The 46,383-nt window shown below is 71.7% G+C and carries 41 protein-coding genes and 4 pseudogenes; 14 read left to right on the top strand and 31 right to left on the bottom strand.

The annotated features are described in order from the left end of the window. Positions 1–222: 222 nt before the first annotated feature. A complete protein-coding gene (locus ACFVHV_RS10695) occupies positions 223–465 on the bottom strand; it encodes a hypothetical protein (RefSeq protein ID WP_380350628.1) in 243 nt (80 codons plus the stop codon). An 8-nt stretch (positions 466–473) separates the two neighbouring features. Continuing rightward, complete coding sequence (locus tag ACFVHV_RS10690; protein ID WP_380350627.1) at positions 474–794, bottom strand: hypothetical protein; 321 nt, start codon at positions 792–794, stop codon at positions 474–476. Between the two features lie 113 nt (positions 795–907). Here ACFVHV_RS10690 and ACFVHV_RS10685 point away from each other — a divergent pair, with 113 nt between their 5' ends. After that, complete coding sequence (locus tag ACFVHV_RS10685) at positions 908–1,948, top strand: Scr1 family TA system antitoxin-like transcriptional regulator (RefSeq protein WP_380350681.1); 1,041 nt, start codon at positions 908–910, stop codon at positions 1,946–1,948. Between the two features lie 54 nt (positions 1,949–2,002). Here the strand turns inward: ACFVHV_RS10685 and ACFVHV_RS10680 are convergent, their stop codons facing one another. Next, positions 2,003–2,599 (bottom strand): TetR family transcriptional regulator, encoded by a 597-nt coding sequence (locus ACFVHV_RS10680; protein ID WP_380350626.1) that lies wholly within the window; start codon positions 2,597–2,599, stop codon positions 2,003–2,005. Positions 2,600–2,730: 131 nt separating this feature from the next. Between ACFVHV_RS10680 and ACFVHV_RS10675 the strand changes: the two genes are divergently transcribed. Beyond that, a complete protein-coding gene (locus ACFVHV_RS10675) occupies positions 2,731–2,988 on the top strand; it encodes a hypothetical protein (protein WP_380350625.1) in 258 nt (85 codons plus the stop codon). Between the two features lie 55 nt (positions 2,989–3,043). On the opposite strand, the gene ACFVHV_RS10670 is transcribed toward ACFVHV_RS10675, so the two are convergent. Beyond that, complete coding sequence (locus ACFVHV_RS10670; protein WP_380350623.1) at positions 3,044–3,442, bottom strand: hypothetical protein; 399 nt, start codon at positions 3,440–3,442, stop codon at positions 3,044–3,046. A gap of 536 nt (positions 3,443–3,978) precedes the next feature. Next, on the bottom strand, positions 3,979–4,113 hold the full coding sequence (locus tag ACFVHV_RS10665) for a hypothetical protein (protein ID WP_359899604.1): 135 nt from the start codon (positions 4,111–4,113) through the stop codon (positions 3,979–3,981). A 258-nt stretch (positions 4,114–4,371) separates the two neighbouring features. Here ACFVHV_RS10665 and ACFVHV_RS10660 point away from each other — a divergent pair, with 258 nt between their 5' ends. Continuing rightward, positions 4,372–4,899: a GNAT family N-acetyltransferase gene (locus tag ACFVHV_RS10660; RefSeq protein WP_380350621.1), complete on the top strand. Its 528-nt coding sequence runs from the start codon at positions 4,372–4,374 to the stop codon at positions 4,897–4,899. A gap of 148 nt (positions 4,900–5,047) precedes the next feature. Here ACFVHV_RS10660 and ACFVHV_RS10655 read toward each other — a convergent pair whose 3' ends face one another. Both ACFVHV_RS10655 and ACFVHV_RS10650 read right to left on the bottom strand, forming a co-directional pair. Continuing rightward, entirely contained in the window at positions 5,048–5,686 is a 639-nt protein-coding gene (locus ACFVHV_RS10655; protein ID WP_380350619.1) for a hypothetical protein, read from the bottom strand. 78 nt (positions 5,687–5,764) lie between these two features. Beyond that, positions 5,765–6,382 (bottom strand): XRE family transcriptional regulator, encoded by a 618-nt coding sequence (locus tag ACFVHV_RS10650; protein WP_359899610.1) that lies wholly within the window; start codon positions 6,380–6,382, stop codon positions 5,765–5,767. 112 nt (positions 6,383–6,494) lie between these two features. Here ACFVHV_RS10650 and ACFVHV_RS10645 point away from each other — a divergent pair, with 112 nt between their 5' ends. Beyond that, positions 6,495–7,958, top strand: a complete 1,464-nt coding sequence (locus tag ACFVHV_RS10645; RefSeq protein ID WP_380350617.1) for an aminopeptidase P family protein — start codon at positions 6,495–6,497, stop codon at positions 7,956–7,958. Positions 7,959–8,041: 83 nt separating this feature from the next. On the opposite strand, the gene ACFVHV_RS10640 is transcribed toward ACFVHV_RS10645, so the two are convergent. The 4 genes from ACFVHV_RS10640 to paaK form a co-directional block, all read right to left on the bottom strand. Next, positions 8,042–9,448, bottom strand: a complete 1,407-nt coding sequence (locus tag ACFVHV_RS10640) for a pyridoxal phosphate-dependent aminotransferase (protein WP_380350615.1) — start codon at positions 9,446–9,448, stop codon at positions 8,042–8,044. Positions 9,449–9,596: 148 nt separating this feature from the next. Continuing rightward, on the bottom strand, positions 9,597–10,034 hold the full coding sequence (locus tag ACFVHV_RS10635; protein WP_380350614.1) for a GNAT family N-acetyltransferase: 438 nt from the start codon (positions 10,032–10,034) through the stop codon (positions 9,597–9,599). 69 nt (positions 10,035–10,103) lie between these two features. Beyond that, a complete protein-coding gene (locus tag ACFVHV_RS10630) occupies positions 10,104–10,799 on the bottom strand; it encodes a class I SAM-dependent methyltransferase (protein ID WP_380350612.1) in 696 nt (231 codons plus the stop codon). A gap of 83 nt (positions 10,800–10,882) precedes the next feature. Further along, entirely contained in the window at positions 10,883–12,217 is a 1,335-nt protein-coding gene (paaK, locus tag ACFVHV_RS10625; RefSeq protein ID WP_380350611.1) for a phenylacetate--CoA ligase PaaK, read from the bottom strand. Positions 12,218–12,500: 283 nt separating this feature from the next. On the opposite strand from paaK, the gene ACFVHV_RS10620 reads away from it, so the two are divergent. The 3 genes from ACFVHV_RS10620 to ACFVHV_RS10610 all read left to right on the top strand — a co-directional run bounded on the left by ACFVHV_RS10620 (position 12,501) and on the right by ACFVHV_RS10610 (position 15,983). Next, positions 12,501–14,165 carry a hypothetical protein gene (locus tag ACFVHV_RS10620; RefSeq protein WP_380350609.1) on the top strand — a complete coding sequence of 555 codons (1,665 nt, stop codon included), beginning with the start codon at positions 12,501–12,503 and terminating at the stop codon, positions 14,163–14,165. Positions 14,166–14,203: 38 nt separating this feature from the next. Next, complete coding sequence (locus ACFVHV_RS10615; protein WP_380350607.1) at positions 14,204–14,572, top strand: hypothetical protein; 369 nt, start codon at positions 14,204–14,206, stop codon at positions 14,570–14,572. 247 nt (positions 14,573–14,819) lie between these two features. Further along, positions 14,820–15,983, top strand: coding sequence for an ROK family protein (locus ACFVHV_RS10610; RefSeq protein WP_359899623.1), 1,164 nt, complete (start codon positions 14,820–14,822; stop codon positions 15,981–15,983). A gap of 78 nt (positions 15,984–16,061) precedes the next feature. Here ACFVHV_RS10610 and ACFVHV_RS10605 read toward each other — a convergent pair whose 3' ends face one another. From ACFVHV_RS10605 to ACFVHV_RS10595, 3 genes are all read right to left on the bottom strand, one after another. Next, on the bottom strand, positions 16,062–16,310 hold the full coding sequence (locus ACFVHV_RS10605) for a hypothetical protein (RefSeq protein WP_380350605.1): 249 nt from the start codon (positions 16,308–16,310) through the stop codon (positions 16,062–16,064). After that, on the bottom strand, positions 16,307–16,717 hold the full coding sequence (locus tag ACFVHV_RS10600; protein ID WP_380350603.1) for a hypothetical protein: 411 nt from the start codon (positions 16,715–16,717) through the stop codon (positions 16,307–16,309). Before ACFVHV_RS10600 ends, ACFVHV_RS10605 begins: the two co-directional genes overlap by 4 nt. Positions 16,718–16,832: 115 nt before the next feature. Beyond that, the gene (locus tag ACFVHV_RS10595; RefSeq protein WP_359899721.1) at positions 16,833–17,606 is read right to left on the bottom strand and encodes a GntR family transcriptional regulator; all 774 of its coding nucleotides are present in this window, start codon (positions 17,604–17,606) and stop codon (positions 16,833–16,835) included. 365 nt (positions 17,607–17,971) lie between these two features. Here ACFVHV_RS10595 and ACFVHV_RS10590 point away from each other — a divergent pair, with 365 nt between their 5' ends. Continuing rightward, on the top strand, positions 17,972–18,781 hold the full coding sequence (locus tag ACFVHV_RS10590; RefSeq protein ID WP_380350601.1) for an exodeoxyribonuclease III: 810 nt from the start codon (positions 17,972–17,974) through the stop codon (positions 18,779–18,781). Between the two features lie 369 nt (positions 18,782–19,150). Here ACFVHV_RS10590 and ACFVHV_RS10585 read toward each other — a convergent pair whose 3' ends face one another. Genes ACFVHV_RS10585 through ACFVHV_RS10565 form a run of 5 tightly spaced genes read right to left on the bottom strand, consistent with a single transcriptional unit; the run spans position 19,151 to position 24,320 of the window. Beyond that, entirely contained in the window at positions 19,151–19,888 is a 738-nt protein-coding gene (locus tag ACFVHV_RS10585) for a putative protein N(5)-glutamine methyltransferase (protein WP_380350599.1), read from the bottom strand. Continuing rightward, complete coding sequence (locus tag ACFVHV_RS10580; RefSeq protein ID WP_380350597.1) at positions 19,885–20,511, bottom strand: TauD/TfdA family dioxygenase; 627 nt, start codon at positions 20,509–20,511, stop codon at positions 19,885–19,887. Before ACFVHV_RS10580 ends, ACFVHV_RS10585 begins: the two co-directional genes overlap by 4 nt. Further along, positions 20,508–22,556: a glycosyltransferase gene (locus ACFVHV_RS10575; RefSeq protein WP_380350595.1), complete on the bottom strand. Its 2,049-nt coding sequence runs from the start codon at positions 22,554–22,556 to the stop codon at positions 20,508–20,510. The genes ACFVHV_RS10580 and ACFVHV_RS10575 overlap by 4 nt, the downstream gene beginning before the upstream one ends. A gap of 11 nt (positions 22,557–22,567) precedes the next feature. Continuing rightward, entirely contained in the window at positions 22,568–23,416 is an 849-nt protein-coding gene (locus ACFVHV_RS10570; RefSeq protein WP_380350594.1) for a DUF692 domain-containing protein, read from the bottom strand. Further along, positions 23,400–24,320, bottom strand: a complete 921-nt coding sequence (locus tag ACFVHV_RS10565) for a membrane dipeptidase (RefSeq protein WP_380350592.1) — start codon at positions 24,318–24,320, stop codon at positions 23,400–23,402. The genes ACFVHV_RS10570 and ACFVHV_RS10565 overlap by 17 nt, the downstream gene beginning before the upstream one ends. 137 nt (positions 24,321–24,457) lie before the next feature. On the opposite strand from ACFVHV_RS10565, the gene ACFVHV_RS10560 reads away from it, so the two are divergent. Further along, positions 24,458–25,075, top strand: coding sequence for an alpha-ketoglutarate-dependent dioxygenase AlkB family protein (locus tag ACFVHV_RS10560; protein ID WP_380350590.1), 618 nt, complete (start codon positions 24,458–24,460; stop codon positions 25,073–25,075). A gap of 347 nt (positions 25,076–25,422) precedes the next feature. On the opposite strand, the gene ACFVHV_RS10555 is transcribed toward ACFVHV_RS10560, so the two are convergent. Beyond that, positions 25,423–26,937 carry a recombinase family protein gene (locus ACFVHV_RS10555; RefSeq protein ID WP_380350588.1) on the bottom strand — a complete coding sequence of 505 codons (1,515 nt, stop codon included), beginning with the start codon at positions 26,935–26,937 and terminating at the stop codon, positions 25,423–25,425. 140 nt (positions 26,938–27,077) lie between these two features. Between ACFVHV_RS10555 and ACFVHV_RS10550 the strand changes: the two are divergent. The 4 genes and pseudogenes from ACFVHV_RS10550 to ACFVHV_RS10535 form a co-directional block, all read left to right on the top strand. Further along, positions 27,078–27,221, top strand: a pseudogene (locus ACFVHV_RS10550) (exodeoxyribonuclease III); the annotation flags it as partial. A gap of 637 nt (positions 27,222–27,858) precedes the next feature. Continuing rightward, positions 27,859–28,484: pseudogene (locus ACFVHV_RS10545) on the top strand (transposase); the annotation flags it as partial. Positions 28,485–28,681: 197 nt separating this feature from the next. Then, positions 28,682–31,525, top strand: coding sequence for an AAA family ATPase (locus ACFVHV_RS10540; RefSeq protein WP_380350586.1), 2,844 nt, complete (start codon positions 28,682–28,684; stop codon positions 31,523–31,525). A gap of 48 nt (positions 31,526–31,573) precedes the next feature. Continuing rightward, the gene (locus tag ACFVHV_RS10535; RefSeq protein WP_380350584.1) at positions 31,574–34,348 is read left to right on the top strand and encodes a helix-turn-helix transcriptional regulator; all 2,775 of its coding nucleotides are present in this window, start codon (positions 31,574–31,576) and stop codon (positions 34,346–34,348) included. 31 nt (positions 34,349–34,379) lie between these two features. On the opposite strand, the gene ACFVHV_RS10530 is transcribed toward ACFVHV_RS10535, so the two are convergent. The 11 genes and pseudogenes from ACFVHV_RS10530 to ACFVHV_RS10480 form a co-directional block, all read right to left on the bottom strand. Continuing rightward, positions 34,380–35,057 (bottom strand): YoaK family protein, encoded by a 678-nt coding sequence (locus ACFVHV_RS10530; protein WP_380350582.1) that lies wholly within the window; start codon positions 35,055–35,057, stop codon positions 34,380–34,382. An 83-nt stretch (positions 35,058–35,140) separates the two neighbouring features. Continuing rightward, positions 35,141–35,998 (bottom strand): alpha/beta fold hydrolase, encoded by an 858-nt coding sequence (locus ACFVHV_RS10525; RefSeq protein WP_380350580.1) that lies wholly within the window; start codon positions 35,996–35,998, stop codon positions 35,141–35,143. Positions 35,999–36,070: 72 nt separating this feature from the next. Next, positions 36,071–36,547: a cupin domain-containing protein gene (locus ACFVHV_RS10520; protein ID WP_380350578.1), complete on the bottom strand. Its 477-nt coding sequence runs from the start codon at positions 36,545–36,547 to the stop codon at positions 36,071–36,073. A 25-nt stretch (positions 36,548–36,572) separates the two neighbouring features. Beyond that, positions 36,573–37,562, bottom strand: a complete 990-nt coding sequence (locus tag ACFVHV_RS10515; RefSeq protein WP_380350576.1) for an alpha/beta fold hydrolase — start codon at positions 37,560–37,562, stop codon at positions 36,573–36,575. 65 nt (positions 37,563–37,627) lie between these two features. Then, on the bottom strand, positions 37,628–38,434 hold the full coding sequence (locus ACFVHV_RS10510) for an SDR family NAD(P)-dependent oxidoreductase (RefSeq protein WP_380350574.1): 807 nt from the start codon (positions 38,432–38,434) through the stop codon (positions 37,628–37,630). Then, positions 38,431–39,240: an alpha/beta hydrolase gene (locus ACFVHV_RS10505; RefSeq protein ID WP_380350572.1), complete on the bottom strand. Its 810-nt coding sequence runs from the start codon at positions 39,238–39,240 to the stop codon at positions 38,431–38,433. The genes ACFVHV_RS10510 and ACFVHV_RS10505 overlap by 4 nt, the downstream gene beginning before the upstream one ends. 72 nt (positions 39,241–39,312) lie before the next feature. After that, entirely contained in the window at positions 39,313–40,392 is a 1,080-nt protein-coding gene (locus ACFVHV_RS10500; protein WP_380350570.1) for an MBL fold metallo-hydrolase, read from the bottom strand. Positions 40,393–40,431: 39 nt separating this feature from the next. Continuing rightward, positions 40,432–40,794: a DoxX family protein gene (locus ACFVHV_RS10495; protein ID WP_380350568.1), complete on the bottom strand. Its 363-nt coding sequence runs from the start codon at positions 40,792–40,794 to the stop codon at positions 40,432–40,434. A 10-nt stretch (positions 40,795–40,804) separates the two neighbouring features. Further along, a complete protein-coding gene (locus tag ACFVHV_RS10490) occupies positions 40,805–42,688 on the bottom strand; it encodes an amidohydrolase (protein ID WP_380350566.1) in 1,884 nt (627 codons plus the stop codon). Positions 42,689–43,098: 410 nt separating this feature from the next. After that, positions 43,099–43,806: pseudogene (locus ACFVHV_RS10485) on the bottom strand (transposase); the annotation flags it as partial. Between the two features lie 94 nt (positions 43,807–43,900). Then, entirely contained in the window at positions 43,901–45,343 is a 1,443-nt protein-coding gene (locus tag ACFVHV_RS10480) for an acyl-CoA dehydrogenase family protein (protein WP_380350564.1), read from the bottom strand. A gap of 223 nt (positions 45,344–45,566) precedes the next feature. On the opposite strand from ACFVHV_RS10480, the pseudogene ACFVHV_RS10475 reads away from it, so the two are divergent. Then, positions 45,567–45,704, top strand: a pseudogene (locus tag ACFVHV_RS10475) (exodeoxyribonuclease III); the annotation flags it as partial. Positions 45,705–46,383 lie beyond the last annotated feature (679 nt).

Here is a 46,383-nt window from a genome sequence, read left to right as displayed (position 1 = left end):
GCACCGGTGGGTACGGTATTTCCGGTGTGGGGGGGGGATTGTTGTGTGCTCGAAGCCCGCGCTGCTACGTGTGCGCCCTCATCCACCCTGCGGCGAAGGCGAATCCGCCCGTAGAGGATGCGAGGAAGACGAGGACGAACGCCATGGCACTCGCCGGGGTCGATACGCCCTCGGGAATCACGAGGGCGGCGACGGCGGCGACCGCGAGGCTCCCGACGACGATCACGCCGGCGGCGACGACGGCCGCACACCTCTGCGGAGGACGACGACCAGCCGCTCGATGACGTCCGGCCGGGCGGCCCCGAGGTCGATCAGGACGACGCCGGTGGCCTTGGCCGAGCGCCAGTCGATCCCGAGGGACGGGAGTTTCACGTCGGCGGCGTTCAGGACGGCCTGGAGGTCGTCGAGGACGTCGGCCGCGGTGCGACGGTCCTCGGCCGTGATCTTGTCGATCATGCTGCTCATCGGGCATCTCACTGTTCGGTGTTCGTGATCCAACGCGCTTCGGCGTCCCACTCGATGCCGCCGTTGAGGGGCCGGAGGTAGGCGCGGCCCTGCTGCCACCCCATGAAGGCGGCCCAGCGTCCCGAGCGGACGTCGAAGACCCGCTCGCCGACGATGGAGGGGCGGTAGGGGCTGGAAGGCGGCGCCACCCGCCGCGCGGCCGGCGCCGCGGGGGTCAGGGAGGAGGCGTTCACCCGCGCCTCGGGGACGGAGTCGCCGCACTGCGCGCAGCGGCAGGGCGGAAAGTTCCGCCGCAGAACCAGGCTTTCGACACCCTGATTGTTCGTCATATTCACCGACTAGTCTCTCTCTGTTGCTATCCCCTCACCAAGAGTGTCTGCTCGCGACTAGTATCAGAAGAGCTTCACTTTGACAGCGAGCATTGTGGAAATCGGTGATCACCATGCCTCAGCGGGAACTAGACCCAACCTCATCTCCGAACGCGGCCATCGGCGTTCAGCTGCGACGCTTCCGCAAGGCGAGGGGGCTCACGCAGATCGAGCTCGGACGGCGGACCAACTACAGCGATTCACTCATCTCCATGATCGAGAACGGAGACCGCCCCGCGCCATTGAACCTCGTTCGCCGGTGCGACAAGGAACTCGACACCTGCGAGGCGCTTGAACTCCTGTACTGGACTGCCAAGAGCAGCACCTTGATCGGCGGATTCGTCGCCTTCATCGAGCACGAGCGCAAGGCCACGGCCTTCAAGGTCTACGAGCTGAACGTCATCCCCGGACTGCTCCAGACCCGGGCCTACGCCTCCGCGATCGTCAGCGCCGAGGCCCGACGGGGCGAGATCCCCGAAGACAAGGTCAGCGAACGCGTCAATGTCCGGATGGCGCGCCAAGCCGTGCTCTACCAGGAACCCGCCCCCTCGATCCGCATCGTCATGGAAGAGAGCTGCCTGCGGCCCGTCGGTGGCCCCTTCGTCATGGCCGAACAGCTTCGCCGACTGGAGAATGTCGCCGGCCTTCCGCACGTCATGCTGCAGATCGCGCCGTCCAGCCTCGGCGAGAACCTCCCGTCGCTCCTGCCGTTCACGCTGCTCACTTCCCCGAGCGGGGCGTGGATGGCCTACCTCGAAACCATCCAACGGGGCTACGTAGAGCGAGAGAACCAGGACAACATCCACTCCCTCGCAAGGACTTACGATTGGCTCCAGGCCCAAGCCCTCTCATGTGCGGACTCCCTGGCTCTCATCCGCACGCGTCTCAAGGAGTTCCACGCCATGTTCCCCATCGCGGCCTCCAAGCCCGTCTCCTGGCTGAAGTCCTCGTACAGCAGTGGCGGCGGCAACTGCATCGAGGTCGCACCGGGCATCTCCGGCATCCTCCCCGTGCGGGACAGCAAGGACCCCGACGGCCCTCAGCTCGCCTTCGACATGGACGCCTGGCAGTCCTTCGTCGCCGGCATCAAGTCCGGCGATTTCGGCAGCGGCTGAGAAGTTGTGACGGAGTGGGCCTCGCCCGCTCCAGGCGAGGCCCACTCCGCCCGCTCACGCCGCCACAGGCCTCGTCAGGCGGCGCACCAGAGTGACCAGTGCCTCCCGGTCCGCCGCCGGGTCGGTCGCGCCGGAGAGGAGCAGCCGCACCATCTGCGGCAGCGTGAACCACGCGTTCACCAGGCCGATCACCGCGAACATCAGCCGTCCCGGATCCACGTCGTCGGCCAGCTCGCCCGCCCGCTGCGCGGCCGCGAGGACGGCGACCTTCTCTCCGTAGTGCGCGGTGCGTTCGGGCTCCGCCGCCAGCGCCTCGGACTCCGTGCCGCGCTGCAGCCCTTCCCAGGCCAGCAGGCGGGAGAAGTGCGGGTTGGCCGAGTGGTAGTCGAAGACGCGTCCGGCGTAGTCGCCGAGCTCCAGCCCCGGCACCGGGGTGAGCGGCACCGCTTCCGCCAGCTTGCCGAGTTCGGACGCCAGCACTGCGGCGAAGAGCTGCTCCTTGCTGCCGAAGTACTGGTAGATCCGCTCCTTGTTCACTCCTGCCCGGGTGGCGACGCGGGCGATCCGGGCACCGTCCGGGCCGGATTCGGCGAACTCCTCGACGGCGGCGTCGAGGAGGAGTTGCTGCGTGCGTGCGGTGTCCCAGGCCATGGCACCACCTTAGCGCGAATCTCCAACCAAAGGGTTGGACATCCGCGTGCGCGCCTGCCAAACTCCAACCGACGGGTTGGAGTTTTGGGCATCCAAAGCCTCCAGCCGCTCACTCACGGGAGGAAACCGCCTTGAACACCGACAGCATCACCGCACCGGCCCCCGCCGCACCGTCCGTGCACCGCCGGGCACTGCTCACCTGGCTCGCCGTCTACCCGACCATCACCGCCGCCTTCGCCCTGCTCGGCCCCCACCTCGGGCGCCTGCCGCTGGTGCTGCGGACCCTGGTCATGACCGGTCTCGTCGTCCCGGTCGTCGTCTACGCCTTGCTCCCCCTGCTGCTCAAGGCGGAGAAGAAGCTCACCCACCGCCCCGGTCGACGGAAGTAGCGAGCACCCGGATCGGCGACAGCCGCCGCACCGCTCCGGGCGCCGGACGGAGGAGCTACCGCCCCTCGGCGACCAGGAAGCGGCCGGAGCGCCACTGCAGCCGCGCCGGGCCGCCGGTGGGCCAGTCGTGGTTCAGGTGGCGGCGGCCGCGGCCGAGGGCGCCGAGGTCCTGGGGCCGCAGCGTTCCACTCCTCAGGCCGCTCGCCTCGACGGCCGTCACCGGCATGATCGTCACGTACTGGGCATCGTCCCCGCCCATCCAGTCGACGACCTCGGTGAAGATCCACACGAACTGCTGCGAACACCCCAGGCAGCGCCGAAGGTTGACCGCGAAGCGCGAGCCGCCCACCACCTCCGCCTCGTGTTCGAAGCCCTCCCGCTGCCGGCCCCACACGGCCCGCTCGTCCTCGCCGTAGCACTTCGCGCAGCCGAACTCCGCCATCGGCCTTCCCATCGGTCGACTCCCTGTTCCGCGAGGTCCCGTGTCGCGGCCCATGATGCCCTCAGGGCCCCGGGGGCCGGTCGGGCAGTTCACCCGACCGGGGAACAATTCACGGACCGTTCCCGCACCGTTCGCGCCTCAGGGCGGATACCCGAACGGCCGGTTGACGCCCCGGGGCCCGGCACGGGCTTCGGACCGCACACCTCGAAGTCCGCGCCGACGGCTCCCGCGCCCGAACGGGCCGTCGCGCCGAAAGGTGACGCGTACATGTCCCAGATTTCTGGGATTCTCCTCGCCCACCCAGCTGGCACAGAATCGTCGCCAGGCCCTCCGGTGAGAGTGGAGGTCGGTCAAGTCACCTATCTGAAACAGGAGTTGATCAACGATGACCCGCTCCTTCAAGCACGCCGGTGCCGTCCTCGCGGCGGCGGCGCCTCGCTGTCCCTGTCCGGCGCGGACACGGCCGTCGCCCGGCCCGCAGCGGCCGGCGGCTCGGCCCGGAACTGCGTGGTGAGCGCGGAGGGCGGGCAGTAGAAGTGCTTCGGCGGCTACCGGGAGGCCATCAAGTCCGCCATCGGCGGGCGGGTCGTCGACGCTCCGTTGACCGCCGCCGCGCCCGCCCGGGACACCGGGGTCACCGAAGAGCTGAACTGTTCCAGCAACTCCTCCAACCTGATCGTCATGGGGACGATCCACCAGGGCTTCTTCTTCGAGGGCGAGTCCGTGACCTTCACCGGCCCGCACGACTGCATACGACGGCAACAACGCCGACCACTCCTTCGGCATCCCCGCCCCGCCCGGCGCGCCCCCTCCTCGGTGGCCGCCGGGGGGAGCAGGGTCGGGGCAGGGGGCGGCCGACCGGTAGCCCCGGCCGGCCGCCCCCGCCGCCGTTCTCCGGCAAACCGTTGGCGCGGGGCGGCCGCCGTGTCGACAATCACCGCATGGAGGAAATGAAGCCGTCCGACGGCGTCGTCACCCTGTCCCCGCTGTCCCCGGACGATGCCGAGGCCCATCTCCTGGGCGAGGACGAGGCGCTCGTCCGCTGGCTCAACGGCGGCCCCGGCACACGGGATGGCGTCGAGACGTACCTCCGCCACTGCCGGGAACAGTGGGAGGCCTCCGGGCCGCTCCGCGCGTTCGGCATCCGCGTGGAGCCAGGCGGGGTGCTCGCGGGGACGGTCGACCTGCGGTTCGCGGGGGAAGGCCTGGCTCCCGGCCAGGTGAACATCGCGTACGGCCTCTACCCGTCCTGGAGGGGGCGGGGCCTGGCGACCCGGGCGGTCCTCCTGGCCTCCCGGTACGCGGCCGCCGAGGGCGGCGTGGAGGCGGTGATCCAGGTGGAGCCGGAGAACACCGCCTCCACCGCGGTGGCGCACCGGGCGGGGTTCCTCCTCGACCGGCGGACGCACCGCGGGGACGGCACCCGGTCGGACCGGTACCACCTGGACCTGCGCACCACCGACCGCTGACGGGACGGCCACGGGACGCGGGGCGCAGGGCGCCGGCCGCGGGGCGCAGCGCACGGGGCGTCCCTCAAGGTCTCCCGCCGGCGGCGCCTCGCGGCGGAACGCGGCGCCTCGCAGCGGAACGGCGCCGACCAGTCGCCCGACCGCCCCGTCAGTCGGTCTCCAGCAGGACCGCCGGGAGCGCGCCGTCCAGCACCAGGGCCCGCGGCAGGGTGAGGCCGAAGTGGCGGCCGAGCACCTCCAGGCAGGTGCGGTGGAGGTCGTCGTTCTCCCGGTCGTGGTCGGGCAGCCCGGCGGCAGCCAGTTCGGCCGTCAGGGCGGCGACGGTGGCGGGCTCGCCCCGGACACCGTCGGGGCCCCAGCTGGCGTCCAGGTGGAGGTTGAGGAAGCAGGTCTCCCGGCCGTCCCGGTAGCCGCGGAAGAACGGCGGCACCGGCTTGCCGTTCTCCTCCTCGAACTCCAGGTGGTAGACCTCGGCGCCGCCGCGCGAGGCGGACGGCGACACACTCAGCTCGCCCTGCCAGTAGCCGTACACCACCGCGAAGGCGAGGTCGCCGCTGCGCCCGTGGTGCAGCCCGATGTCCTCGACGTCACCGGGGAATTCGAGTTCGTACTCCTCGACCAGGTCGTCCGCCGTGAGTTCGCCGAGCGGGCGCACGGTGCACCCCGGGAGTTCCTCGGCGATCCGGGCCACGAGCTCCTCGGGCTCCAGGCCGCGGGCCAGGACCACGCTGTAGCCGCCGAAGGCGATCGACTGGGGTTCGGCGAGCCAGGTGAGTGCGTCCGTCATGGTGATCATCATGACGCACGGGCCAACCGTTCGGTATTCCGAACGGCCGGGCAGCGCGGCCGAACCCGTTCCGCCCGCTCAGTGCCAGAGCCCCCACGAGGCCGGCCGGACCGGTTCCGCGAGGTGGCCGTGCTGCTCGGCCCGGTACTGCAGCACCAGCACCGAGCGGACCTGTTCGCCGTCCAGCGCGGTGTAGGCGTGCGGCAGCGCCGCGTCGAAGCCGATGTAGTCGCCGGGGCCGAGTTCGATCTCGCGCCCGTCGACCCGCACGCCCAGCCGGCCGGTCTGGACCACGGTGTGCTCGGTGCCGGTGTGCCCCCCGGAGTCCTGGGCGGCTCCGGCGCGCACCACCTGGTCGTACAGCTCGAACACCGCGTCCCCGGACTCGATCCGGCGCAGCGGGCGCAGGTCGACGCCCCGCCCGCTGAGCACCTCGGTCTCGGCCGCGCGCACCACCGTGACCTCGCCGCCCGGCCGGGCCTCGACCAGGTCGGAGATCGGCACGCCGAGCACCCGGGAGAGCCCGAGCACCGTCTCCAGCGTCGGGTTCCCGGCCCCGGACTCCAGCTGGGAGAGCGTCGCCTTCCCGACCCCGGCCTGCCGGGACAGCTCGGACAGCGACAGTCCGCGCTGGGCGCGCACCCGCTTCAGGTTGGCGGCGAGGACGCCCCGGACGGATTCCTCGGCATCGTTCACTCTCGACCTCTTCTCACCCGGCACTGTTCGATATACCGTACGGGACGCACACCGACGGACGGGGAAGCGTAGCGAAGCACCGCGCTTCCCTCACCCTCACCAGGAGACCTCAGTGACCGAGCCCGCCGAGCCCGCCGAGACCACGCAGCCCGCCGAGACCATCAAGTACCGGAAGAACGGCCTGACCCGCGGGGTCACGGACGAGCTCGCGGAGAGCATGACGCAGGGCTGGGCCGACACCGAGCGCACCGCCCTGGAGCCCGTCCCCCAGGCCGCGCACACCGCCCGCCGCCGCGCGGAGCTGTCCGCCGCCTTCCCCGGCGACCTGCTGGTGGTCCCGTCCGGCAACCCCAAGGTCCGGGCCAACGACACCGACTACCCGTTCCGCCCCTCCTCCGACTACGCCTACCTGACCGGCGACCAGTCCCAGGACGGCGTCCTGGTGCTCACCCCGACCGGCGACGCCGGCCACGAGGCCGTGCTCTACCTGCGCGACCGCTCCCGCGTCGACAACGGCGAGTTCTGGCTGGACGGCCACGGCGAGCTGTGGGACGGCCGCCGCAACAGCCTGACCGAGAGCGAGCGGCTGTTCGGCCTGCCCTGCCGGGACGTGCGCACCGTCCGCGCGGACCTGCGCGCCGCCACCGGCCCGGCGCGGGTGCTGCGCCGCCACGACGCGGGCGTGGAGGAGGCCCTCGCGGACCGGGCGGTCGCCGAGCGGGACGAGGAGTTCGAGGTCTTCCTGTCCGGGCTGCGCCTGGTCAAGGACGCGTTCGAGATCGAGGAGCTGCGCTTCGCCTGCGCCGCCACCGCCCGCGGCTTCGAGGACGTGGTGCGCGTCCTCGGCACCGACACCGAGACCGCCGAGCGGCTGATCGAGGGCACCTTCTTCGTCCGGGCCCGGGTCGAGGGCAACGACGTGGGCTACAGCACCATCGCCGCGGCCGGCCCGCACGCGACCACCCTGCACTGGGTGCGCAACAGCGGGCACGCCCGGCCCGGCGACCTGCTGCTGCTCGACGCGGGCGTGGAGACCAACCACCTCTACACCGCCGACGTCACCCGCACCCTGCCGGTCAGCGGCCGCTTCACCGAGCTGCAGCGCAAGGTCTACGACGCCGTGTACGCGGCCCAGGAGGCCGGTATCGCGGCCGTGCGCCCGGGCGGGCAGTTCCGCGACTTCCACCACGCCGCCCAGCGCGAGCTCGCCGAACACCTCACCTCCTGGGGCCTGTTCGGCGACCTGAGCGCGGACAAGGTGTACGAGCTGGGCCTGCACCGCCGCTTCACCCTGGCCGGCACCGGGCACATGCTGGGCATCGACGTCCACGACTGCGCCCACTCCCGCACCGAGGAGCACGTCGACGGCCCGCTCGTGGCGGGCATGGTGCTCACCGTCGAGCCGGGCATCTACTTCCAGGAGAACGACCTGACGGTGCCGGAGGAGTACCGGGGCATCGGGGTGCGGATCGAGGACGACATCCTCGTCACCGAGGACGGCAACGAGAACCTCTCCGCCGGCCTCCCGCGCCGCTCCGACGAGGTCGAGGCCTGGCTGGCCCGCCTGCGCGGCTGATCGGCTGATTCACGAAGAGCGGCACCGGGGCGTACCCGGTGCCGCTCGCCGTACGGCTACTTGAGCCGCTTGAGCCGCTCCGGCTACTTCAGCTGCTGCAGCGCCACGCCCACCCGCCGCACCGCCGCCTCGACGTCCTCGGGCATCCGGCTGGTGAAGCAGAGCCGGAAGAAGCCCGGCTCCGCGTTGTGCATGGTCCCGCCGGGCAGCAGGGAGACCTCGGTGGGTTTGGCGGCGAGGTAGCGGAACAGCCACTCCTCGTTCGGGTCGAGCCCGTCCGGCCCGATGGCCGGAAGCCCGTTCACGTGCTCACCGGGCGCGCGCTTGCCCAGGTACCTGCTGAGGTCGAGCCAGAAGAACATCGCGGCGTTGTCGCCGTCCCGGTGGACGTACTCGATCCCGGCGGCGTCCAGGGCGTCCTTGGTCCTGCGGAAGCTCGCGCTCAGCAGTCCGCGGTAGTCGCGCATCGCGCGCACGGGGTACGGCTCCCCGTCGAGGGTGGTCTTGAACAACTCCCCGACGACGTAGGTCTTCAGCGAGTCGAACGGGGTGAACCAGGGCAGTGCGCGGGTCTGCTCGGCCGGGTCGTCGCTGCCGAGCATGGCGCGGTGCACGGCCTCGTTCTTGGAGACGACGAATCCCGTGCGGAAGCCGGACAGCCCGAAGTCCTTGGCGAAGCCCCAGACCAGGTGGATCCGGTCGGCATGCCGCTGGTACGCGTCCAGGGCCACCGCGCTGGTGAACGGCGTCGTACCGGTGTCGAGTTGGGAATGACAGTAGATCTCGTCCGAGATGATGTGCAGATCGGTGTGCGCGAGCGCCCAGTCGTAGATCTCGTCGAGCAGTTCCTTGGGGTAGTTGACACCCAACGGGTTGTGCGGATTGGTGAGGACGAGCAGCCGCGGGGTGTGCCCCGCCTCCTTCCGCGCCTCGTAGGCGTTCACGATCAGGTTGAGGGTGAGCCGGTAGCGGTCCTCGCCGTGGGTGGGCAGGTGCACCGGGACGCACTTCAGCTTGGGCCGTTCCTGGAACGACCAGTTGAAGCCCTGCCAGTACGGCGCCGGGATCAGCACCTCGTCCCCCGGCTTGAGCGGCTCGCCGCCCGTCCCCTGCCGCCGCATGAGCCCGAAGGCGATGCACTCCAGCGCGGAGGAGACCCCGGCGCAGCCGAACACGTCGTCCATCGCGACCGTGCGGCCGAACGCCCGGGTGAGCAGGTCCGCCACCTGCTGACGCAGCCACGGTATGCCGACCGGGGCCATGTACTTGATGTTTGCCTCGGGGATCAGCCGGACCTTGTCGAAGACGTCCCGCTGCATCGAGTGGTGGTACAGCAGGACGTTCTCCGCGACGGACAGGTCGATCGCGGTGTCCGGTGCCAGGTGCTGGTGGTAGAAGGCGAGGGCCTGCTCGAAGTCGGGCAGGCCGGCGTGCAGGTCGGCGACCGCCTGGGGCGGGGCGAGCCTGAGTCCGTTCACGGTGGTGGTCATGGTGGTCCCCTGTCGGGTGAGCGGGTCCGGCGGTGCGCCGGAACGGTGCCGAACGACGCCGTTCGCACACGCATCGCCCCCAGCCGACCATGCCCCGGAACCGGCCGCCAGCGCTCGGCGGCCGTCCGGACGGCGCCCCTGCCGACGATCAGGCGGGCAGCGGCTTGGCCCACCGGCTCCACTGCGGCTGGGGCCGGTAGCCGGCCGCCTGCCAGGTGCGGTGGCCGAGGGCGTTGTCGTCCAGCACCATGGCGTCGGCGCGCCGCCCACCGAGCGCGGCGAAGCGTTCCTCGGCGGCCGCCAGCAGCGCGGCGCCGATGCCCCGGCGGCGGTGGTCCGGGTCGACGGCGAGCCGGTAGAGGTGGCAGCGCCAGCCGTCCCAGCCGGCGATCACCGTGCCGAGGACGGTCGCCGGGTCGTCGGCCGGGGTGGCGACGATCAGGCAGTCCGGGTCCCGGGCGAGCAGGGCGGTCACCCCCGCCTCGTCGTCCGTGATGCTGGTGCCCTTGGCGGCGCGGGCCCACAGGGCGAGCAGGACGGGGATCTCGGCGGGGACGGCGGGGCGCAGGGCGATCTGATCGGTCATGCGCGCCTGTCTAGCAGCCGTGCACCGCCGCCCACCCGGAATTCCGTACCGTGGACGTGTCTTGGACGGTCAGCCGAGCCGCCACACCGTCGTGGTCTTGACCGCGGTGTCCTCCAGGTCCGCGACCACCGGCACCTGGTAGGCCGCCACCGCGGTGAACCGCTCGCGGGGCAGGTAGGCCCGGCCCGGGTCGCCGACGACCACGGTCGCGCCGCGCGCCGCGGCCCGCTCCAGGAAGGGCAGGAAGCGGGCGGCCATGGCCCGTTCGTAGAAGACGTCGCCCGCGAGCACCACCTCGGCGGGACCGCCGTCGCCGTCCACCAGGTCCACCAGGGCGCCGTCCACCCGCACCCCGTTGGCCTCGGCGTTCAGCCCGATCGCGGCCACCGCGTAGGCGTCGATCTCGGCGGCGCGCACGTCCGTGGCCCCGCGCAGCGCGGCGGCCACCCCGACCAGCCCGGAGCCGGCCGCGACGTCCAACACCGTACGGCCGGCGACCAGTTCGGGGTGGTCCAGCACGTAGCGGGCGACCGCCACCCCGCCCGCCCAGGCGAAGGCCCAGAACGGCGGCGGCAGCCCGTCCTCCCCGCGCGCCCGTTCGGTGGTCTCCCACAGGGCGATGGCGTCCTCGGCCATGTGCAGGCTGATCTCGGACACGAAGGGGACGGGCTTCAGCTCGGTCTCCCGCCGGATGAAGGCGAGGTCCTCGGCGGTCTGAAGGGCGGGCGGGAGAGCGGATCGGAGAGTGCGCAGCTCACTCGGCATGTCCGCAGCATAGGGCCCGCGCGGGGGTGCTCCCCGCCACCCGTCCGGCGGGACGCCCCCACCCGCGTGCCCGACGGCCGGGTTCACCCCCGCTCGTCCACCACCCGCTTGATCTTCCCGACCGAGCGCTCCAGCGTGTACGGGTCCACCACCTCGGCCGCCACGGTGATCCCGACCCCGTCCTTCACCGCCCGGACGATCGCCGCCCGCGCCGCCGCCCGCTGTTCGGCGGAGGCCTCCGGCCGGGCCTCGACCCGGACGGTCATGTGGTCCAGCCGCCCCTGCCGGCCGAGCCGCAGCTGGAAGTGCGGCGCGACGCCCGGGGTGCGCAGCAGGATCTCCTCGATCTGGGTCGGGAAGACGTTCACCCCGCGCAGGATGATCATGTCGTCGCTGCGCCCGGTGACCTTCTCCATCCGGCGGAAGGCCGGCCGCGCGGTGCCGGGCAGCAGCCGGCTGAGGTCCCGGGTGCGGTAGCGGATGATCGGCAGGGCCTCCTTGGTGAGCGAGGTGAAGACCATTTCGCCGCCCTCCCCCTCCGGCAGCACCTCGTCGGTGAACGGGTCGACGACCTCCGGGTAGAAGTGGTCCTCCCAGATGTGCAGCCCGTCCTTGGTCTCGACGCACTCCTGGGCGATGCCGGGGCCGACCACCTCGGAGAGGCCGTAGATGTCGACGGCGTGCAGGTCGAGCCGCTCCTCGATCTCGCGCCGCATCTCCTCCGTCCAGGGCTCGGCCCCGAAGATGCCGACCCGCAGCGAGGTGCCGCGCGGGTCGACGCCCTGCTTCTCGAACTCGTCCAGGAGGGTCAGCAGGTAGGACGGGGTGACCATGATGATCTCGGGTTCGAAGTCCAGGATCAGCCGCACCTGGCGGGCCGTCATGCCGCCGGAGGCCGGGATGACGGTGCAGCCGGCCCGCTCGGCACCGTAGTGGGCGCCGAGGCCGCCGGTGAACAGCCCGTAGCCGTAGGCGATGTGCACCTTGTCGCCGGGCCGGCCGCCGGCCGCGCGGATCGAGCGGGCGACCACGTCGGCCCACATGGAGAGGTCGTTGTCGGTGTAGCCGACCACGGTCGGCAGCCCGGTGGTGCCGCTGGAGGCGTGGATCCGGCGGACCTGCTCCATCGGGACGGCGAACATGCCGAAGGGGTAGCCCTCGCGCAGGTCGGCCTTGGTGGTGAAGGGGAAGCGGGCGAGGTCGTCCAGGGTGCGGCAGTCCTCGGGGCGGACCCCGGCGGCGTCGAACTTGCGGCGGTAGAGCTCGACGTTGTCGTACGCGTGCCGCAGGGTGGCCCGCAGCCGGGTGAGCTGGTGGGCGCGCAGCTCGTCCGGGGTCATCCGCTCACCGGCGTCCAGGAGCTCCGGCGGGATCGGCTCCCCGAGGTGTCGGTGCGGGACGGGTGCGGTGCCGGTCATCGTCGCTCCTTCGCTGCTCGGCCGGGTTGCCCTGCCACGGGCACCGACCGATCGTTCGGTCAGCCCTGTTCGCTCCATTGATCCAGTACCCGAACCACCTGTCAAGGGATCGCACGAGGCTTCCGGAATGTGAAGTTCCGACCACTTCGAGGTGACTTCACCTCGACAGCTTGGCTGTCCGATATGAAAATCATTACAGAAGTTTGACTTGCCACCGGCCTTCACCGCCCCGCCCCCATGGTTCAGTAGTGCGGTTTCCGCCCCGCACCCCGGAGTGATCACCGTGCCCACGACTCCCGCCCTGGTCAGCGCGCTGCGCGAACTCGGCGACCGACCCGCCGTCGTCGCCGACGGGCGCGCGATCAGCGGCATCGGCCTGCTGCTCGGCGTCTCCCCGCCGGGCGGCCTGCCCCGCGCCCTCGCCCGGCGCGTCGCCGAGCACGCCGCGCTCCCGCCCTCCGCCGCCCGGGCCGCCGAACAGCGGCTGCGCTACTGGGCCGGCGTCCTCGGCACGCCCCCGATCCGGCACACCGTGCTCCACCCCGTCACCGACCTCGCCGTCGACCTCGCCCTCGCCACCCTCCTCGCCGGCGGCACCGTCCACTGCGGCGACCCCGACCAGCGGCCCGAACAGCAGCTCCGGGCCGTCGCCGCCGCCCGGACCACCCACCTCAGCCTGCCCTCCGCCCTGCTCTGGCCCCTCAGCCGGCAACCCGACCTCACCGCCCACGACCTCGGCGCGCTGCGCCTGGTCCTGCACGTCGGCCCCGAACCCCGACAGGAGGACGTCTACACCGCCGTCGACGCCCTCGGGGCCGTCCTCGCCCACGTCCGCGCCCCCGACACCAACACCGAGGCCGCCGACCGCCGGCTGCGCGCAGACACCGAGAACGCCACCGCCGCCGCCTGGAAGCACAGCATCGGCATCACCGCCGCCCAGGTCCGCGACTTCGGCGCCCAGCTCGACCGGGCCGTACTCGCCGCACTGCTGCACACCCTCCAGCAGAGCGGCGTGCTCACCGACCCCGCCCGCGGCCACCCCGAGGCCGAAGTGCTCGCCACGGCCATGGTCACCCCCGCCCAGCGCCCCCGCGTCGCCCGCTGGCTGGACGCGCTCGCCCGGCACGGCCTGATCACCCGCCAGGACGGCGGCGCCCAGGGCCCGGTCTTCCGCGGCCGCCCCGGACCGGCCGCCGCCGAGGTCCGCGACACCTGGCGCCCCGCCGTCGAGACCTGGGCCGACGGGCTCGGCCCGGCCGCCGCCCTCACCCGCGTCCGGCGCGACGCCCTGCGGCTGCCCCGGGTGATCACCGGCCAGGAGACCCCCCGGCCGGCCGCCACCCCGGTCCGCCGGGCCGCCGCCCGCGGCTACCTCGGCGCCGCCCTCGGCGCGCTGGTGCGCGGCACCGCCGAGGCCCACCAGGGGCCCGGGCCGCTGCGCGTGCTCGAACTCGACCCCGAGGGTGGCGAGCCCGCCGTCGCCCGCGCCCTCGCCGCCGCCACTCGGCCCCGGCACGCCGTCGAGCACCACTCCGTTCCCGACGGCGGGCGCTACGACGTCGTCGTCGCCACGGTGACAGCGGCTCCGGCTCCGGCTTCGGCTTTTGCCCCGGCTCCGGCTTTTGCCCCGGCTCCGGCTCCGGCCTCGACCGCGGCCGCCACCGCCACCGCCACCGCCACCGCCACCGCCACCGGAGAACCGGAGCAGGAGGTGACGGCCCTGGTCCGGCTGCTCTCCCCCGGCGGCCGGCTGCTGCTGCTCGCGCCCACCGCCGAACACCTCGACCTGCTGATCACCGGCGACGCCCACGGCCCCACCGCCCGCCCGGCGGAGCACTGGCGGGCCGCACTGACCGCCGCGGGCTGCCCGACCGTACTGACCCTGCCGGAGGACGAGCACCCGATGGCACTGCTGGGGCAGCGACTGTTCGCGGCCCGGGTGGACTGACGGACGCCCGGGGGTGCGGCTGGCTACTCTCAAGAGTCATGACCACTTCCGCGCCTCCGGCCCGACCCGCCCGCGGGTCCATCGTGTCCGTCCGCTCGATCGGCTCCATCGTGTCCGTCCGGTCGATCGGCTCGATCGGTTCGGTGCTGTCGACCGGCTCGATCGGATCCGTCCTCTCCCTCGGCTCGATCGGGTCGGTGCTGTCCATCGGCTCGATCGGGTCGGTGCTGTCCATCGGCTCGATCGGATCCGTCCTCTCCCTCGGCTCGATCGGCTCGGCCTGCTCCGCCCTCAGCGTCCTGTCGGCCGGCTCCCGGCGCGGCCTCGGCTCGCTGCTGTCGGAGCGTTCCCTCCCGTCGGTGCTGTCCCGGCGGCTCGCCCACCCGCCCACCGTGGCCGAGCGGTGAAGTCCGGATCACGCACCGCCACCCGATCCGTACCATTTCGATACCGAAGCCTGGATGAGCTGCGAGGATCCTCGCCGCCCGGCTCCGTCCCCGGGTAGGCTCCGCATGTCCTCCGGCCCTCGCGCAGGCGGCCCCCTGCCGCCGTGCCGCGTTCTCCGGGGGTTGCACCCCCGCGGGCCACTCGGTGGGCACCGCGCACTCGACACCGCGCGCCAGGGCAGTCGCGCGAACGGCGAAGGGCATCGCATTGGCGGATCGGCTCACCGGAGGAGACTCCTCGCTGCTGCGGCGGATCAACGCGGCGGTCACGCTCCGGGCGCTGCGCAACGGCCACTCCGTGACCCTCACTCAGCTCGTCGGCGAGACCGGGCTCTCCCGCCCGACCGTCGAGGGCGTGATCGAGGGTCTGGTCGAGACCGGGCTGGTCGCCGAGGTCGAGCAGCCTCGGGAGGAGGGCCAGCCGGGCCCCGGCCGCCGCGGCCGCCCGGCCCGCTGGTTCCGCTTCCGCGCCGAGGCCGGGCACATCCTCGGCATCGAGATCGGCGTGCACGACATCCGGGTCATCCTGGCCGACCTCACCGGCGAGGTGGTGGGCAGTCACTTCAAGCCGGTCGACGAGACCCTCGACGCCGAGGACCGGCTCGCCGCCGTCCGCACCGCCGTCGCCGAGGTGCTGCGCAAGGCCGGCATCTCCCGGGACAACCTGTGGTCGGTCGGCATCGGCACCCCCGGCATCGTGGACCGCGAGGGCACCGTCCAGCTGGGCACCGCGATGCCTGGCTGGACCGGGCTCGACCTCGGGGCCCGGCTGCGGCGCTCCTTCCGCTGCCCCGTCCTGATCGAGAACGACGCCAACCTGGCCGCCATCGCCGAGCACTGGCAGGGGGCGGCGGTCGGCGCCGACGACGTCGTCTTCGTGATGGCCGGCCTCAGCCCCGGCGCCGGCTCCCTCATCGGCGGCAGGCTGCACCGCGGGTTCGGCGGCGCGGCCGGCGAGATCGGCGCCCTGCACCTGCTCGGCCAGGAGGTCACCCCCGAGCGCCTGCTGTCCACCACCGGAAAGCCCCTCAACCCGCTGGACGAGGCCGCCGTGGCCCGCGTGCTGCGGCTGGCCCGGGAGGGCGACGAGGTCGCCAAGGTCGCCATGGACCGCTTCCTCACCCGCCTCGTCCAGGGCGTCGCCGCGCTCGTCCTCGCCATCGACCCGCAGCTGGTGGTGATCGGCGGCTGGGCGGCCGGCCTCGACGGGGTCCTGGACCCGCTGCGCGAACGCCTGTCCCAGTTCACCCTGCGCGCCCCGGAGGTCGCCCTCGCGGCGCTCGGCTCGGAGGTGGTGGCGATGGGCGCCCTGCGCGTCGCCCTGGACCACGTCGAGGAGCAGCTCTTCGCGGTGGACCCGCCCCGGGCCTGACGCCGGGCGCGGCACGGGCCTGACGTCGAGCGTGGCGCGGGGCCGGCCTGCGGGGCTGGGGAGCCGGGGGCCGCTCCGTCACCCCCGCAGGCGTCGCTCCGCGACGTCGAGCGCCCAGCGGACGAAGTCGACCGGCAGTGCGCCGACGTCCGGAGGGATGCTCAGCACCGCTTCCTCCCAGGGCCCGCCCTCGGGTACGACGACGGCGAGCACCGACCCACGGGTGTCGAGGTGCCCGTCCCGGAACTCCCACACCCAGGTGTCCGGGTCGGACCCCTCCGACTCGATCACCTCGACCGGCCGGCCACGGAACCGCTCCGCCGTCACGGCGCGTAGTCCGGGTCGGTCAGGTCGAGGGTGAGGACGGTGCCCCAGTCGTTGACGAAGTGCGCCAGCGGCCAGTCGACGGACACCCGGAGGAACGGGTTGCCCTCGGTCGACGTCAGCACCCACACCAGCCGGCGCTGCCCGTCGAGCCGGGCGAGGAAGCCCTGGTCGCCCATGCCCCCGCTGCCGCAGCAGACGTAGCCCCGCCCGTCCGGCAGTTCGGCCTCGCCGTCCACGCCGATCTCGTGCTCGTACGTGGGCTCCTCGACCTCGAACGGCTCGCCCAGCTCCAGGTGCAGCGAGCCGGGCCCGTCGAAGAACACCTCCCGCGCCGTTCCGTCCGCCCTGAACAGCCCGCCGTACGCCGGTATCTCCGACTTCGCCCACAGCTCCACGACCAGGTTCACGACCCCGCCCTCCCCCTCCGCACTGCCGGAGCCTGCGATGCTACGCCGGCCAACGGCAAAGGCCCGGACGCCAGTTGGCGTCCGGGCCTCGACCTGAGGGTGTTCGGAAGATGGTTCAGGAGGCGGTGCGGACCTCGGCCGTCGCACCGACCGGGGTGACCTCGACGAGTCCGGCCTCGCCGAAGGTCAGCTTGCAGGTGTCCGCCCGGTAGGTGGCGACGCCCAGCGCCACCAGCCGGCCGGCCGCGGCGTACTGGGTGGTCATGACCAGGACCGGGGCGCCGGGCGGGCGCTCCAGCAGGGCGGCCTGCTCGGCCTCGGCGACGCCCAGCTCGACCGAGCGGGACTCGCCGTCCACCTCCAGGCGCTCCAGCTGGCGCAGCACCGAACGGGCGCGGTCGCTCTCGGCGCGGAAGCCGGGCAGGTGCGGCAGGGCGGCGGCCGGAACGTGCAGCGCCTCGGTGGCCACCGCGCGGCCCTCCACCAGGCGGACCCGGCGCACGGTGTGCACGGTGGCGCCCTCGGCGATGCCCAGGCCCTTGGCCAGCTGCGCGGAGGCGGGGGCGGTGGTGCAGTCGAGCGTCCGCCAGGACTGGCTGCGCGCGGCGCCGGGCCAGCCCTCCTCCTGCCGGTTGACCGGGACGCCGACCCGCGGGGCGGCGATCAGAGTGCCGATCCCCCGGCGGCGCACCAGGCGGCCCTCCAGCTCCAGCTGGTCGAGAGCCTGCCGCAGCGTGGCCCGGGCGACGCCGAAGCGGGCCGAGAGCTCGCGCTCGTTGGGCAGCACCTGACCGATGGAGAACTCCGAGTCGATGGCCCGCAGCAGCACCGTGCGCAGGTGCCAGTACTTCGGCTCCGGCACCGCAGAAAGCTGTCCTGTCGTCCCCACCGCGTCCTCCACCCTGATGCTGTCCGCCCTGAGACAAGGAGGGCGGATCCCGGGCCCACCGTCCGCAGTTGCGGCAGGTGGGAGAGCGGGCCTTTATCCGTCCTTCTTTATTAAAGGTCCTTGCAGTAAGTGACCCTAGGCGCTCCGTCCGAAGATGGTCAAGACCAATGGCGCCGCTCGATGGGACTGCCGCACATCTTCATGCCGCGTTCACGACAGGTCCTGTCAGTCACTGTCACCATCCACCTCCGCATCCACCTCCGCCGGAATCCCGGAGTCCACATTCCGCGGAGCCCGGCCACCCCGGCCCTCGGCCCCGCGCGTCACGATTCGGGACGGGGACGACCAGTCGGTAGGCTGCCCGGGTGATCGTGGTGACGAGTGTGAACGTGAACGGAATCCGGGCAGCGGCCAGGAAGGGCTTCGTCGAATGGCTGGCCGGCACCGAGGCCGACGTGGTCTGCCTGCAGGAGGTGCGCTCCGAACCCGAGCAGCTGCCCGCCGAACTGCGCGACCTCGACGGCTGGCACGCGGTCTGGGCCCCGGCCGCCACCAAGGGCCGGGCCGGCGTCGCCATCCTCTCCCGCGAGAAGCCGCAGCGCACGGTGATCGGATTCGGCTCCGAGGAATTCGACGATGCGGGCCGGTACATCGAAATCGACCTCCCCGGCCTGACCGTCGCCAGCCTCTACCTCCCCTCCGGTGAAGTCGGCACCGAACGCCAGGACGAGAAGGAACGCTTCATGGCGGAATTCCTCGTCCACCTCACCGCCCTGCGCACCCGCGCCGCCGCCGACGGCCGCGAGGTCGTCGTCTGCGGCGACTGGAACATCGCCCACCGGCCCGAGGACCTCAAGAACTGGAAGGCCAACCAGAAGTCCGCCGGCTTCCTCCCCGAAGAGCGCGCCTGGCTCTCCCGCGTCTACGACGAGGCCGGCTACGTCGACGTCGTCCGCGCCCTCCACCCCGACCGCACCGGCCCCTACTCCTGGTGGTCCTACCGCGGCCGCGCCTTCGACAACGACTCCGGCTGGAGGATTGACTATTTGATGGCTAGTCAGAAACTCGCGGACACCGCCATCGAGGCCTATGTCGAGCGGGCGGCCTCCCATGCCGAGCGATGGAGCGACCACGCACCCGTCACCGCCGTCTTCGACCTCGACCAACTCCGCTAGCAGTTCGCGAAGTTCGGGCAACTGCCTTCGGCTACTGCGGTCGTCGCGCGACCCGCCTAGGGCGACGACCGCAGCCGCCGTGGCCCCGCAAATGGACTACACGGCGATCACCGAAACCTGAGTGCACATCAGATAACGTTCCGGGAACGCCTCGGTTTGTAAAAAGTCAGTGTCGGTCGGCCAGCATGCGCACAGGCCCGCGAAGGACTTGCGCCCCCGAAGGCCACGTGCGCTCTGGTCACAGAGGTGATCAAGAGCCTCAGGTGCCCCCGGCGACACCGCTTGGTGGTCCGGGCTTCGCCCACTACTGGATCGACACGACCGATCTGGCGCAGTGGATCGCCACCCGCGGTTACAGCCACTGATGGGTTAGAGCTGACCGGTTCGTCCGACGGCGACGGTTGCGTTGATCTTCTCAGATCGCACGATCGTCGCCGTCATGCTTTCCCCGCGCATCAGGTCAGCGAGTTGGGTGGCTTGAACGCTGCTGGTCTCGATGAACAGATGCCCGCCGGGCGCCAGCCACTGCGGTGCTTCGGAGATGACGCGGCGGGCGACGTCCAGGCCGTCGTCGCCGCCGTCGAGGGCCCTATGCGGTTCGTGCAGGCGCGCCTCGGCGGGTAGCCGGTCGATGGCGCGGCTGGGCACGTAGGGCACGTTCGCAACAATCACATCGACAGTGCCGCCCAGCCGGTCGGGCAACGGCTTGTACAAGTCGCCCTGGTACACGTGCGCGTCTGAGAGATTGAGGCGAGCGTAGGTGACTGCTTCGGTCATCACGTCGACCGCGTAGAGGTCGATGTCGCCGAGCGTGGCGGCGACCGCGGCGCCGACCGCGCCGCAGCCGCAGCACAGATCCACGACCACGTGGGCACCGGCGCCGACTCGGCTGGCGCAGTGGGCGAGGAACTCTGTGCGGCGCCGTGGCACGAACACTCCGGGGCCGACCCACAGCCGCAGGCCGCAGAACTCCGTCCACCCGAGGACATGTTCGAGGGGTTCACCGGCTGTCCGTCGGTCGATCATCGCGGCGAGATCTGCCGGGGTACGCGCCTGCGCCAGTAGCAGCCGGGCTTCCTGCACCGGTAGGGTGTCGGCTGCAGTCATCGGCCGATCCAGACGCGTTGCAGATGCCGGCCGGATTCGAGCGGGAATGCGGTGCGGGCGTGCAGGATCCGCCCGTTGTCGATGAACAGGCTCTGCCCGTCGAGGAGTTGGACGACGATCGGCGGGAGGCTTCGCAGGTACGCCTCCAACGCGGCTAAGGCGGTCTGCTCGTCGGTGGTGTAGTCGTCGAGCAGATGCCAGGGCGAGTAGTACAGCCGCTGCCCGTCACCGGTGCGGGTCAGGCACGGGTGGAAGCCGAGGCGGCCGGAGCCCAACGGGTGCAGGAGCATCGTGGTCGTCAACGTGTCCACATGCGACGCATCTAGCTCGTCGGCGAGCGTCGCAGTGTCGAGGAGCAGGCTTTGTCCGTACGGGGCCGCCGATCGGGCGCACCACCAGCCCACGATGTGTGCTTCGGGGCCGTCGGTGTGAAACGGCATCGGGGCGTTGCTGCTCAGCAGGGTCCGTGACCGCTCGACTTTCACGTCGGCCTGTTCGCCGATCGGCCCGAGCCGCTGCGCCACTTCATAGAACTGTTCTGCGGGGCCTTGGGGAAGCAGCGCGTACCCGTGCTGGTGCAGATGTTCGGCGACGGTGCCGGCTGGGTGGGTAGGGGCGCTCATGCGACACCTGCCGCGAATGTGAGGACGCCACTGGTGTGCAGGGAACCGAGGGCGCGTAGGCAGGCGGTGCGGAATTCGGGTCCCGGCCGGGCGCCGATCGTGGTGGCGGATTGGTGGACGAGGTCGTCGGTGCTGACCGGGTTCGTGGCCTGCTGCACGAGGTTGCTGGCGGCCGGGGCGAGGGTGACCGCGACCGCGGCACCGGGTCCGCTGGTGGGGATGAACGCGATCGTCACCGGCCTGCGGACAACCGACTGTGGTGGTGTGCCGGCGAGCAGCGCCGGCAAGTCGTGGGCGAACCGGATGATGCGCACGTGCGGGCTGACCACATGCAGCTGCCCACCGGCAGACCCGGTGGTGGGTGCGTCGTCGGGCAGGACCGTGGTGATCGCGCGCAGGAGTTCCAGGTCGTAGGTGACGGCGTCGGCGCAGCAGTTGGGAGCGTCTATCTCGCGGGCGGCTTGGGTGATGACCTGGGCGGCGAGTTCGATCGGCGCGGGCCAGCCGCGGTCGACGAAGTCGTGTTGACGCCGCCACAGGTTCATCGCCGCCGCCCTCGTTTCGGGGAAGTGGCGCTGCACGGTCGGGAAGTGCTGCCACGCGAACTCGAACAGCTTGTGGTGCAGCTCGTCATTGAACTCGTCGAGCGTCTGCCGCTGCTGGCCGAGCCTGGTCAGGGCTTGGCGTTCGTCGTCGGTCAGGTCGAGGCTGTTGAGGGCTTGGCTGCTGCGCTGGACGGCGGTGCGGAACGCGGGGTCGGTGTATAGCTTGGCCATGGCCGCTTGCGCCGCTTGCAGTGACATGGTGGTTTCCTTCCATTGCACTGTGCGGTTCAGGTGGCTGGCCAGCCCGGCCGGTGAACCGGCCCGCGTGCCGACGATCGCCACCGCGACGTCAGCGCCAGCGGCGCCGATCGTGGCGGCGGTGTGGGGTTCGTCGATGACCAGCCGCAGCGTGTCGGCCAGTCCGACCGTGTCCTGCGGGTCGTCGACGACCAGTGCCGTACGACCGTGTTCGATCGCGGCCGGGTCGTGGTGCTTGGCGCGGATCTCGGCCGACACGACCAAACACGTCCCCGTCGACAAGACTTCCAGGGCGGTGGTCGGCTGGTGGATCGCGATCGGGAACCGGTTTTCCAGCACCGCGACGGCGGTGCAGGCGCGCAGGAAGCTCGGTACGCGCCACGGGGCCAGGAACGGCAGCATCGTGGCCCGATGCGTCAAACCGCGCCGGTCGAGATAGGAGGCGAGTTCTTCTGCTGCGCTGCCGTGGTTGCCCGACAGGAACACGAGATTGAACCGGCGGCCGTCGCGGTCGAGGCGGGCGAGGGCGTTGATCAGCTGCGGTGTGCCTTTGACGGTGCCGATCTTGCCGTACACGCCGATCGTCGGCAGCTGCGGGTCGAAGGTGCTCGCATCGTCGCCGAGTTCGGTCAGTAGGCGCGGAATGTCGAGGGTCTGCCCCGCGGGACCGAACACGTCCGGCCACGACGCACCCGCACCGGTGTGGATACGGCCCGGGTCGACGCCGCCGGCGAGCATCGTGCGGATCAATGGACTGCCGGTGAGGACCAGATCGGCGCGGCGCAGCAGTTCCCAGTAGGCGCGGCCGCGGTCGGGTTGCTGTGCGAGCCGCCCGAGGTCACTGCCCGCATGCCGGACGGCGAGCGGCCGGTTGGTCCATCGGGCGGCCAAGGATGCGGCGAAACCATACGGTTCCAGATACCAGCCGATGATGATGTCGCACCCGTACGCATCGGTGACATCGGCGGCCAAGGATGCGAGTTTCGTGGTGTACGGGTTCGCGTACGGAATGTGCGCCAGCCCGGGCGGCTGCACCGTGGTGTGCACCCGCACCGCTCCCCCGCCCGGATAGTCGCCGGTGAGCTGTTCCCGGTCGCCGGGCAGCATGTGGATGCGGTAGCTCGCCTCGACTTCGTCGGCGTTGGTCACCACATGCACCTGATGACCCAGCGCCGCCAGTTGGTGGGTCAGCCAATACGTCTGAGCGCTGACGCCGCCCTGGATCGGCGGGTACTTGCCCACCACGCAGATCCTCATCGCGGCACAGACACCGGCGTCAGACGGGCCCGATCCAGCTCAGCAACAAGGTCACCCAACGCGGGGATGTCGTCGTCGCGTTCGAGGATCACCACCTGCGGGTTGCAGACGCTGCGCACGTAGTCGTACAACTGCCACAGCTCCGGCTGGACGGGGTCGGCGTGGGAGTCGACAAGGCGCCCGCTGCCGTCGACGCCGTAACCGACCAGGTGCAGCTGGCGTACCGCGTGTAACGGCAGCCGGTCGACGATCGTCTTCGGGTCGACACCGGCCCGGTGGGCGTTGATGTAGACGTTCGTGACGTCCAGCAGCACGCCACACCCGGTTGTCGCGCACACCTCGGTCACGAAGTCGGGCATCTCCATCGTCGCGCCGGGGATGGCGAACGTCTCGGTGATGGTCTCCAGGACCAGCTGGCGGCCCAGCTGGTCCTGGACCTGCGACACGTTCGCGATCACCGTCGCCAGACCGTCGGCGGTGTACCACAGCGGCGACAGATGCCCGAACTCCAGCCCAGCAGCACTCGTGACCGCGAAATGATCACTGTGGTACGGGGCGTCGATGTAGTCCAGCAGCCGCGCCACATCCCGCAGATACGAAGCCGGCGGTCGGTCGACTGAGCCGATCGACAGCCGCAGCCCGTGCGTGATCAGCGGGAACCCCGCGCGCAGCCGATCGAGCTCGTGCAGGCGGGCCGGTGTCGGCTGCAGGTACGACTCCGCGATGATCTCCAGGCAGTCGATCGACCCCGCATACTCGTCCAGCTGTGCGGCGATTTCGCGCCGGTATCCGACCCCGACAGCAGGCGCCGCCGTCACCGGCGTGACGTCACCGGCGCACTGCACGCTCGGCCGCTTCCCACACGCGGGCGAGGTTGCCACCGACGACCTTGTCGATGTCGCCGTCGCTGACCTTCCGGCTCGCCAGCGCCCGGCGCACCATCGGGAACACCGGCGCTTGATGATCAGACGACGTGCCGTGATCCGCGGCCAGGTCACCGGTCGCCAATCCCACACCGTCGGTACCCAGCTCGTGCAGCAGGTAGCCGAGGTCTTCGGCCGTCTCCGCCTCCGACGCACCCGGCACCGCCAAAACGAGGCCGCCCTTGTCCTTCACCTTCGCCAGCACATCACCGTTGACACGGTGACCGGCCGGCGACGACACCAGGATCGGCCCGTCAGCCAGCTCGATCAGCTTCGACGTGTTCTCATCCGATGTACCCGATGCGTGCAGCAACATGCCCAGCACACCGATCTGGGCCACCAGCTGCGGCAGATCGTCGTCGGCGAAGCTCACATCGGCGTCGGTCAGGCTGACATAGGTGACGCCCAGTTCGGCCAGCATCCGCAACGCCGCCGCCGAACCGTCGAACGCCGACGTTCCACTCACACCGATCAGCGACGCGATCTTGCCCGACGACGCGATCTGATCGAGGTCCCCGGCCCGGCGCGCCAGCCCCGTCGCCGCGCTCAACGTGCGCAGCTGCGACTTGAACCCGTCGATCTGCTCCAGCGTGCCCAGCACACCACCACGGTCACCAACCGGGTTCACACCGGCCGACCAAAACTGCGCGCCAATGAGCTCGGGATCGGTGATCAACGTGGAGCACCCGTGGCTGCACTTGCACTTGAAGCACAACGCCGCCGGATTCATACCCAGGTCCGTCTCGGCCAGCGTCTCAACCTCGAACAGGCTCGCCCACCGGGTGTCCACATCGCCAGAGCCGATGCCGTCCGCCTCAACCGTCATGCCGCACCCCATCCTCGTCGCAGGCCGCCCGACTAATCCGGCATTGCTGACCATAACAGAGGCAATCGGCACCAATGGTATAAAAGCTAGATGAATCATGCGCGTGGCTGTACCGGCCGACACCCACACGAGCAGCCATGACGACCACCACCGCCTCGCCGACCCGCTGGCACACCCTCGACATCGCCGACGCCGACATCCGCTGGTGCTATGACATGTTCACTCCAGTCCACGCCGACGCCCTCTTCACCCGCCTCAGGCAACAGACCGTCTGGACCCAGCAGACCGTCATCGCCCGCGGCAGACCGGTCCACCTACCACGCCTGAGCGCCTGGCACGGACACGCCGACTACCACTTCATCGGCGCCAACACCACCATGACCGCCAACCCGTGGACACCCGACCTACGGCTCATCAAAAACACGATCGAACACGCCACCGGCGCCCGGTTCAACGGCGTACTGCTCACCCTCTACCGCGACGGCTACGACGGCGTCACCTGGCACAGCGATGACGAACCCGCACTCGGACCCACGCCCACGATCGCGTCGGTCAGCCTCGGCGCCACCCGCACGTTCGAACTACGACGCAAAGCCAGCCAGACCATCGAGTACGCCATCAGCCTCACGCACGGCAGTTGCCTAGTGATGGCGGGCGGCACGCAACAGCAGTGGCATCACCGCATTCCGCCCGACCCCGCCACCACCGAGCCGAGGATCAACCTCACCTTCCGCCTACTCCAGACGCAGTCCTAGTAGGGCTTTGTTAGGTCCTGTGGTGGGGTTCGGGTTCTGGGGCGGGTTGGCCGCATATTGAGGTTCCCCCGAGGTGCGGAAGGTTGCCGGGGCGGAGGGTGCTCCGCGCGGACAGCGAGAAGGTGTGGGCGGACGGCTTCCGCCCGGCCGACGGGGCACAGAACGTCCGCAAGAAAGGCTGCAGCCCGCGGCCGCTGGAAGGCCTGCAGGAGGGCAAGTTCAACGTCAAGTTCGTCCTCGGTGACGACGAGTCCGAACTCGACCGCTACAAGGCCGCGATCGACAACCCGCCCAGTAGCTTGACGTCGACACCCTCGACGACGCCACCGTCGGCTACTTCACCCGACCTACGCCGAGTTGCCAGTGCGCTCCAGTTTCGGTGCTCGTGCTTCGAGTTCGGCGGGCAGGTACCAGCCTTCGATGGTGGGTGTCTTGTAGAGACGGGCCTTGAGGCCGAGAAGGAGCTGGCGCCGATGCTCCTGGTCGGCCTGGGCCCAGGCGTCGGCGACGGTCTGACCGGTCTCGACCTCGACCCAGGAGGAGGGGCGTTGTGGGAGGGCGGTGAGGCGGCGGCGTTCGTCGACGAGGGTTTCGAGGGCTTCGGAGTATTCGTCGTCGCCGCCGGGGTAGTCGAACAGGCCTCGGCGTTTCTCCTCGCGCAGGTCGCGCATGGCCTGGGTGACGTGGTTGAGCTGCTCGGTGTGGTCCTCGCCGGGGATGAACCTGCGCACCGTCATCGCCAGCCCGGCCAGGCGCTCGACCAGGGCGTTGATCGCGGCGGTGACGCGCTCGCCCTTGACGGACTGCCCCTTGCAGGCGGGCTTGCCGGCCGTCTTCGCGCACCGGTAGTACTCATAGATCTTGCCGTTCTTGGCGAGGTTCACCTGCCGGTAGAACCGGTCCCCGCAGCGGTCGCAGTGCGGCACGCCCAGCCAGGGCGAGGCGCCGTTCGATCGTTCCTTCGTGACCGACCGCTCGTCCATCGCCGCCTGGATCGCGGCCCACTTCTCCTCAGTGAACAGGGGCTTGGCCATCTGGATCGGCAGGCCCTTCGCGTCGCGGGCGATCTTGCGTGCCTTCACCGAGCGGCCGGTCAGCTTCAGGCCCATCGTCGCCGGCGAACGCAGGATCTTCCCCACGCTGGTCGGGTTCCAGTGGTTCGACGGAACAGTCTTCCGCTTGCTCGAGTACGACTCGCCCTGGTTCTTGAACGCGTGCATCGACGGCGTGTCGAAGCCGGCGGCCTCCAGAGCGGTGGCGATCATCCACTGGCTCTGCCCTTCCAGGAGAAGCTTGCCCATGTAGCGGACGGCCTCGGAGGTGACCGGGTCCGGCTCGAGGGTGCGCCCACCACCTGGACGGTCCACGATCCGGTACCCGTACGGCGGCTGCCCACCCGCCCACCGATCCGTCTTCCGCAGGTGCTTGTGCGCCGCGGTGACCCGGGCCTTGATCCGCTTGAGTTCCATCTCCGCGAAGATCGACGCCAGCATCAGGAACACCTTCGCCAGCTCGTTCCCGAACGACGACTCGCGGCCTTCCCGGTAGTCCAGGGTGATCCCGTCGTCGGTGAAGACCAGGACCTTGTGGTTCTCCTCCGCCCAGTGCGCGACGTCCGCGCAGTCCTTGGCCGAGCGGAACGCCCGGTCGACCTTCGCCCACACCAAGGCGTCCCACTCGCCCTGCCGCTCGGTCAGCCACGGGCCCAGGTCCGGACGCTTCCACGGCGTGATCTCCGCCGACACGTCCAGATCCTCGAACGACCCGACAACCTCCCACTCCTTCGACAGCGCATGCCGCGTCGCCGACTCGGCCTGCACCAGATGCGAGACCTTGCCCTCATCCCCGTGTGTGTCCGACACACGCGAACCCACCACCGCCCGAACCGGCACCGAAGCCGTCATGCTGCTCACAGGAGGTCCCCTACCGCCCAGGCCAGCAGACACCCTCGAACACCCCACACTCGAACGGGTGGACCTTTTTCGAAAAGGTGTCGTTCCGCTGGAGGATCGATTATCTGATGGCTAGCCAGGGCCTCGCGGCCAGGTGCACCGAGGCGTATGTCGAACGGCCCGCCTCCCACGCCGAACGCTGGTCCGACCACGCACCCGTCACAGCGGTCTTCGGCTTCGGCCAACTGCTGTAGCGCTGCCGGAGAATAGGACGGCCAGGTATGCCACCCCGGGTTCGCCCCGGCCGCTCAGGGCAAAGCTGTGGCTGCCATCGACCATTGCAGCGCTTCGCAGCCCAAGGGAGCGGTCGTGCCTCTTGGGGAGTGGGGCAGCCAGCCGGCGGGCCGAGAAACGCCTCGTTTTGTAAAAAAGTCCGGAGTAGCACGCTCGTGCGTCCGGTGCTTTGAGAGCTCTACTACCCGCGGAAGGTCACGCAGTGGGGGCCGAGTCGGTGGTAGCGCCAGCCCGGCGTCTACTCGTGGGCCCGTAGCCAGGTGACTTCGGTGATGAGCTAGGTCCCGGGCAGTGGCCGAGCCTCGTCGGCGGTGGGCGGAGCGCCCATCCGAACGCCATGGAGGGCGTGCGCCAGGATTTCGGCGCCGCGGACGACTCTGGGGCCGGGCCGATTGAAGTGGGCCGGGCCGTCGAGAATCCAGGCACGGCCGTCGCGAACGGCTGGAAGGTCGTTCCACTCCGACAGGGCCGTGAGCAGGTGCAATTCGTGCTCGGTGCGGTCGGGTGGGAACCCGCAGGGCAGGACGAGCAGGACCTCCGGGCGCGCCGCTGTGACGGCCTGCCAGTCGATCGGCCGGGTGTGCTCGCCCGGCTCGGCGAGCAGTCGCGAATGTGCCGGTGGATGGGCGGCGGGTCGTGTGTCGGTTCGGGTCCGGCGCATGGTCTGCCCGGTTCTGGGCTGCCCGGGGCAGACGTTCCGAGAGCAGGTTCCCGCCGTGATCGAACGCTACCAGCGGCGCACGCGGCGGCTGCCGTCCAACTCGGGCAAGTCGTGAAGGAGTTAGCGGGCCGGACCGGCGCCCGCCTCTCCCGTGTCCTGGCCTGTGCGATCTCCCGCTCGACCGCCCTGCGCGTGCTCATGCGGCAGGCATTGCCGCCATCGCGCGTCCCGCGCGTGCTCGGCGTCGACGACTTCGCCCTCAAACGCCGGCACCGCTAGGCGACCGTGCTCATCGACGCCGAGTGAGCGGATCGATGTCCAGCCCGACCGCACCACCCAGCCCCTGGTCGCGTGGCTGCGGGAGCACCCCGGGATCGAGCACGTCTGCCGCGACGGCTCCGGTTCCTGCAGCGAGGCGATCCGCCAAGCCCTCCCCGAAGCGGTGCAGGTCAGCGACAGGTGGCACCTGTGGAGCAACCCGTGCGGGAAGGTCCTGGCCGAGATCCGCTCTCACGCCGCCTGCTGGGCCACCGCCGTGAACCCCGCCCTGCCCGGAGGCGTACGAGCGCCCGGAGACCGTTCGACTGCGGCGCGGGGCCGGCGGATGGTGCCTGCCTCTCGCCAAGATCGACAGTCAACCCTTCTCATTCGATATGATCAACTCACCCAGAGAAACCGGTTACTGACAGAACGCCATCTCGGCGGCACGTCGGCTACCCGTCCTGCACGGCTGGCACTGGCACAGGAGGACTCGGAACCATGAGTGCGGCCGACGGCAGGGCGCAGGTGGGCGACCGCGGCGAGGTCTTCGTCGGGCGCGGCCCGGAGTCCGAGCTCTTTGCGGCGTGTGTGGCGAAAGCGCGGGACGGCGAAGCGTGGCTGGCAGTCGTCGAGGGTGAGGCCGGTATCGGCAAGAGTGCTCTCGCGCGTCGGGTGACAGCCACACTGGAGGATTTCACGGTCCTGTGGGCGACCGGCGACCCGTCGGAGACCGACCTCCCCGGCGGTGTCGTCAGCCAACTGGTGCGGCGAGTGGACCGCGACGTGGTGGCCGAGTTCCCGTTGCTGGCGGAGGACAGCGCGGTCGGGGTCTCGGCGCACGCCATCGGCGGCCAGTTGCTGCTGCTGCTCGGCGCGCTGCAGGAGTCCCGGGGCCCGGTCGCCGTCGTGGTCGACGACGTCCAGTGGGCCGATCCGTTGTCACTGCAGGTGCTGGGATTCGTGTTGCGCCGACTCTGGGCGGACCGGGTGCTGACCGTTCTGCTGACCCGGTCGGACGCGGAGCGCACCGTCGAGACCCTCGACAGGCTGGTCCGGTCCCTGGACCGGGCGGTGCGGGTCGAGATCGGCGGGCTCGACGAGGACGACGTGGCGCAGATGGTCCGGCGGCTGCTCGACGTGCGTCCGGCGCCGGGGCTCGTCGAGCGTCTGCACGGTTACACCAAGGGCCATCCGCTGTACCTCCGGACCGTCCTGGCCGAGGTGCCGGTCCAGGCGCTCCAGGGCGAGGCGACGGAGCGGTGGCCGGTTCCCCGCACGCTCCGGGTCGGCATCAAGGCGCTGCTGGACCACCTCCCTCCGGAGTCCGTGGCGCTTCTCGAGGCGATGGCGGTGCTGGACGCCCGGCTTCCCCTCGCGACCGTCGCGCAGGTCGCCGCGCTCGCGGAGCCGGCCCGGGCGCTCTCGCCCGCGCTGACCGCCGGACTCGCCCAGTGGTGGCCGACCGAGTCGCAGAGCCCAGTCGCCCTCGTGCATGCCCTCCAGCGGGACACCGTCTACGACGCGATCGACCCGGAACGCCGCCGCGCCCTCCATGCGGCCGCCGCCGGCGTGGTCGGCACGGCTGCGGCCTGGGCCCACCGGGTGGCCGCGGCCACGTCCGCCGATCCCGGCCTGGCCGGGGAGCTGGAGCAGTCCGCGAAGGCCGAGGCCGTCATCGGCCGGAACGCCCTGGCGGCCACGCGTCTGCTGTGGGCCTCGTCGCTGTCCGACGAGCGCCCGGATCGCGAACGGCGTCTGCTGAGCGCCTGCGCCCAGTCGCTGCTCACCCTGCAACCGGTGGCGGCCGTGGCGCTGCGGACGCAGGTCGAGGACTGCTCGCCGGGCACCCTGCGGACCTGCGTCCTCGGCGTCATGGACCTGCTGGACGGCCGGTTCGCCGCCGCCGAGGCCCGGCTCACCGAGGCCTGGCACGAGGCGCTCGCCGACCCGGACGCCGGCTGGGTCGCCGTCCTCGCGGGGATGTTCCTGGCCGTCATCATGATCCGGCACTGCCGCGGCGCCGAGACCGTGGACATCGCCGGCAAGACGCTGGCCGCCGGCGACCTCGACCCCGCCACCTCCGACTTCACCCGCGCGGTGCTCGCGACCGGCCGGATGTGGGACCAGGGGCCGCAGGCCGCCCTGCTGGACGTGGCACACCTGCCCGCCGAGGCCGGCGGGGCCACGGACCTCCAGCTCGCGACGCTGGCCACGCGCGGAGTCATGCAGCTGTTCCTGGGTCGGCTCCCCGCGGCCCGCGCCGATCTGGCCACGGTGGCGCGCCGCGACCGGCAGGGAGCGGGCTCGAAACTCAGCCACCTGTCCTTCTCGCTGCTGGCGATCCTGGAGTACTTGTCGGGCGACTGGAAGGCCAGCGAGTCCGCCACGGACCAGGCGCTGGCGATCGCCGCGATCCAGGACCATGTGCTCGGTGACGCGGCGGCCTGGTTCGCGGCCGTGTGCGTCGAGGCAGGCCGCGGGCAGTGGGATGCCGCCCAGGGCCATGTCGACGCCCTCACCCGGCTCACCGAGGCACTGGGGTCGCCGCCGGCGGAGACCGTCTACTCCGCACTGGCCCAAGCGATGCTGGCGCAGGCACGGGCCGACCACGCGGCCATGCTGACGTCGTTGGAGCCGTTGGTCGACCGTCCGGCCGCAGGCGGGAGCGAGGGGATCTGTCTGCGGTTCAAGCCGTTCTGGCTGTGGCAGCAGTCGCTGCTGGTCGAAGCCCTGACCGGAACGGGACAGCTGGCGGCCGCAACCCTGGCGCTCGACGACCTCCGGGCGGGCTACGACGGCACTGGGTACATGCAGATCGTCCTGGCCAGGCTCGGGGCCCAGCTGGCCGAAGCGCAGGGTCGGCCGCGTGACGCCCTGGCGATCTACGACCGGGCCCTCGCGGCGGCGCCGGACGAGGGCGCGGACGCCGCGCCCCTGTTCCGCGGCATGCTGGAGCACGGCTACGGCAGGCTTCTGGTAACGGCCGGCTCCGGCTCCCGGCGCGAGGCCGCGAAATGGTTCAAGTCGGCCCACGACCGGTTCAGCGCGCTGCGGGCCGAACCGTTCCTGGCGCGCTGCGATGCGGACCTCGCCGCCATCGGGCTCACCGCTCCCGCCCAGGCCCGCAGCCGCGTCCTGGCCCTGACCGAGCGGGAGCTGTCGGTGGCTCACCTCGTCTCCAGCGGGCGGACGAACCAGGAGGCCGCGGCGGAGCTCTACATCAGCCAGAAGACCGTCGAATACCACCTGTCGAACATCTACGCCAAACTGGGCATATCGTCCCGCCGCCAGCTGGCGGAGTCACTGCGGACCCGGCAGTCCCAGGGCCCGCGAGCGGACTAGGGTCCGTCCCTAGGGTCCCCCTGGGGTTCGGGTGGTTCGCTGGGGGCAATGACTGGATACCTGCCGGTCGGCGCCCGCTCCCGCCGGGTCCCGCTCACCGGTCGCCACGAAGAACTGCGGGTCCTGACCGAGCTGTTGACAGGCATCCGCGACGGCATGAGCGCGGCGCTGGTCCTGGTCGGCGAGGCCGGCATCGGCAAGACCAGGCTGCTCGACCACCTGGCCGAGACCTCGCCGGACCTGCGGGTGGTCCGTACGGCCGGGGTGGAGTCCGAGGCGCAGCTGGGCTTCGCGGCCCTGCACCGGCTGCTGCGCCCGTTCCTGCCCGGCCTCGACGCGCTGCCGGATCCGCAGCGCGAGGCGCTCGCCTCGGCGTTCGGCATGGTCGCCGGGCCGCCGGCCGACCGCTATCTGGTCGGCCTGGCCGCGCTGACGCTGCTGGCCGAGGCCGTCGCGGAACAGCCGCTGCTGTGCCTGGTCGACGACGTGCACTGGCTCGACCGCGAGTCCCGCGACGCGCTGGCGTTCGTCGGCCGCCGGCTCGGCGCCGACGCCGTCGGTCTCGTCGTGGCCGGGCGCGAGGACCTGCTGGGGCCCGGGGCGTTCGAGGGGCTCACCGCTCTGCCGGTGCGCGGCCTGGCCGACATCGACGCGCGCGAGCTGCTCGGACGGAATGTCGCCGGTCGGCTCGATCCGCTGGTGGCCGCGCGCATCATCGCCGAGACCGGCGGGAACCCGCTGGCGTTGATCGAGAGCGCCGACGCGCTCAGCCCGGCCCATCTTGCGGGGACGGCGCCCCTGCTCGAACCGCTGCCGGTCGGGGGCCGACTGGAGCAGCATTTCGGGCGGCTGATCCAGGGCCTTCCCGCGGAGACCCAGACCTTCCTGGTGCTGCTGTCGGCGGCGCCACCGGAGGACGCGCTGTTCCTGTGGCGCGCCGCCGGAGAGCTCGGCGTCCCGGCGACGGCCGCGGACGCGGCGATATCGGCGGGCGTGCTCACCCACGACCGGCGGATCGAGTTCCGCCACCCGCTCATCCGGTCGGCCGTGTACGGCGGTGCCGAGGCCGCCGAGCGCCGCCGGGTCCACGCGGCGCTCGCCGCGGTCAGCGATCCGCTCCGCTCCCCCGAGCGCCGGGCCTGGCACCGGGCGGAGGCGACGATCGGGCTCGACGACGAGGTGGCCGGCGAGCTCGACACGGCTTCGGAACTGGCCCGGGCGCGGGGCGGCTATGCCGCCCGGGCCGCGTTCCTGGCCCGGGCGGCGGAGCTGTCGACCGCGGACCGGGCAGTCCGACTGGTCGAGGCCGCCAGGGCACACCTGGTGCTCGGCGATCCGGCGACGGCGGAGGCCATGCTCGGGCGGGCCGAGCCGCTCCTGGTCTCCGGCGATCCGGTCCTGAGGGCCAGGGTCCTGCAGACCAGGGCGACGACCGACATCTACTTCGAGCGCATCGGGGACACCCTGTCGCGGCTCCTGGCCGCGGCCGACGCCGTCGCCGGCACCGACCCGGGCCTGACCAGGTCGATGCTGACGGAAGGTCTGCTGGCGGCGCTGTGCGGCGAACACGACGCACTCCAGCGCCGGGAGTTCGGGGCAGCGGTGCTGGCCTCGCCGGCCCTGCGGTCGGCGCGGCCGACCAGCGCCGACCTCCTCCTTCGCGGCTTCGCCCTGCGGGTGGACAGCGGCTACCCGCCGGCTGTGCCGGTGCTCCGCGCCGCGCTCGCCGCCGTGGGCCGGGACCATGAGGTGATCGAACACGTCGCGCGCACAGCGACCCTCGCGCTCTACGCCGCCGAGGAGGTCTGGGACGACGCCGGCGGCGATGAGGCCGCCCGGCTCATCGAGGCGCACGAGCGACGCATCGGCGCCCTGGGTGCGCTGCGGGCCACGCTGGTGGTCCGGTCCACCTGGGAGCTGCGGGCCGGCCGGTTCGCCGCGGCCACGGCCTGCCTGGACGAGGCCGAGGACCTCGCGGCCGTGGTCGGGCAGCCGTCGGGCCCGGCCTTCCGGGTCGAGCTGCTGGCGTGGCGGGGCCAGGAGACCCAGTGCCGGGCCGCCGCAGAGGTGCTCGTCCGCGACCTGGTGAACCGTCATGCGAACGGTGGCCTCGGTGACTGGGCCCGAAACTGCCTGACCGTGCTGGAACTGGGCCTCGGGCACTACGCCGAGGCCGCGGCTCAGGCGAGCGTGGCCTTCGCCAACGACAACGCCGGAGCCGTGCCCCGCGTGCTGCCGGACCTCGTGGAGGCCGCGATGCGCTGCGGCGAGCACGGTACGGCGAAGGAGGCCCTCGCCCGGCTGGAGGAGCGCGCGCCGCTGGCCGGCACGCCCTGGGCGTTGGGGCTGCTGGCCCGCAGCCGGGCCCTGCTGGCCGACGACGACCAGGCCGGGGCCCTCTTCGCGGAGGCCGTGGCCCTGCTCGGCCGCACCGGGGTGCGGACCGAGTTGGCCCGGACGCACCTGCTGCACGGCGAGTGGCTGCGTCGGCGCAGGCGCCGCGCCGACGCCCGGGCCGAGCTGCGGACCGCGTACGAGATGTTCACGGGGATGGGGGCGGCGGCCTTCGGCGAGCGCGCCCGGCTCGAACTGCAGGCCACCGGGGAACGGGCCCGGAAGCGGACGCCGCACACGGACCCCGACCTGACGCCGCAGGAGCGGCGGATCGCGGGGCTGGCCGCTGCCGGGGCCACCAACGCGGAGATCGCGGCTCGGCTGTTCATCACCCGGTCGACGGTGGAGTACCACCTCAACAAGGTCTTCCGGAAGCTGGACATCACCTCGCGGCGCAGGCTCCGCTCCCTGCTGGGCGAGGAGGGCTGACACCCGGCCTGCGGTGCCGGCCGGCACCGGATCAGCGCCAGAGCTCGGCGGCCGGTGCGCGGCCCAGCCGGTGGGCGGCGGCCGAGCACACTGCGAGCAGTCCCGCAGCGGTCCACAGCGGGGCGGCTACGTCGGCGTGGCGCAGCAGCAGCCCTCCGACGAGGGCACCGGCCATCATCGCCAGGACCGAGGCGACCCGGCGGCCGCGGATCCGGGCCGGCGTCCGGTCGGCGAACAGCCCCGCGACGGTCAGGGTGAGCACCGTGGTCGTCAGGTCGGGGACCGCGAGCCGCCGCACCACCGCGTTCTGCATCCCCATCGCCACGGCGAGCAGTGCCACGAGCACCAGTTGCACGCCGCGCCGCTGCGGGTCGGCCAGCGCGGCCAGCGCCGCGGCGCCGGCCACGGCGGCGCACTGGAGCGCGGCCGACAGCGCCAGCAGCCGCCCCCGGTGGGTTCCGGCCCCGCCGAGCCGGCGGCCGCCGAGGAACGCGCCGACGCCGAAGGCGCCGACCGCCAGCAGCGTCGCGCTCCACGACACCCCGCCGACCCCGCTGAGTGCGAAGCCGAAGAAGACGACGTTTCCCGTCATGTTGGCGACGAAGACGTGGCCGAGGACCAGATAGCTCACCGCGTCGACCAGGCCGGTCGCGACCGTCAGCGCCAGGAGCAGTCCGGGCAACGGTCCGTGGTCCCGGGTCTCGGGCATGGGCCCTTCTCCTTTCCGAGAAGCAGTCGGCGGGACCGCGCGGTCGCGCGGTCGCGCGGTCCCGCCGGGGATGGAACGCGGGGTCAGGCGGTGGCGCGGGCGGCGGACTCGACCAGGTCGGCCACGGCGTCCGGACGGGAGAGCGCCACGGCGTGCGACGCGTCGGGGAGGGTCACCGTGTGGCCGTGGGCGCGCTGGGCCATGGCCAGCTCGGCCGCCGGCGGGATGGCCTGGTCGGCGCCGGCGACCAGGAACCAGGACGGGATGGTCCGCCAGGCCGGCGTCCCCGCCGCCCCGGCCAGTGCGGCCAGCGCGATCGGACGCTGCTCGGCCGCCATCCGGCGGGCCTGACCCGACGGCACGTCCGCGGCGAAGACCTGCCGGAACGCGGCCGGGTCGATGTAGGCGTCCTGGCCGTCGGGGAAGGCCCGGACCACGAGCGAGGACGGCAGCCGGCTGCCGGGGTACGCACCGGTGATCTGGAGGGCGCTCTCGCCCTGGTCGGGGGCGAAGGCCGCGATGTAGACCAGGGCCTTGACGTTGGCGTGGCCGGTGGCCGCGTCGGTGATGACCGCGCCGCCGTAGGAGTGGCCGACCAGGACGACCGGTCCGGGGACGGTGTCCAGGACGCTGGACAGGTAGGCGGCGTCGCCGGCCAGGCCGCGCAGCGGGTTCGCCACGGCGAGGACGGGATAGCCCTGCCGCTCCAGCCGGGCGATGACGCCGTCCCAGCCGGAGGAGTCGGCGAACGCGCCGTGCACCAGGACGACCGTCGGCTTGGCGGCCGCGGCGGCACCGGCGGTGGACGGGGCGGCCGGCCCCGGCGCTGCCTCGGAACTCGCCGGGACGGCGAGCAGGGCCGCTGCCACCAGGGCCGGAAGCACGAGGCCTCGGCGCCGCAGCAGGGCCCGGCCGGACGGTACGGGCGGGTGGCCGGTCATGAGTTCTCCGTTGCTGTCGGGTACGGCTCGACGGGTGGGATCTCGTGGGCGTCAGGGGGTTCGGGGGGCGGGTCACAGCGTCGGCGGCGGGCCGGCGACGCGCAGCCGGAACGCCTCGGCCGAGGCCACGACGGCTCCCAGGTCGAAGGCCGGCGGCAGGTCCCCGGCCTCGGCTACCTGGATCCCGTTGACCTTGAACCACTCCTCGATGCAGGCGGGGCTGAAGACCACGGCGAGGCGTGCGCCCTCGGAGCGCACCAGGTAGCTGTGCGGCACACCGCGCGGGCCGTGGGCGACCTGGCCCGGGACGAGGTCGTGGCGCTCGTCGCCGACGAAGAACGACACCTCGCCGTCCAGGACGAACCAGAGCTCGTCCTCGTTCTCGTGCACGTGCAGCGGCGGTGCGTGGCCGATCGGGTCCGAGAACTCCATCAGGCTCAGGGCGTTGCCGGTCGCCGAGCCGGGCAGCAGGATCCTGGCCTGCCCGCCGAGGAACCAGAAGGGCTCCCGCTCGGGAGCGGCCCCGAAGGTGGGAAAGCTGTTGATCACGGTCACTCCTGGGGAGAGAGACGGGTCAGGACCGGCCGAGGAAGTCGAGCAGCATGGCCGTGAGTTCCTCGGGGTGCTCCTCGTAGATCCAGTGGCCGGAGTTCGGGACGGTCACCGGGGTGACGTCGGAGGCGTACTGCGCGGCCTGGGCCCCCTCGGCGGGGCCGAGGCTGCCCGAGGCGCCGATGGCGAGCACGGGCATCGGCAGCGGGGTCTTCCGGAACTGCTCGTTGTCGCGGATGTCCTGCGCGAACACGCGGAACCAGGCCAGGCTGGCCGCCAGATGGGCGGGGTCGCGCAGGTAGTGCGCGTAGACCCGGATGTCGGCCTGGCTCACCGCTCCCGGGACGGCCTCGAACCCGCCGATGAAACCGGCGGTCCAGGCGACCTCCCGGCCCCTGATCATGTTCTCCGGCAGGCCGTCGGTGAGGTTGAAGAACCCGAAGTTCCACACCCCGGGGCCCCGTTCGGTCAGCGAGGGGATCGTGTAGATGCTCGGGTCCGGGATCGGCGCCTCGCTCAGGACGAGCTTCTTCACGGTGGCCGGGTACTGCGCGGCGTAGGAGTAGGCGACCATCGTGCCGATGTCGTGACCGACGATCCGCACGTCGCCGTCCCTGCCGAGCGAGGCCAGCAGCGCGTGCAGTTCGGCGGCCATCGTCTTCTTGTCGTAGCCCGACGCCGGCGCGTCGCTCTGCCCGGCACCGGGCAGGTCGGGGGCGATGACGGTGTAGTGCTCGGCGAGAGCCGGCATGACGTGGTGCCACTCGTACCAGGTCTGCGGGTAGCCGTGGATCAACACCAGGGTCGGCCCGTGACCGCCGATCACATAGTGCAGGCCGATCCCGGCGACGCGCGCCTTGTGCTCGCTGAATCCCGCGGGTACGCGTTCGCCGGCGGACGAGACCGAGGCGGAGGCCACGGGTGCCGTGGGCGCCGTGATCGCGGCTGCGCCCAGGGCAACCGCCGCGGCCACGCCGAGCAGACGGCGCTTGACGGGCAGGGGGAATCTCACTGTGTGCTCCAGGTGTCAGGTGTCGTGACGGATCGTGGATGCCGGGGCCCGGCCCGGCGCCGGGATCAGAGGACGTCGGTCATGCCACCGTCGATGAGGAAGTCCGCGCCGGTGATGTTCGCCGAGCGCCGGCCGGCCAGGAACAGGACCAGGTCGGCCACTTCGGTGGGCCGGGAGAACCGGCCGGTGGCCGCCGCGGCCGCGGCGCCCTCGGCGACCGTGCGCGGATCGACGCCCAGAGCGGCTCCGAGGGTCGCCGCCACGCCGTCGGCCCCCTGCCACAACGGCGTCTCCACCGGACCGGGGCTCACCGTGTTGACCCGTACGCCCTGCGGCCCGACCTGCTTGGACAACGCCTTGCAGAAGCTGGACAGGGCGGCCTTGGCGGCGCTGTAGTCGATGACCATGGGGTCGGGGAGCCGGGCGTTGACCGAGGAGACGGTGACGATCCGTCCGTCTCCGGAGGCGATCAGGTGCGGCAGGGCGGCGCGGGTGGCCCGGACCGCGGTCATCAGGTTGACCGTGAAGGTCCACTCCCAGTCCGCGTCGGTCGTGGCCGGGAAGCCGTCGACCCGGGGTCGCACCGCGCCGACGTTGTTCACCAGCACGTCGAGCCCGCCGTGCCGTTGCACCGCGTCGGCCACCAGCCTGCCCGGGCCGTCGGGGACGGCCAGGTCGACCTCCACGACGACCAGTTCGGCGCCCTTCGCGACCAGCGCGTCGAGCGCGTCGGTACGCCTCCTGGTTCCGGCGACTACCCGCGCCCCGGCGGCGAGCAGGCCCTCGGTGACCGCCAGCCCGATGCCCCGGCCGGCGCCCGTGACGACGGCGCTCTGCCCGGCCAGGCCGAGGTCGAAGGCGGGAGCGGTCACCGCTGGCTCCCCAGGTTCTGCCGCCGCAGCCAGGCCAGCGCCTCGTCCGCGACCCCGCGCCAGCCGCCGTCGACGGTCAGCGAGTGTCCGCGGTCGGGGAAGCTCAGCAGGTCGGTGACGGCTTCGGAGTGCCGGTACTGCTTGAGGGTGGCGCGGGTGACGCTCTCCGGGACGGTGTGGTCCTTGCCGCCCGACATCAGCAGCAGCGGGCCGCGCCCGGAGTTCGCGGTGTCGACCTTGGCCGGCGAGTGCGGGTCGAAGTTGGCCGCGGCGGCTTCGAACAGGGGCTTGCCGGGTGCGGGGATGGTCCACCGCTCGTACAGCTCGTCGGACTCCTCCGCGGAGATCGCGTTGCCGAACGCGAAGCGGAACTGCTCCGCGGTCAGGGAGACGGCGCGGTGCTTGTTCGCCGGGTTCTTGAACACCGGCAGCGTCGAGCGCAGCGCGGACAGCGGCAGCGGCAGCACTCCCTTGATCTGGGCCGCGTCGATCGCCACTGCGGCCGCTGCCAGGTCCTGGCCCAGGAGCTTCTGGGCGATCATTCCGCCGAAGGAGTGGCCGATCAGGATCGGCGGCGCCTCCAGGCTGCGGATGATCGTCGCGTAATGCTCGACGACGTCGTCGATGCCGTGGTCGGCGATGCTCTCCGGGTTCTGCCGCGCCTCCTCGACGGTGTCGGGATCGCCGGGCCAGCCCGGCGCGGAGGGGCCGTAGCCCTCGGTCCGGAAGAGTTCGAGCCACGACTGCCAGGACGCGCTGTGCAGCCACAGGCCGTGGATGAAGAGGACGGGGATCGGGCTGGTCATGGCCGATCGGCCTTTCTCGGGGACGGTGTCGACGGACGGCGGTTCGGGGGTACTCAGGGGTTGCGGAGCACGTCAGGGGCGGGTGCTGAACGGGCCGAGGATTCCGGCGTCGATCCGGAGGGACTCGACCAGGGTCGCGGCGTTGTCGACGGTGAACACGTCCGCGGCGGCCAGAACCCCCGTGTACTTCGCGGCCACCGGCGCCGCGGCCGCCTCCGCCACCGCGTCGAGGTACGTCTTGAAGACCGCCCAGGAGTTGCCCTGCGGGCCGTACTTGGCGAAGTAGGGCGCAGGGTCCAGATTCATCGCGGCCCGCGTGGAGGCTTCCAGGTCGGCCATGTAGGCGCGCTGCAGGTCGCCGTCCGCGCGCACGCCGAGCCGGCCCAGATGGCCGCCGACCAGGGTCTGCCACGGGTAGCCCATGGCGATGTCCTGCGCTCGGAGCCAGGCCGGGATGTCCTGGGAGACCGCGAGGTTCTTGAACGGCACCCAGCCCGGGTAGAGGACGTCCACCACCATCAGGGTCCGGTGGTCCGGGGCGTAGACGAAGATGTTGTCCGGGCTGTGGTTCGGGCCGTGGTAAGCCAGTTCCAGCCGCTCACCGCCGACGTTCAGCGTGTACCTGTCCTTGAAGGTGACGGTCGGCGCCGGGCGGTTCGGGTCGCCGTCGCGAACCAGCAGGCGCCGGCACTCGGCGTGGCCGATGCGTATGACGTCCTTGCCGAGGATCGACGACGCGCCCGCGTGGTCGGCGTGCGAGTGCGAGTAGACCAGGTGGGTGACGGTCGCCGGCCGGCCGTTGGCCCGCGTCACGTCGTCGATCGCCCGCAGCAGGTTGTGCCCGATGGTCGGCGGGGCGTCGACCAGGACGACGCCCTCACAGGTGCTGAGGAACATCGCCTGGTAGGAACCGTCGGTGACCCAGTACAGGTTGCCGTCGATCCGGCCCACGTAGTAGCCCGCCGCGTTGGGCGCCGGCCCGGCCGCGCCCGCTGGTACGGGCGCGTAGTCCGGGAGGACGGGGCCGCCGGCCGCGGCGGCCGCCGTGCCCTCCAGGGCGATACCGGCGACAGCGGCGGCAGCGGGCAACGCGGCGGCCGTGCGCAGCAGGGTCCGGCGGTCGGCCCGGGTGTTCCAGAGCGTCGGTTTCATGGATCGGCCCTTCGGGGTCGGTGGTGTCGTACGGAGGATTCAAGTGCTCGCGGCGGGCATCCCCGGCCGCGGCGGGCGGTGCAGCAGGAGCCGGGTGAGCAGGCCGCCGGACGTGCCCAGCACGATCGCCGCGACCGCGAGCCAGGTCGGCCAGGGCAGGCGCCCCAGCGCCCCGTCGACCGACCATCGGCCCGGCCCGGTGAGGGCGAGGCAGCCCGCCGCGAGGGCCAGGAACGCCGGATACTCGTAGCCGTCGTGCTGCGCCCACAGCCCGTTGCGCCACTTCACGGTGGTGGCGACGGTCATGACGCCGACCGCCATGGAGGCGGCCAGCGGCGTGGCCGCGCCGGCCGTGAGCAGCAGGCCGGTGACCACGCGCAGGATCAGCAGACCGGTGTTCACTCGGCTCGCCTCACTCGAAACAGGGGTCGGACAGACGGACATCCGCCCGGCCGCCGCCGGTGCGGCGGGCGGTCCACTGCCGCTGCTGCTCGGAGTCGGCTGCCGCCTGGCCGAGCGCCTCGGTCTGGCGGACGCCGTCGCCGACCCGCCGAGCGGCGGCCTGGTAACCGCCGAAGTGCGCGATCGGGCTCCAGCCGGGCTCGACCGGCGGCGCGGGGGCGGCGAGGCCCTCGAACTCGCCGACGGCGTGGACGATCCGGCCTCCCACGACGGTGACGGCGGCTTCGATGAGCGGGATGTCGTCCTCGGCGACGGCGAAGTAGTCCTCAGTGAGGATCACAAGGTCGGCCAGGAAGCCGGGGCTGAGCCGGCCCTTGACGTCCTGCTCACCGGTCACACGTGCGCCGGCGGCGGTGTACATCTCCAGCGCGGCCTCCCGGCTGACGCAGTGCTCTGCGGAACGGGTGCGCAGGCCCCCGGCGGTGCGCCCGGAGACGAGCCAGTGCAGGGCCACCCATGGGTTGTAGGTGGACACCCGGGTGGCGTCGGTCCCGGCCGCGACGCTCAGCCCACGCTCGAACATCGCGCCGAGCGGCGGCGCGGTCGCCGCCGCCGCGGAGCCGTACCGGCGCGCGAACGTTTCGCCCTGGTACGCCAGTCGGTGCTGGACGCCGATCGATCCGCCGAGTGCCGCGATGCGGTCCAGACTCTCCGGCGAGACGGTCTCGGCGTGGTCGAACAGCCACCGCCCCGGCCCCGGGAACAGACCCTCGGCCGCCAGCTTCTCGAAGACGGCCAGGTCGCGGCGGATGGTCTCGTCGTAGGTGGCGTGCAGCCGGAAGCCCCAGCCGTTCTCCAGCAAGACCCGGACGGCCGCTTCCAACTGCGCCTCGTACGAGGCGAGTTCCGGTCGAGGCTGGGCGAAGTTCTCGAAGTCGGTGGCGGCCCAGACGAGGTTCTCACCCGCGCCGTTGAACCGCAGCCACTCGTCGCCGTCACCGGGCTTGACCAGCGTGGCCCAGCGCCGCAGGTCCTCGACCTCCTGCCCGAGCGTCTGCGGGAACAGGTGGTAGGCGATGCGGACGGTGAGCTCCCCCGCCGCGGCGAGTTCCGTGACGGCCGTGTAGCCCGACGGGAAGTCCTGGAAGCCGCCGGCGCCGTCGACCAGTGAGGTCAGGCCGAACCGGTTGAGCTCGCGCAGGAAGTGCGCCGTGGAGGCCTTCTGCAACGCGGGGTCCAGCACCGGGGCCTTGGCGATCGTCGCGTACAGCAGCCCGGCGGCCGGGGTGGCGATCAGCATCCCGGTCGGTTCGCCGTCATGGCCGCGGACGATCTGCCCGCCCGCCGGATCGGAGGTCTCCCGGGTGATGCCGGCCGCCCGCAGCGCGGCGCGGTTCAGCACCGCCGACTGGTACAGGTGCGTGACGACGACCGGCGTGTCCGGGGCGGCCTCGGTCAGCTCGGCGGGCGTCGGCATGCGGCGCTCGGCGACCGTCTCGACACTCCAGCCGCCGACGACCCGGACCCACTGGCCGGCCGGCGTCCGGGCGGCCTGCTCCCGCAGCATCCTGAGCCCGACCGCCAGCGACGGCACCCCGTCCCAGCGCAGCTCCAGCACGAAGTGCAGGCCGCCGCGGACGACATGGCAGTGCGAGTCGTTCAGGCCGGGGACGACCCTGCGGCCCTGCGCGTCAACCACGCGCGTGTCCGGCCCGATGTGCGGCGCGACGTCCCGGTCGTCACCGACCACGCCTATCCGGCCGCCGCGCACGGTCAGGGCCGAGGCCGCCGGGCGGCGCGGGTCACCGGTGTGGATCCGCGCGTTGCGGACCACCAGTTCGGCGCGGTCCGCTCCACTGCCGGGCCTGAGGCCGGCCACAGGCATCGATGTCATCGGGGCTCCTCGCGACGGTGGGTGGTGCCAGCAGCACACCATCCGGTCCGGTTCGCTCGAACCGTGGAAAGACCCCAGTCGTGACACTCCCCGGGCGCGCGCGCCACGGCTGGGGACGAACCCCGATGCGAAGCCCGGCACAGCGGTCGGCGACCCGCTCATGCGGTCCCGGCGCGGGCGGGCGCGCAGAAGGCAGGCCCCCGGCGCCGACGGCACCGGAGGCTGGGCGGGAGCACAGGAACGGTACGACTCAGCCCGGATCCACCGAGGTGACTCGAGAATGATCACGTCCGGGGTCTGGTCGGGGTGGCTGGGGGAGGCATGGGGCGTCCGCCGGTCTGCCCAGCTTTTCCACGTCTGCTCCGGTCGGGCCCTGTCGGGCGGGTGGTCGGGTTGTTGATCAGGCCGGTGGCGTCGAAGAGGTCGGTGAACACGTGCTGCCAGGGCCAGCGGCCTGGCAGATGGAGCGTCAGCCGCCGGGCCGAGCGGGCGACGCGGGCTGGGACGTGGATCAGGCGGTCGCGCAGGGGCCCGGTGGTGGCCCTCGCATGGAAGGTCCCAGCAAGGGCTCCGGCGGCCCGCAGCAGGTTGTGGGCGATGACCCACAGGGTCAGCCACGCGTTGCTCGCCTGAAGACTGCCGGAGGGCAGGTGGGCCAGGGCCGAGTTCTTCCCGGCCGCGATGACGGCGGCGACGTGCGGGTTCGTCCGCACGGTCAGCGAGAAGCGGGCCCTCGCGCGGCGGCAGGGTTGCCGGTTGTGCCCGTGGGTGAAGGCACGCAGGAAGGTGCCCAGGGTGGACGGCGCGCGCACCCCGCCGAACGGTCGGCCCATCGCGCCGCGCCGGAGCCGGTCGGTGTCGTCGATGGAGTCGGCCCCGGCGCACATCGCCGCGACCAGCGTCATCACCTTCGCCGCCCGATTGGCTCCGGCGCTGTTGTCGGTACCTTCGATGCGCAGCCTGTCTTCGACCAGGGCAGGCAGGCCGAATTGTTCGGCCAAGCGGACCAGCGGGACCAGCCCCGCATCCGCGATCAGGTTCGGCTCGTCGAACACGACGGAGACGGCCGAGAAAGCGGGAGAGGATCGCACGTACGAGATGCCTTGCTGCTTGTGCATGGTGGAGCCTAGAGAACTCCCATCACCGCAGGTCGCAAGGTATCTCTTCGTTCTGCGGAACCTTTCAGGCGGCGATCACCCGGTGGATCCGGGCTCAGGCCTCGCCGCCGAGGCGCTCCAGGAGGCCGAACTCCACCCGGACGCGGTCGATGTCGGCCTTGAGGAACTCGACCGCCGTACGGGCCCGGTCGGCGTCGGCGCCGGTCTCGGCGGCCCACCGCAGGACGCGCGCGACGGCGAAGACGTAGGCGATCGCCCGGCCGACCAGGACCAGGTGTTCCTGGCCGAGTTCGCGGTCGAGGAACCGCAGGTCGAGGCCGTGCGCCGAGACGGCGGGCGCGGTCGGCGCCCAGGCGGCCAGGAAGGTGCTGAGGGAGCGGTTCTGCGAACCGTCCAGGCAGTGCCGGGCGAGCTGCTCGCTGAGCAGGTCGTTGGTGCCGTCGAAGACGGTGAAGACCCGGGAGTCCAGGAACGCCTGTGCCGCGATGTTGCTCGGCGAGCCGTGGCGGTAGCCCTCACCGCCGGCCAGTTGCTGGTAGTGGTTGGCGGAGCTGACCATCAGCTCGGTGGCGACGGTCTTGACGGCCAGTATGGCGGGGAAGGCGGGGGTGAGATCGGACTTGAGGTCCAACTGGGTCCGGACGTAGTGGTTGAGCGCCGCGCAGACCGTGTAGGCGCTGTCGATGGCGGCGAGCCGGTACCTGACGAAGCCGATCGCCGACAGCGGCGCGCGCCCGATGCGACGTGCGTCGGCGTAGGCGCGGGCCTCGCGGGCGATGCGGCGCAGGAAGCCGCACGCCAGCGCTCCGATCATCGCCCGCCCCGACAGGTAGACGTCCACCATCGAGCTGAGCTTCCCCGCCCCGACCGTGATGCGCCGGTGCGCGGGGACGAACGCGTCGACCTCGTTGACCCCGTAGTCGATCACCTTCAGGCCCAGCGCCTCGTAGCGCTGCGAGGTCTCGAACCCCTCTCCGCGCTCGACCACGAACCACCCGTACTCGTGGCTGCCGCCGCTCTCCCGCTTGGCGACGACCACCCACCAGGACGCGGTGGCGCTCAGCGCCTGCCAGTGCTTCCGGCCGCGGATGCGGTAGCCGCCCTCGACCTCCTCGAAGGTGGTGGTCAGGCCCGACATGGCCGAGCCGCAGCCGGGCTCGGTGGAGGCGAAGCCCGCCGTCGGCGCCAGCGGGCCGGCGAACAGGGGCAGCACCTCGCGCTTGGCTGCCTCCTCGCCCCACAGCACGACGGGCCGCAGCGCCAGCCCGGTGACGATCCCCGTGTAGACGGCGACGGCCAAATTCTGCTCGGCCAGGACCTCGACGACCCGGCACATCTCGGCGTGGCTGTCACGCCCCCCGTACTCGGCCGACAGCGCCGGCAGCAGCACGCCCGCCTCTGTCAGTACGGCCCAGTCGTCGGCGGGCAACTCCCGCTGCGGGTAGGTCGCCGCGTCGAAACGCGAGGCTGCCGCCTCGACGCCCGCGATGAACTCATCCGTCGAAAGGTGCACCAGAGCAGCCGCAAGATCAGTCATTGTCTCCGCTCATTCCAGGGAATCCGACTCACATGATCGGATCATGCTCTCAGCTCCCGTCAACATTCGGCCCACGACCGACGAAGCGCTGCCTGCGCCCACGAATCCACGCTGAGCACGGGTCACTCGCACAGCTCGCCGAGCACGGCGTCGAGTCGGCATGGGCGGCAGGGGGCGCCCCGCTCGAGCGGGTGGACGTTTGTAGAAAAACGCGTCGTTCCGCTGGCGCATCGACCTGGTTGTTTCTACAAAAACCCTGGCCGACAAAGCCGTCGAGGCCTACGTCGAACGCGCCGCGTCCCACGCCGAGCGGTGGTCCGACCACGCACCCGTCACGGCAGTGTTCGACTTCGAGCGATAACTGAATAGCCAGATGACATTGGCCTCCAAGCCGGGTCTCGTGGCTAATCAGCAGCAACTTCATGACGGCGGTACCCGGACGTGAGCACCTCGACTCAGAACCCCCTGCATGCGAGACAGCTCCGCGGGCGGACCGATGCTCTGGCCGGCCGACGAGCCGTGGCCCGTGTGTACGCACCCGCGCAAGCAGAGCACGGGTGAGCGGATGGAGGAGGTCCGGCTCCGGCGGCAGATTCCGACCAAGGCCTGGGGCGCACTCTCGAGGACGGAATCGACCCCGGGCTGACGGACCCCGAGCGGGAGGTTCTGGCTTCGCTGGACGGCATGCCCCATGGCTGGCGAGCACCGACCCAATCCCCATGACAGCTGTCGCGCAGCTGTACCGGCGGGACGTGCCCGACCTGGCCGGCGGGCCCACCGACTGCGGCCTGCTCCAGGTGTCTGGTGCCGTTCGACGCTCGGCGGCGATCGTAGGCGGGCAGGCCTGCCTACGATCGCCGGTAGGAGGTGAAGTCCGGGCCGGTTGTACTGCGCGGGGTGTCGGGCAGGGTGGGGGTGCCGACGAGTTCCAGGGCGGCGTCGACGCCCACGAACAACTACGCATCAAAAAAAACTAGGCTTAAAAACGCAACACGATATGAAACATGTAAAATACGCACTGGAATGGGAAGGTGCGGAGC

It is taken from the genome of Kitasatospora sp. NPDC127116 (assembly GCF_042677365.1).
Classification (GTDB): Bacteria; Actinomycetota; Actinomycetes; order Streptomycetales; family Streptomycetaceae; genus Kitasatospora; species Kitasatospora lactacystinica.
Note: the sequence above shows the minus strand (reverse complement) of the source record. Positions and strands in the feature narration are given on the sequence as shown.

Excerpts from the sequence above, each read along its gene's own strand:
- ACFVHV_RS10665 (WP_359899604.1), bottom strand. The coding sequence starts at position 4,113 with ATGACGATCAGGTTGGAGGAGTTGCTGGAACAGTTCAGCTCTTCGGTG.
- ACFVHV_RS10685 (WP_380350681.1), top strand. The coding sequence starts at position 908 with ATGCCTCAGCGGGAACTAGACCCAACCTCATCTCCGAACGCGGCCATC.
- ACFVHV_RS10680 (WP_380350626.1), bottom strand. The coding sequence starts at position 2,599 with ATGGCCTGGGACACCGCACGCACGCAGCAACTCCTCCTCGACGCCGCC.
- ACFVHV_RS10630 (WP_380350612.1), bottom strand. The coding sequence starts at position 10,799 with ATGCCGAGTGAGCTGCGCACTCTCCGATCCGCTCTCCCGCCCGCCCTT.
- ACFVHV_RS10540 (WP_380350586.1), top strand. The coding sequence starts at position 28,682 with ATGAGTGCGGCCGACGGCAGGGCGCAGGTGGGCGACCGCGGCGAGGTC.
- ACFVHV_RS10525 (WP_380350580.1), bottom strand. The coding sequence starts at position 35,998 with ATGACCGGCCACCCGCCCGTACCGTCCGGCCGGGCCCTGCTGCGGCGC.
- ACFVHV_RS10480 (WP_380350564.1), bottom strand. The coding sequence starts at position 45,343 with ATGACTGATCTTGCGGCTGCTCTGGTGCACCTTTCGACGGATGAGTTC.
- ACFVHV_RS10640 (WP_380350615.1), bottom strand. The coding sequence starts at position 9,448 with ATGACCACCACCGTGAACGGACTCAGGCTCGCCCCGCCCCAGGCGGTC.
- ACFVHV_RS10655 (WP_380350619.1), bottom strand. The coding sequence starts at position 5,686 with ATGACGGACGCACTCACCTGGCTCGCCGAACCCCAGTCGATCGCCTTC.
- ACFVHV_RS10615 (WP_380350607.1), top strand. The coding sequence starts at position 14,204 with ATGACCACTTCCGCGCCTCCGGCCCGACCCGCCCGCGGGTCCATCGTG.
- ACFVHV_RS10585 (WP_380350599.1), bottom strand. The coding sequence starts at position 19,888 with ATGACTGCAGCCGACACCCTACCGGTGCAGGAAGCCCGGCTGCTACTG.
- ACFVHV_RS10560 (WP_380350590.1), top strand. The coding sequence starts at position 24,458 with ATGACGACCACCACCGCCTCGCCGACCCGCTGGCACACCCTCGACATC.
- ACFVHV_RS10500 (WP_380350570.1), bottom strand. The coding sequence starts at position 40,392 with ATGAAACCGACGCTCTGGAACACCCGGGCCGACCGCCGGACCCTGCTG.
- paaK (WP_380350611.1), bottom strand. The coding sequence starts at position 12,217 with ATGACCGGCACCGCACCCGTCCCGCACCGACACCTCGGGGAGCCGATC.
- ACFVHV_RS10565 (WP_380350592.1), bottom strand. The coding sequence starts at position 24,320 with ATGACGGTTGAGGCGGACGGCATCGGCTCTGGCGATGTGGACACCCGG.
- ACFVHV_RS10635 (WP_380350614.1), bottom strand. The coding sequence starts at position 10,034 with ATGACCGATCAGATCGCCCTGCGCCCCGCCGTCCCCGCCGAGATCCCC.
- ACFVHV_RS10530 (WP_380350582.1), bottom strand. The coding sequence starts at position 35,057 with ATGCCCGAGACCCGGGACCACGGACCGTTGCCCGGACTGCTCCTGGCG.
- ACFVHV_RS10535 (WP_380350584.1), top strand. The coding sequence starts at position 31,574 with ATGACTGGATACCTGCCGGTCGGCGCCCGCTCCCGCCGGGTCCCGCTC.
- ACFVHV_RS10690 (WP_380350627.1), bottom strand. The coding sequence starts at position 794 with ATGACGAACAATCAGGGTGTCGAAAGCCTGGTTCTGCGGCGGAACTTT.
- ACFVHV_RS10490 (WP_380350566.1), bottom strand. The coding sequence starts at position 42,688 with ATGACATCGATGCCTGTGGCCGGCCTCAGGCCCGGCAGTGGAGCGGAC.
- ACFVHV_RS10580 (WP_380350597.1), bottom strand. The coding sequence starts at position 20,511 with ATGAGCGCCCCTACCCACCCAGCCGGCACCGTCGCCGAACATCTGCAC.
- ACFVHV_RS10695 (WP_380350628.1), bottom strand. The coding sequence starts at position 465 with ATGAGCAGCATGATCGACAAGATCACGGCCGAGGACCGTCGCACCGCG.
- ACFVHV_RS10670 (WP_380350623.1), bottom strand. The coding sequence starts at position 3,442 with ATGGGAAGGCCGATGGCGGAGTTCGGCTGCGCGAAGTGCTACGGCGAG.
- ACFVHV_RS10505 (WP_380350572.1), bottom strand. The coding sequence starts at position 39,240 with ATGACCAGCCCGATCCCCGTCCTCTTCATCCACGGCCTGTGGCTGCAC.
- ACFVHV_RS10660 (WP_380350621.1), top strand. The coding sequence starts at position 4,372 with ATGGAGGAAATGAAGCCGTCCGACGGCGTCGTCACCCTGTCCCCGCTG.